52 protein-coding genes (1 of these 52 running past the window's edge) are annotated in these 57,671 nt (G+C 67.3%); 25 read left to right on the top strand and 27 right to left on the bottom strand.

All coding sequences use genetic code 11. The annotated features are described in order from the left end of the window. On the bottom strand, window positions 1-1,952 hold the 5' portion of the coding sequence (locus VF647_02400) for an acyl-CoA dehydrogenase family protein (protein HEX8450916.1). It extends 4 nt beyond the left edge of the window; only the first 1,952 of its 1,956 coding nucleotides appear in the window; the start codon lies at window positions 1,950-1,952; its stop codon lies beyond the left edge, outside the window. 306 nt (window positions 1,953-2,258) lie between these two features. On the opposite strand from VF647_02400, the gene VF647_02395 reads away from it, so the two are divergent. Further along, a complete protein-coding gene (locus tag VF647_02395) occupies window positions 2,259-2,459 on the top strand; it encodes a hypothetical protein (GenBank protein ID HEX8450915.1) in 201 nt (66 codons plus the stop codon). Between the two features lie 22 nt (window positions 2,460-2,481). On the opposite strand, the gene VF647_02390 is transcribed toward VF647_02395, so the two are convergent. Then, window positions 2,482-3,831: a tetratricopeptide repeat protein gene (locus VF647_02390; protein HEX8450914.1), complete on the bottom strand. Its 1,350-nt coding sequence runs from the start codon at window positions 3,829-3,831 to the stop codon at window positions 2,482-2,484. A 258-nt stretch (window positions 3,832-4,089) separates the two neighbouring features. Between VF647_02390 and VF647_02385 the strand changes: the two genes are divergently transcribed. After that, the gene (locus VF647_02385) at window positions 4,090-5,601 is read left to right on the top strand and encodes a DUF1990 family protein (GenBank protein HEX8450913.1); all 1,512 of its coding nucleotides are present in this window, start codon (window positions 4,090-4,092) and stop codon (window positions 5,599-5,601) included. A gap of 259 nt (window positions 5,602-5,860) precedes the next feature. On the opposite strand, the gene VF647_02380 is transcribed toward VF647_02385, so the two are convergent. Continuing rightward, complete coding sequence (locus VF647_02380) at window positions 5,861-7,255, bottom strand: DUF1343 domain-containing protein (protein HEX8450912.1); 1,395 nt, start codon at window positions 7,253-7,255, stop codon at window positions 5,861-5,863. A 150-nt stretch (window positions 7,256-7,405) separates the two neighbouring features. Here VF647_02380 and VF647_02375 point away from each other — a divergent pair, with 150 nt between their 5' ends. From VF647_02375 to VF647_02345, 7 genes are all read left to right on the top strand, one after another. Then, on the top strand, window positions 7,406-8,656 hold the full coding sequence (locus tag VF647_02375) for a GNAT family N-acetyltransferase (GenBank protein HEX8450911.1): 1,251 nt from the start codon (window positions 7,406-7,408) through the stop codon (window positions 8,654-8,656). A gap of 161 nt (window positions 8,657-8,817) precedes the next feature. Beyond that, the gene (locus VF647_02370) at window positions 8,818-10,518 is read left to right on the top strand and encodes an ABC transporter substrate-binding protein (protein HEX8450910.1); all 1,701 of its coding nucleotides are present in this window, start codon (window positions 8,818-8,820) and stop codon (window positions 10,516-10,518) included. Between the two features lie 196 nt (window positions 10,519-10,714). After that, window positions 10,715-12,154 carry an ATP-binding protein gene (locus VF647_02365; protein HEX8450909.1) on the top strand — a complete coding sequence of 480 codons (1,440 nt, stop codon included), beginning with the start codon at window positions 10,715-10,717 and terminating at the stop codon, window positions 12,152-12,154. Window positions 12,155-12,254: 100 nt separating this feature from the next. After that, window positions 12,255-13,265: an FAD binding domain-containing protein gene (locus tag VF647_02360; GenBank protein HEX8450908.1), complete on the top strand. Its 1,011-nt coding sequence runs from the start codon at window positions 12,255-12,257 to the stop codon at window positions 13,263-13,265. 255 nt (window positions 13,266-13,520) lie between these two features. After that, window positions 13,521-14,012 (top strand): DUF4365 domain-containing protein, encoded by a 492-nt coding sequence (locus tag VF647_02355; GenBank protein HEX8450907.1) that lies wholly within the window; start codon window positions 13,521-13,523, stop codon window positions 14,010-14,012. After that, a complete protein-coding gene (locus VF647_02350) occupies window positions 14,005-14,505 on the top strand; it encodes a hypothetical protein (GenBank protein HEX8450906.1) in 501 nt (166 codons plus the stop codon). Before VF647_02355 ends, VF647_02350 begins: the two co-directional genes overlap by 8 nt. A gap of 7 nt (window positions 14,506-14,512) precedes the next feature. Continuing rightward, a complete protein-coding gene (locus VF647_02345; protein ID HEX8450905.1) occupies window positions 14,513-14,872 on the top strand; it encodes a hypothetical protein in 360 nt (119 codons plus the stop codon). 279 nt (window positions 14,873-15,151) lie between these two features. Here the strand turns inward: VF647_02345 and VF647_02340 are convergent, their stop codons facing one another. From VF647_02340 to VF647_02320, 5 genes are all read right to left on the bottom strand, one after another. Next, window positions 15,152-15,343, bottom strand: a complete 192-nt coding sequence (locus VF647_02340; protein HEX8450904.1) for a hypothetical protein — start codon at window positions 15,341-15,343, stop codon at window positions 15,152-15,154. Between the two features lies 1 nt (window position 15,344). Next, window positions 15,345-16,199 (bottom strand): Phenylacetic acid catabolic protein, encoded by an 855-nt coding sequence (locus VF647_02335; GenBank protein ID HEX8450903.1) that lies wholly within the window; start codon window positions 16,197-16,199, stop codon window positions 15,345-15,347. Continuing rightward, window positions 16,196-16,492 (bottom strand): hypothetical protein, encoded by a 297-nt coding sequence (locus VF647_02330; GenBank protein HEX8450902.1) that lies wholly within the window; start codon window positions 16,490-16,492, stop codon window positions 16,196-16,198. Before VF647_02330 ends, VF647_02335 begins: the two co-directional genes overlap by 4 nt. 110 nt (window positions 16,493-16,602) lie before the next feature. Then, complete coding sequence (locus tag VF647_02325) at window positions 16,603-16,923, bottom strand: metal-sulfur cluster assembly factor (protein ID HEX8450901.1); 321 nt, start codon at window positions 16,921-16,923, stop codon at window positions 16,603-16,605. A 110-nt stretch (window positions 16,924-17,033) separates the two neighbouring features. After that, a complete protein-coding gene (locus VF647_02320) occupies window positions 17,034-17,975 on the bottom strand; it encodes a Phenylacetic acid catabolic protein (GenBank protein HEX8450900.1) in 942 nt (313 codons plus the stop codon). 207 nt (window positions 17,976-18,182) lie between these two features. Here VF647_02320 and VF647_02315 point away from each other — a divergent pair, with 207 nt between their 5' ends. Beyond that, window positions 18,183-19,133 carry a Shedu anti-phage system protein SduA domain-containing protein gene (locus VF647_02315; GenBank protein ID HEX8450899.1) on the top strand — a complete coding sequence of 317 codons (951 nt, stop codon included), beginning with the start codon at window positions 18,183-18,185 and terminating at the stop codon, window positions 19,131-19,133. A 399-nt stretch (window positions 19,134-19,532) separates the two neighbouring features. Then, complete coding sequence (locus tag VF647_02310) at window positions 19,533-20,369, top strand: hypothetical protein (GenBank protein HEX8450898.1); 837 nt, start codon at window positions 19,533-19,535, stop codon at window positions 20,367-20,369. A 216-nt stretch (window positions 20,370-20,585) separates the two neighbouring features. Here the strand turns inward: VF647_02310 and VF647_02305 are convergent, their stop codons facing one another. The 5 genes from VF647_02305 to VF647_02285 all read right to left on the bottom strand — a co-directional run bounded on the left by VF647_02305 (window position 20,586) and on the right by VF647_02285 (window position 27,729). Continuing rightward, window positions 20,586-21,068 carry a hypothetical protein gene (locus VF647_02305; protein HEX8450897.1) on the bottom strand — a complete coding sequence of 161 codons (483 nt, stop codon included), beginning with the start codon at window positions 21,066-21,068 and terminating at the stop codon, window positions 20,586-20,588. Next, window positions 21,068-23,737, bottom strand: coding sequence for an IPT/TIG domain-containing protein (locus tag VF647_02300; GenBank protein HEX8450896.1), 2,670 nt, complete (start codon window positions 23,735-23,737; stop codon window positions 21,068-21,070). The genes VF647_02305 and VF647_02300 overlap by 1 nt, the downstream gene beginning before the upstream one ends. A 109-nt stretch (window positions 23,738-23,846) precedes the next feature. Then, window positions 23,847-24,965 (bottom strand): hypothetical protein, encoded by a 1,119-nt coding sequence (locus tag VF647_02295; protein ID HEX8450895.1) that lies wholly within the window; start codon window positions 24,963-24,965, stop codon window positions 23,847-23,849. After that, window positions 24,965-26,041, bottom strand: a complete 1,077-nt coding sequence (locus VF647_02290) for a radical SAM protein (protein HEX8450894.1) — start codon at window positions 26,039-26,041, stop codon at window positions 24,965-24,967. Before VF647_02290 ends, VF647_02295 begins: the two co-directional genes overlap by 1 nt. Window positions 26,042-26,670: 629 nt before the next feature. Beyond that, window positions 26,671-27,729 (bottom strand): hypothetical protein, encoded by a 1,059-nt coding sequence (locus VF647_02285; protein HEX8450893.1) that lies wholly within the window; start codon window positions 27,727-27,729, stop codon window positions 26,671-26,673. 291 nt (window positions 27,730-28,020) lie between these two features. On the opposite strand from VF647_02285, the gene VF647_02280 reads away from it, so the two are divergent. Further along, entirely contained in the window at window positions 28,021-28,209 is a 189-nt protein-coding gene (locus VF647_02280) for a type II toxin-antitoxin system HicB family antitoxin (protein HEX8450892.1), read from the top strand. A gap of 37 nt (window positions 28,210-28,246) precedes the next feature. On the opposite strand, the gene VF647_02275 is transcribed toward VF647_02280, so the two are convergent. The 6 genes from VF647_02275 to VF647_02250 all read right to left on the bottom strand — a co-directional run bounded on the left by VF647_02275 (window position 28,247) and on the right by VF647_02250 (window position 35,730). Then, window positions 28,247-28,774, bottom strand: a complete 528-nt coding sequence (locus VF647_02275) for a BsuPI-related putative proteinase inhibitor (GenBank protein HEX8450891.1) — start codon at window positions 28,772-28,774, stop codon at window positions 28,247-28,249. Further along, window positions 28,771-31,041, bottom strand: coding sequence for an NADP-dependent malic enzyme (locus VF647_02270; GenBank protein ID HEX8450890.1), 2,271 nt, complete (start codon window positions 31,039-31,041; stop codon window positions 28,771-28,773). Before VF647_02270 ends, VF647_02275 begins: the two co-directional genes overlap by 4 nt. A gap of 209 nt (window positions 31,042-31,250) precedes the next feature. Further along, window positions 31,251-33,737, bottom strand: a complete 2,487-nt coding sequence (locus VF647_02265; protein HEX8450889.1) for an ABC transporter permease — start codon at window positions 33,735-33,737, stop codon at window positions 31,251-31,253. Window positions 33,738-33,911: 174 nt separating this feature from the next. Continuing rightward, window positions 33,912-34,163 (bottom strand): hypothetical protein, encoded by a 252-nt coding sequence (locus VF647_02260; GenBank protein HEX8450888.1) that lies wholly within the window; start codon window positions 34,161-34,163, stop codon window positions 33,912-33,914. A 6-nt stretch (window positions 34,164-34,169) separates the two neighbouring features. Further along, entirely contained in the window at window positions 34,170-34,676 is a 507-nt protein-coding gene (locus VF647_02255) for a hypothetical protein (GenBank protein HEX8450887.1), read from the bottom strand. 91 nt (window positions 34,677-34,767) lie between these two features. Then, complete coding sequence (locus VF647_02250; GenBank protein HEX8450886.1) at window positions 34,768-35,730, bottom strand: FAD-dependent oxidoreductase; 963 nt, start codon at window positions 35,728-35,730, stop codon at window positions 34,768-34,770. A gap of 197 nt (window positions 35,731-35,927) precedes the next feature. Between VF647_02250 and VF647_02245 the strand changes: the two genes are divergently transcribed. Further along, on the top strand, window positions 35,928-36,392 hold the full coding sequence (locus VF647_02245; protein HEX8450885.1) for a type II toxin-antitoxin system ParD family antitoxin: 465 nt from the start codon (window positions 35,928-35,930) through the stop codon (window positions 36,390-36,392). Between the two features lie 337 nt (window positions 36,393-36,729). On the opposite strand, the gene VF647_02240 is transcribed toward VF647_02245, so the two are convergent. Both VF647_02240 and VF647_02235 read right to left on the bottom strand, forming a co-directional pair. After that, window positions 36,730-37,599: a fructosamine kinase family protein gene (locus tag VF647_02240; protein ID HEX8450884.1), complete on the bottom strand. Its 870-nt coding sequence runs from the start codon at window positions 37,597-37,599 to the stop codon at window positions 36,730-36,732. Next, window positions 37,599-38,093: a low molecular weight protein-tyrosine-phosphatase gene (locus tag VF647_02235; protein ID HEX8450883.1), complete on the bottom strand. Its 495-nt coding sequence runs from the start codon at window positions 38,091-38,093 to the stop codon at window positions 37,599-37,601. The genes VF647_02240 and VF647_02235 overlap by 1 nt, the downstream gene beginning before the upstream one ends. Window positions 38,094-38,182: 89 nt before the next feature. On the opposite strand from VF647_02235, the gene VF647_02230 reads away from it, so the two are divergent. From VF647_02230 to VF647_02210, 5 genes are all read left to right on the top strand, one after another. Next, window positions 38,183-38,956 carry an HNH endonuclease gene (locus tag VF647_02230; GenBank protein ID HEX8450882.1) on the top strand — a complete coding sequence of 258 codons (774 nt, stop codon included), beginning with the start codon at window positions 38,183-38,185 and terminating at the stop codon, window positions 38,954-38,956. A 255-nt stretch (window positions 38,957-39,211) separates the two neighbouring features. Further along, the gene (locus tag VF647_02225; protein ID HEX8450881.1) at window positions 39,212-39,646 is read left to right on the top strand and encodes a hypothetical protein; all 435 of its coding nucleotides are present in this window, start codon (window positions 39,212-39,214) and stop codon (window positions 39,644-39,646) included. 156 nt (window positions 39,647-39,802) lie between these two features. Continuing rightward, window positions 39,803-40,150 (top strand): DUF721 domain-containing protein, encoded by a 348-nt coding sequence (locus tag VF647_02220; protein ID HEX8450880.1) that lies wholly within the window; start codon window positions 39,803-39,805, stop codon window positions 40,148-40,150. Between the two features lie 131 nt (window positions 40,151-40,281). After that, the gene (gene gyrB, locus VF647_02215) at window positions 40,282-42,240 is read left to right on the top strand and encodes a DNA topoisomerase (ATP-hydrolyzing) subunit B (protein ID HEX8450879.1); all 1,959 of its coding nucleotides are present in this window, start codon (window positions 40,282-40,284) and stop codon (window positions 42,238-42,240) included. 405 nt (window positions 42,241-42,645) lie between these two features. After that, window positions 42,646-43,119 (top strand): hypothetical protein, encoded by a 474-nt coding sequence (locus VF647_02210; GenBank protein HEX8450878.1) that lies wholly within the window; start codon window positions 42,646-42,648, stop codon window positions 43,117-43,119. A gap of 222 nt (window positions 43,120-43,341) precedes the next feature. Here the strand turns inward: VF647_02210 and VF647_02205 are convergent, their stop codons facing one another. Both VF647_02205 and VF647_02200 read right to left on the bottom strand, forming a co-directional pair. Beyond that, entirely contained in the window at window positions 43,342-43,626 is a 285-nt protein-coding gene (locus VF647_02205) for a hypothetical protein (GenBank protein ID HEX8450877.1), read from the bottom strand. A 265-nt stretch (window positions 43,627-43,891) separates the two neighbouring features. Continuing rightward, on the bottom strand, window positions 43,892-44,770 hold the full coding sequence (locus VF647_02200) for an HNH endonuclease signature motif containing protein (GenBank protein ID HEX8450876.1): 879 nt from the start codon (window positions 44,768-44,770) through the stop codon (window positions 43,892-43,894). A 510-nt stretch (window positions 44,771-45,280) separates the two neighbouring features. On the opposite strand from VF647_02200, the gene VF647_02195 reads away from it, so the two are divergent. Beyond that, window positions 45,281-46,807 (top strand): hypothetical protein, encoded by a 1,527-nt coding sequence (locus VF647_02195; GenBank protein HEX8450875.1) that lies wholly within the window; start codon window positions 45,281-45,283, stop codon window positions 46,805-46,807. A gap of 153 nt (window positions 46,808-46,960) precedes the next feature. Continuing rightward, window positions 46,961-47,134, top strand: a complete 174-nt coding sequence (locus tag VF647_02190; GenBank protein ID HEX8450874.1) for a hypothetical protein — start codon at window positions 46,961-46,963, stop codon at window positions 47,132-47,134. Window positions 47,135-49,789: 2,655 nt separating this feature from the next. Here VF647_02190 and VF647_02185 read toward each other — a convergent pair. Next, a complete protein-coding gene (locus VF647_02185) occupies window positions 49,790-50,995 on the bottom strand; it encodes a CHAT domain-containing protein (protein HEX8450873.1) in 1,206 nt (401 codons plus the stop codon). Between the two features lie 497 nt (window positions 50,996-51,492). On the opposite strand from VF647_02185, the gene VF647_02180 reads away from it, so the two are divergent. From VF647_02180 to VF647_02170, 3 genes are all read left to right on the top strand, one after another. After that, the gene (locus VF647_02180) at window positions 51,493-51,873 is read left to right on the top strand and encodes a hypothetical protein (GenBank protein ID HEX8450872.1); all 381 of its coding nucleotides are present in this window, start codon (window positions 51,493-51,495) and stop codon (window positions 51,871-51,873) included. 261 nt (window positions 51,874-52,134) lie between these two features. Continuing rightward, the gene (locus VF647_02175; protein HEX8450871.1) at window positions 52,135-52,446 is read left to right on the top strand and encodes a hypothetical protein; all 312 of its coding nucleotides are present in this window, start codon (window positions 52,135-52,137) and stop codon (window positions 52,444-52,446) included. Window positions 52,447-52,728: 282 nt separating this feature from the next. After that, a complete protein-coding gene (locus VF647_02170) occupies window positions 52,729-53,628 on the top strand; it encodes an NYN domain-containing protein (protein HEX8450870.1) in 900 nt (299 codons plus the stop codon). Between the two features lie 124 nt (window positions 53,629-53,752). Here VF647_02170 and VF647_02165 read toward each other — a convergent pair whose 3' ends face one another. After that, complete coding sequence (locus VF647_02165; protein HEX8450869.1) at window positions 53,753-54,262, bottom strand: hypothetical protein; 510 nt, start codon at window positions 54,260-54,262, stop codon at window positions 53,753-53,755. A 58-nt stretch (window positions 54,263-54,320) separates the two neighbouring features. Here VF647_02165 and VF647_02160 point away from each other — a divergent pair, with 58 nt between their 5' ends. Beyond that, entirely contained in the window at window positions 54,321-54,542 is a 222-nt protein-coding gene (locus VF647_02160) for a hypothetical protein (GenBank protein HEX8450868.1), read from the top strand. On the opposite strand, the gene VF647_02155 is transcribed toward VF647_02160, so the two are convergent. Together VF647_02155 and VF647_02150 are read right to left on the bottom strand one after the other, a co-directional pair. Then, window positions 54,543-56,684 carry a beta-propeller domain-containing protein gene (locus VF647_02155; protein HEX8450867.1) on the bottom strand — a complete coding sequence of 714 codons (2,142 nt, stop codon included), beginning with the start codon at window positions 56,682-56,684 and terminating at the stop codon, window positions 54,543-54,545. A 50-nt stretch (window positions 56,685-56,734) separates the two neighbouring features. Next, window positions 56,735-56,983 carry a hypothetical protein gene (locus tag VF647_02150; protein ID HEX8450866.1) on the bottom strand — a complete coding sequence of 83 codons (249 nt, stop codon included), beginning with the start codon at window positions 56,981-56,983 and terminating at the stop codon, window positions 56,735-56,737. On the opposite strand from VF647_02150, the gene VF647_02145 reads away from it, so the two are divergent. Continuing rightward, window positions 56,972-57,445 (top strand): histidine kinase dimerization/phospho-acceptor domain-containing protein, encoded by a 474-nt coding sequence (locus tag VF647_02145; GenBank protein HEX8450865.1) that lies wholly within the window; start codon window positions 56,972-56,974, stop codon window positions 57,443-57,445. The two genes, VF647_02150 and VF647_02145, sit on opposite strands and share 12 nt — an antisense overlap. Window positions 57,446-57,671 lie beyond the last annotated feature (226 nt).

Genomic DNA, 57,671 nt, shown 5'->3' with positions numbered 1-57,671 from the left:
GCCCCGCCGCCGATTTGCGTGGCGACGCGGGTGTCGGACAGGTTGCGCTCCATCGGCGCCGCAGGGGTGGATCTCTCCGGCGGAATGGTGGAGCCGTCGCGCACCGCGGGGATGGCGCCCTCCTCCAGCCACGCGTAGCGGCCCTTGAGCACGTCCTGCGCGAGCTTGTAGGTGAAGTCGTCGGCGTTGTCCGTCACGCGGCCGAAGAGCTCCTTGATGCGGATGCGCGCGCGGCGGCAGAAGAGGTCCGCCACCAGCGCCGCCTCGCGGCCGTGCGGCTCGTCGCGCAGGGACTGGGCGCGCACGCAGGCGGCGGTCATGGCGAAGAGCTCCGCGCCGATGTCCACGAAGCGGCCCAGCAGCGCCTGCTTCCGCTCCAGCTTGGCCTGGTAGCGGCCCATCGCGAAGAACATGCTGCGCGCCAGCTTGCGCGAGGTGCGCTCCACGTAGCGGATGTGCTTGGCCAGCCGCCCGAACTCCGAGTACGCGTTCGGGATCTGCCCGCCGCCCACGAAGCGCTTCGGCAGCCAGCCGGCGTACCACACGCCCGCCTTGGCCATCGCGCCCACCTTCTGCCCGAAGGAGATGTCCGGCTTGATCAGGTCGCCGGCCACGGCCAGGTGCATGTCCACCGCCTCGCGGGCGATGAAGAGGCGCATGATCTCGCTGGAGCCCTCGAAGATGCGGTTGATGCGGAAGTCGCGCATCATCCGCTCCACCGGGATCGGCAGCTCGCCGCGCGCGGCCAGCGAGTCGGCCGTCTCGTAGCCGCGCCCGCCGCGGATCTGCAGGCAGTCGTCCACGATCTTCCACCCCATCTCCGTCGTCCACAGCTTGGCGATGGCGGCTTCCAGGCGGATGTCGTTCTTGGCCTCGTCCGCCAGGGCCGACGCCAGCTCGGCCACCGACTCGATGGCGAAGGCGTTGGCGGCCATGTCGCCCAGCATCTGCGCCACGGCGTCGTGCTTGCCCACGGCCGCGCCCCACTGCACCCGCTCCGCCGCCCACTTGCGCGAGACCTCCACGGCGACCTTGGCCCCGTACGCCGCGCTCATGGGCAGGGTCAGGCGCCCGGTGTTCAGCGTCATCAGCGCCAGCTTCAGCCCCTTCCCCTCGCCCCAGATCACGTTCTCGCGCGGGACGCGGACGTTGTCGAAGCGGATGACGGCGTTCTGAAGCGCCCGCAGCCCCATGAAGTGGCAGCGGTGCGTGATCTCCACCCCCGGCGTGTCCACCTCCACCACGAACGCGGTGATCTGGGGGATCTCCTTGCCGTTCTTGATCTTGGACGGCGTCTTCGCCATCACCACCAGCAGCTCGGCCAGGGTGCCGTTGGTGCACCACAGCTTCTCGCCGTTGAGGATGTAGGCGGTGCCGTCCTCGGTGAGCGTGGCCGTGGTGGCGAGCGCCGCCGGGTCGGACCCCACCCCCGGCTCCGTGAGCGCGAAGGCCGAGATGGCGCCCCTGGCCAGCCGCGGCAGGTACTTCTTCTTCTGCTCCGCGGTGCCGAACATCTTCATCGGCTGCGGCACGCCGATGGACTGGTGGGCGCTCAGGAGGGCGGTGAGGTTGCCGTCCTGGCTGGTCACCATGCCGATGGTGCGCCCGTAGCCCCGCTGTGAGAGCCCGACGCCGCCGTACTCCTCCGGGATCTTGAGCCCGAACGCGCCCAGGTCGCGCAGCCCCTGCACCACCTCCGGCGGGAGCTCGCCCGTGCGGTCGATGGCGTCCGAATCGACCTCTTCCTCCATGAACTTCCGCAGCTTCGCCATGTAGGCGTCCGTCTTCGCCCTGTCCTCGGGCGTCTGCTGCGGGAAGGGGTGGATCAGGTCCAGGCGGAAGTTGCCGAGGAAAAGCTCGCGGACGAAGCTGGGCGCGGTCCACTCGGTCTCGCGCGCCGCTTCGGCGACCTCGCGCGACTCCTGCTCGCTCGGTGCGGTCTGGGCACTCATCACACGGATCCTGGTTGCGGGGTAGGGAAGTCGCGCCGCGATTCGAACAGGGCCGGAACGCGGCAAAATCAAAGCTACGGCTGAGCCGTGCTCACGCAACACCCCACCCTCATGCGCAGGAACGTTCCAGCTACCGCTCCTATTGCGCCAGGTGCCGGTATATTCCTGCGAACAAAGCCTCACAAAGAATGGCGATAAGGGAGCGATTCCGGTCGGGAGAGGCGTGGTAGCTGGGGTCTCGGCTCCGGTAACGTTGGGATGTCCACAACGGACGACAACGAAAACCAGCTTCTACGGAGCTTTCAGATGAAGTTTGCCCGCATCATCCCCGCTTTCGCCTCGCTGTCCCTCCTCCTTGCCGCCTGCGAACGCACCCCCACCTCCGGCGACGTCGCGCCTCCCACGACGAGCCGCCACGAAGACAATCCGCCGCCGCCCCCGCCCCCGACCCCCCCGCCGACGGACACCACCGGGATCGGCGGAGGGGTGAAGGGAAGCGGCAACTGAGGCATATGAGCGGCCGCGGAGACTACTCCGCGGCCGTTTTCCCGCGCAGGTAACGGGTGAGGTCCGAGGCCAGCCCTTGCACCAGTGCATCATCCTCCGACGACGACGACGGTGCCGTTGCGGAGAACTGGAGCCTGCGCGTGACGGAGTCGAGCACCGACTCCGCCTCGGCCAGCACGTGCGCCTCCTTGCGACGCACCGCGATCTCCCGCGCGGTCGACGCGGCGCGCTCGGCTCTCGTCCAATCGCCCAGGCTGGTGGCGCCCCGCGCCGCATCCATGAGCGCCCACGGTGCGTTCTCGCGGTTGTGCCAATCCCCCGCATAGCTCCAGATGTTGTCCCACGCTTCGTCGTAGACCGCCCGGTCCCCGGCGCCCCCCGATGCCCGCGCGATGTTGCCCCAGCTCAGCAGCTGCTCGCACGGGTGGGAGATGTGCGGATGCGCGGCGCGCAGCACGTCGAGCGCCGGCGCGAACTCGCCGCGGAGGAGCCAGAGCAGGCCGATGTCGCTGGCCAGGACGGGGAGGCGGGGGTGCCGGGGACCGTAGGCGCGGAAGGCGAGGCGGGCCAGGTCGTTGGCCTCGCCGAACTGGTCGGTCTGTACGGCGATCGCGAAGAGATCATGGTATGCGCTCGCCTGAAGCTCCCGCAGGCCGTGCCTTCGCGCCGCGCGGAGCCCGCGGATCAGGAAGCGCCGCGCCGCGGGGTAGTTGCCGCGCTGGATGTAGAGGTTCGCCAGTCCCAGGAACGCACGCGAATACGACTCCCAATCCTTCGCCTGCCTCCCCAGCCCGATCACCCGGCGGAACCAGCTCTCGGCCCTGGGATACTCCGCCCGCCTGCGGGCCAGGAGCCCCACGCGGAATCCCATGGCCGCGTCGCGGGGAGAAGCGATGGCCCCGGCCTGCGCCCAGGCGAGCGCCGTTCCCGGCATCTCCCGCTCGTCCGCCCACTTCGACACGTCAAGGCAGGCGGCGGTCAGCTGCGCCCGCGTCACCTCGCCCGGCGCGCGCAGCACCTCGGCGGCGGCGCGCAGCGGCGCCTCCACCGCGGATTCGAAGCCGGCCGCCTCGAGCTGCGCGACGAGCCGGGAGTACGCGTCGGCGGTGAAGAAGTCGGCGCGGTCCGCGCTGTGGCCCTGGGGGCCGGTGGCGTCCGGATCGGGGCGGCGCTCGTCCGGATCGGCGCTCCCCCACAGCGACACGTCGCGCGCCAGCTGGAACATCACCAGCGCCTGCGCGCCCTCCATCTCCGTCAGTATCTCACCGCCTTCCAGCTGCTCGGGGCCGTGCATCAGCGCGGGAGGAACGTGCCAGCGCCAGCGGCGCCGCGGCTTGCGAGCAGGGCGTGGAGGAGGGGACGAATCGGTCATCGACTGGGGCTCCGCGTGCCAGGAGGTGGGGGGGTGTCGTGCTAGAAGGGATCAGACCGTGGTATCCTGCCCGCGCGGTGGCGCGGCGGGAGCGTGTGAGCTCCCCTGAAGCACCGGGGGCGGCCAGGCGGATGGCAGCTTTTTAGCACAGGGTGTGTACAGTATGCACTCTCGCGCGCTCTAGTGCCAGTGCCGGAACTGATGTTGGCACCTGAAATGCGAGCGCGGCCCCCCAAACCTTACAGCGGGAGGGGGCGGATGAAAGTGCTGGTTACGGGGGGAACGGGGGTCGTCGGGAAGGCTTCGGTGGACCGGCTGCTGGCCGCGGGACACCGGGTGCGGCTCCTCTCGCGCCATGCGGAGGACGATGCGCGCCAGTGGCCCGAGGGCGTGGAGCCCCACACCGGCGACGTCAGCACCGACGAGGGCGTTCGCGGCGCCGCCGAGGGATGCGACGCGGTGCTGCACGTGGTGGGGATCGTGGCCGAGAGCCCGCCCGAGGTCACCTTTCAGGCCGTCAACGTGGACGGCACGCGGCGCATGGCGCGCGAGGCGAAGCGGGCCGGCGTGCGGCGCTTCGTCTACGTGTCGTCGCTGGGGGCGAACGGCGGAGAGTCGGACTACCACCGCTCCAAGCTCGCGGGCGAGGCGGCGGTGCGGGAGGAGGACCCGCCGGGGTGGCTGATCGTGCGCCCCGGGAACGTCTACGGCCCGGGCGACGAGGTCATCTCCACGCTCCTCAAGATGGTGCGCACCATGCCCGCCATCCCGCTGGTGGGGATGGGCGACCACCCCTTTCAGCCGGTGTGGCACGAGGACCTGGGCGAGGCGCTGGCCCGCGCCGTCATCAACCCCGAGCCGGTGCACCAGGCGCTGGACCTGGCCGGCCCCGAGGTCACCAACACGCGCGAGATCCTGGAGCGGCTGGAGGCGCTCACGGACATGCACCCGGTGCACGTCCCCGTCCCGGAGCTCCTCACGAAGCTGGGCGCGCGCGCGGCGGAGACGGTGGGCATCGAGCTTCCCATCAAGGAAGACCAGGTCACCATGCTCATCGAGGGCAACCTGATCCCCCCCGGCGCGCCCAACGCGCTCACGGACACCTTTGGCGTGCAGCCGCTGGGGCTGGACGCGGGGCTGCGGAAGCTGGTGGACGCCCTGCCGGAAGCCCTCCCGTCGGATGGCACGGGGAAGCTGGAGCGGCAGAGCTACTGGGCGGACATCCGCGGCTCGCGCATGAGCGCGGACGAGATCTTCGACCTGCTGCGCCGCGAGTTCTACACCCTGCCGCCCGAGGGGCTGGTGAAGGTGGGCGTGGAGCCGGGCTCGCCGCTGATCCTGGACGAAGGCGAGACGCTGACGCTGGCACTCCCCATGCGCGGGCACATCCAGGTGCGGGTGGCGGAGGCGCGCAACCGCGTCATCACGCTGCTCACGGTGGAGGGGCACCCGCTCAGCGGCGCCATCCGCTTCCTGGTGGAAGAGCGCGAGGGGGGGATCATCCGCTTCGAGATCCGCTCCTTCACCCGCGCCTCCAACCTGCTGGACATGGTGGCCATGCGCACCGCCGGCTTCCTCGCCCAGAAAGCGAACTGGCGCTCCGTGGTCGCCAAGGTCGTGGAGCGCAGCGGCGGCGAAGCCATCGACGGCGTCAACGACGAGACGGGCTTCCTGAACGACGAGGACGCGCGCGGCGTGGAGAAGTGGGTGGGCGAGCTGGTGCTGGGCCTGCGCCGCGCCGAGGCGCCGGGGCTGGGGGAGGATCGGTAAGGGCCCCACCCCCAGCGTCGCTCCGCGACGCATCCCCCTCCCCCAAAAACCGCCTTGGGGGAGGGGGTGCTCGTTCGGGATGGGCGCTCACCGCCGCCGCGGCACCCGAGACCGCTTCAGCGGTCTTCGCGTGGTTTCAGCCGGGGGATTCATCCCCCGGCGACGCGCCCCCGGCGCCCGCCGCCCACAAGCCTGCGACGGCAGGCTTCCCGCGGTTGTTGCAGCGGTTTCAACCGCCGGGCTCGGCCGGGCCTAACCCTCACCCCCCGGTGGTGGTTCCCCCGGTGGCGGCGCTTCCCCCCGTCCGCGGATAGATGCGGTAGCGCTCGCGCTTGGTGCGGTTCCATTCGGCCAGCTCGCGGCGCCAGCGCTCGTCGATCACGCGCGGGTCCTCGCCGCGGTCGAAGGCGGCGCGCGCCCAGTGCGAGCCGATCATCTGCGTGAAGCCCGCATTCTCGATCTTGAACTGCGCCGGGTTCTGCTTCTTGGCCTCGCTCAGCAGCACCAGCGTCGTGTACGCCGGCCGGTAGGTGTTGCGGTCCGTCACCTCCAGGCGCAGCGTGGTGAAGGTCTGCCCCTTGTAGTCCGTGTCCACCGCGGGGTTGGTGGTGGGGGTGATCTGCGTGGGGGTCAGCCGCACGCCCGGAAGGTTGTACTTGGCGACCGCCGCGAGCAGGCGGTTGGCGTCCAGCCAGGGGGCGCCGATGTAATTGAAGGGCGCCTCGGTGCCGCGCCCCACGTGCACGTTGGTCGCCTCGGCCAGCACCAGCCCGGTGAAGTTCAGCGCCGAAGTCACGGAGCGGATGTTGGGGCTCGGCGGGATGAAGCGGAGCCCCGTCTGCTCGAACCAGGTGCTCGGGTTCCACCCCTCCACCGGCACCACGTGCAGGTCGGCGCCGATCTTCGCGTCCTCGTTGTAGTAGCGCGCGATCTCGCCGGCCGTCATCCCGTGGCGAAGCGGGACGCTGTAGTAGCCGGTGATCACCTGCGTCACCGTCTTCACCTCCAGGTCCATCACCGGGCCGTCCTGCATGTCCGTGATGGGGTTGGGCCGGTCGAGTACGATGAAGGGGATCCCCTTCTTCGCAGCCTCCTCCATCGCCATCGCCATCGTCCAGACGAAGGTGTAGACGCGCGCGCCGATGTCCTGGATGTCGAAGACCAGCACGTCCACGTTCGCCAGCTCCTCGGCGGTGGGGCGCTGGGTGCGGTCGTACAGCGAGTAGACCACGACCCCGGTCTTGGTGTCGCGGCCGCCCACGAAGGTGGCGCCGGCCTCCAGGTTGCCGCGGATGCCGTGCTCCGGACCGAAGAGGGCCACCAGCTGCACGCCCGGTGTGCGCGCGAGGAGGTCCGCCCCCAGCTCGCCGGAGCGGGTGACGGCGCTCTGGTTGGTGATGAGGCCCACCCGCTTGCCTCTGATCAAGTGCATCGAGTCGCGCAGGAGGATCTCGATTCCGGGGATCACCGCGCTGCTCCTGCTGGGCGCCTGCTGCGGGCGGTCGGCCGATGCGGTGGCGGCGGGGCGCGCCACGGAGTCTGCGGAGCCGGCGGCGGTCTCCGGGGGCGAGCCGGTGCGGCAGGCGCCCATGGACAGCAGCGTGGCCACGAGGGCGGCGAAGGGGATGGAGATCGGGGCTTGGCGATGCGTCATGGCCGTCCGTAAGTTGAGCGATCCGCCGCCCGTTTGGGCGCGCGGCACGGTACCCGCATTGCCGCACCCGCGGGCGCGGCGAGTGAGGGGCATCGCTGCGAAAGGCGCGCCACACCGGCGCGGCCAAGCACCGAAAGGGGAGGGGGAGGGGTGAGCGAGACGTTCCGCCCGGCGCGGCCGGACGAGGTGCCCGAGGTGGCCCGGCTGGAGGCGCACAGCTTTCCGTCCACCACCCGCACCCATCACTGGTGGGAGGAATGGCTGGTCAGCGGCCCGCATGGTGGGCTGGAATCGTTGTGGGTGGCCGAGGAGCACGGCCGCCTCATCGGCGCCTGCCAGCTCCTCTGGCTGCGGCAGTGGATCGCGGGGGTCGCCATGCCGGTGATGGGGCTCGCGTCCGTCGCCATCGCGCCCACGCACCGGCGGCGGGGGCTGGCGGGGCGCATGCTGACCGCCGGCTTCGACCACGCCCGCGAGCGCGGCGACGTGGGCTCGGCGCTCTACCCCTTCCGCGCGTCGTTCTACGAGCAGCTCGGCTACGGGCTGGCCGGCGAGGCGCACCAGTACCAGCTCGCCCCCGGCCTCCTGCCCGACGACAAGGCGGAGCGGATGCGGGTGCGCCTGGTGGACGCGCCCGAGGACGAGGCCGCCATGCGCGCCGTCTACGCCCAGGCCGCCCAGCGGCTGCAGAGCGGCCAGCTCGACCGCACCGTGCGCTCCTGGCGCAATACGTGGGGGGGCGAGGACCAGGCGGCCGTCGTCTACTGGGGCGAGAGCGGCGAGGCGGAGGGATACGCCATCGTCCGCTACCGCGCCGACCTTCCCATCGACAAGCGCTTCCTGGAGGTGGAGGAGCGCGTCTGGCTGACCCTGGGCGCCCAGCGCGGCCTCTACGCCTGGATGTCGTCGCTGGGCGACCAGTGGCGCGAGATCGTCTACCGCGCGCACCCCGAAGAGGGCTTCGGCGACCGCATCAGCGAGCCGCGCCTGCCGCTGCTGAGCAACCCGGGGTGGGGCCTCTGGTTCCCCTCCGCGACCCTCCTCCGCGGCCCCATGTTCCGCGTCCTGGACGTTCCCGAGGCGCTGGGGATGCGCTCGCTTCAGCCCGAGGAGGACATGACGCTGCGGCTGGAGGTGAACGACGGCCAGGTGGCGGAGAACCGCGGCCCGTGGCGGGTGCGGATGGAGGGTGGCCGCATGGACGTGGAGCCGTTCCGCGGCGGCGCCGTGGACGCCACCTTTACGCTGCCCATGGACACGCTGTCGCGCATCTTCATCGGCGCGCTCGCCCCCTGGCAGGCGATCGCCGGCGGCCTCGCCACCATCGACCGCCCGGAGCTGACCAAGGCGCTGGACCACGCGTGGGGCGTGCCGAAGCCGTGGACGTTCGACAAGTTTTGAACAAAAGTCCTAAGTCCTAAGTCCTGAGTGCTGGGATTGCAGTTCAGCACTTAGCACTTAGCACTTAGCACTAGGCACTAGGCACTTAGCACTAGGCACTTTTCCTGCGCCGCACCCGGCGATCGCGTGCGACGAACAACCCCTTTCTGAAAGGCGGGCAGATGAGGCTTCTGCATCGGTGGGCGGCGCGCGGAGCAGGCGCGCTGGCGGTCTGCGCGGCGCTGGGTGCCGCGGCGTGCGGGGGCGGGGGCGGTGATGCCGGCGGCGGCGGCGATGTGGAGAAGGCGCCGCCGGGCGGCTACCAGACCTTCGGCGGCGGGCCCCCGGGAGGGACGCTGATCGTCCTCTGGGACCGCGAGCCGGACAACCTCAACCCGCTCACCTTCGACGCGTCGCCGTCGTACAACCTCGTCCACCTGATGTTCAGGGCGCTGGCGCGGCGCGACAGCACGCTCAGCAACTACGTTCCCGACCTTCTGGAGTCGTGGCAGGTCAACGGGAACACGGTCGTGATGAAGGTGCGCCCCGGCCTCAAGTGGCACGACGAGAAGCCGGTGACCGCCGACGACGTGGTGTTCACCATCGAGCGCCAAAAGGATGAGAACGTCGGCTCCCCCCGCAAGCCGGACGTGGAAGGAGTCACGTCGGTGCGCATGGTGGATTCGATGACGGTGGAGGCAACGCTCTCCAGGATGAGCCCCGCGGCCGTCAACGCGCTCCTCGAGGTGATCCCCGTTCCCAAGCACATCCTCAAGGACGTGGCTCCGGCGCAGATGCGCTTCCACGCCTTCGGCCGCCAGCCGGTGGGCAACGGGCTCTACCGCTTCGGAAGCTGGGAGCAGGGACGGCAGGTGACGGTGAACGCCAACACCACCGCGCTGGGCGGCCGTCCGTCGATCGACCGCATCATCGTGCGCAACGTCCCCGAGCCGAGCGCCCGCCTCACCTCGCTCCTCAACGGCGAGGGCGACCTCACCAAGGTTTCGGCGGACCAGAAGGGGCGCGTGGGGAGCTCGCAGGCCGTGAAGCTGCATCACACGCCGCGCGTGCGGCCGGGCTGGATCGCGTGGAACGTGGACAAGGAGCCGGTGAGCGACATCCGCGTGCGGCAGGCGTTCCTGATGGCGCTCGACCGTCCCGCGCTCGTCCGCGGTCTCCTGGGCGAGGAGGGCGAGCCCGCGCTGTCGCCGATCCCGCCCGCGCTCCGCGAGCACGCGCGAGACATCCGCACCATTCCGCACGACGTAGCGGGCGCGGGTCGCCTGCTGGACGCCGCCGGCTGGCGCGACACCAACCGCGACGGGATCCGCGACAAGGGCGGCAGGCCGCTGAACCTGGAGATCGAGTTCAGCTCCAGCGACCCGGTTCGCCCGGACATGCTGGTGGGGATACAGAGCCAGGCCAAGCAGGCCGGCATCAACGTCGTCCTCAAGCCGATGGAGAGCACCACCTGGGTCTCGCGCCTGCGCGCGCGCCAGTTCACCGGCTCGTTCTGGGGCTGGGGATGGGGCCCGGGCGTGATGGCGCCCAACGCGGAAGCCATCTGGCACTCGCGCTCCATCCCGCCGGGCGGCGCCAACTTCGCCGGCTACAAGAACCCAAAGGTCGACGCCCTGATCGACTCCCTCCTCGTGGAGGCGGACACGACCCGCGCCCGCGCCATGTGGCGCACGCTGGAGCAGACGGCCATCGACGACGCCGTCTACGCGCCCATCTTCCTCGACCCCGAGTTCTACGGCGTCAGCGCGCGCTTCTCCAACGTGAAGTTCCGCGGCCCGGAGTGGTGGGAGGACGTGATCTTCTGGAGCATCCCCACGAACCGCCGCACCGCGCGAGACCGCATGGCGGCGCAGGCGAAGTGAGGGACTAGGGAACCAGGGATGAGGGGAACGGCAGCGCGCTCGTCTGCCGTTCCCCCCATTCCCCATTCCCCACTTCCCCATTCCCCACAATTGTCCCAGACCGCGCTGGAACAGATGCCTCCCCCCGGGGGTCCAACCATACAGTAGAGCGCGGCGGGCGTTTCGGCCCGCGCAGGAGCAGCATCTGGAGTATCGTGTGACCGTGTCAGTCGTACCCGAGCGCATCCCGGCCCTCGAAGCCCTTTCGGACGGCTTCTGCATGATGGATCCGGAGTGGCGCCTCACCTACTGCAACGCCGCTGCGGAGCGGATGCTGGGCATGCCCCGCGAGGAGTTGCTCGGCCTCACCGCCTCCGAAGCCTTTCCAGGCGCGGAAGAGGCTTCCGTGCGCGAGCGCCTGTCGCGGGCTCGCGACGCGGCCGGGCCGGTACGCGTGCCCGGCGAGGAGATCTTTCCCGGCGCGCCGCGCCCCTTCTGCGTGATCGCCACGCAGGCCGAGGACGGCATCGCGCTCCAGCTGCGCGCTCTGGAGCCGGATACGGGGCGCTCGCGCGGGCTGCTGGAATCGCTCCGGCACGGGTGCGTGGCGGTGGATGCGGCGGGGCGGATCACGTACGCCAACCGCGCCGCACGCGGCGTCCTCGGCGCGCGCCGCGATGCCGTCCCGGGCGCGGAGATCTGGGCGCTGCTTCCCGGCGAGCCAGCCCTCCTGCGCGCCACGCTGCGCTCCGCGCTGGCCAGCGGGAAGCCGCACCGGCTCCACGCCGTCGAGGTGGAGGCGGAGCCGTTCCGCGGCCGCTTCTTCGACGTGTCGACGCGCCCGCTGGTGGACGGCGGCGCGTCGATCCTGTTCGAGGACGTGACCGCGCGCGTCGAGCGCGACCGCGAGCTGGCCCGCTACGCCGCCGAGGCCGAGGAGACGAGCCGCGCCCGTGCCCGCTTCTTCGCCGCGGCGAGCCACGAGCTGCGCACGCCGCTGCACGCCATCGTCGGCTACTCGCACCTCCTGGCCACCGCCACCTTTGGGCCGCTTCCGCGCGAGGCCCAGCGCGCCGCCGAGCGCTCGAGCATGTGCGCCGAGCACCTGTCGCGCCTCGTCGATGACGTGCTCCTCCTCTCCACGACCGAGATCGACCGCCTGCGCGTCGTCCCGGTGCGGCTCGCCCCGGCGGACTTCCTGCACGCCGCCATGGAGCCGCTCCGCGTGCAGGCCGAGGCGAAAGGCCTCTCCTTCACCGTCGCCGCCCCGGACACGCTCCCGGTGGTGGAGAGCGATCCAGAGCGCCTCCGCCAGGTGCTGCAGGCGGTGGTGGGGAACGCCCTCAAGTTCACCCCCCGCGGCAGCGTCCGCGTGGAGGCGCGCACCGCGACCGATCCCGGCACCCTCGAGTTCCGCGTCGCCGACACCGGCCCCGGCATCCCGGCCGACGACCGCGAACGGATCTTCCAGCCGTTCGAACAGCTTTGCGACCCATCCCGCACCGATTCCGCCACCCGTGGCACAGGTTTGGGGCTCACAGTCGCACGCCAGCTCGCCCGCCGCCTCCACGGCACCCTCGACGTGGAGGACGGCGAAGCGGCCGCGGGCGCCGTCTTCCGCCTTCGCGTCCCGGTGGACTTCCCGGCGCAGGGCTGATCCCGCAAGCCAAGACGGCCCGCGCCCTTTCCGGGTCGCGGGCCGTTTCGCTATGTTGCGCGAGCAGTTGCGTGCTTTTCCGCATCCTCACGGCCGACCCATGCTGCGTCTCCACGAGTACCGCTACCACCGCCCCGAGCGCCTCGCCGACGCCCTTGCGCTGCTGCGCGGGCACGAGGACGCACTCGCCATCGCCGGCGGCACGGACCTGATGCCGAACATGAAGCACCGCCTCTTCACCCCGCGCCACCTGGTCGCGCTCAAAGGGATCGCGGAGCTGCGCGGCATCGGCCTGGCGGACGGCGCGGGAAACGCGGTGCCCGACGACTCGCCCGACACGCGGGAGCTGGTGATCGGCGCCGGGGCCACCCTCACCGAGGTGTCGCGCAACCCGCTGGTGCGCCGCCACTTCCCGTCACTGGCCGAAGCCGCCGGCAAGGTGGCCGCCCCGCAGATCCGCAACTCCGGCACGATGGGCGGCAACCTCTGCCTGGACACGCGCTGCACCTACTACAACCAGTCGTACTTCTGGCGCGAGGCGCTGGGCTTCTGCCTCAAGAAGGATGGCGACGTCTGCCACGTCACAAAGGTCGGCAAGAAGTGCGTCGCCGCCCATTCCGCCGACACGCCCCCCGTGCTGATGACGCTCGGCGCCTCCCTCGATCTCGCCTCGGCCGACGGCGCACGCACGCTCTCCGTCGCCGACTTCTTCATCGCGGACGGCAAGTCGAACACGCTGCGCCGCCGCGACGAGCTCATCCACCGCATCCGCATCCCGCTGCCCGCGCCCGGCCTGCGTACCGCGTACCGCAAGGTGCGGCAGCGCAACTCGGTCGACTACCCGCTCCTCTCCATCGCCGCCGCCGCGCGCCTGTCGCCCGACAGCCGCGTCGAATCGCTGTCGCTGGTGGTCTCCGCGCTGGGAGCGAAGCCGCGCGTGGTCTCGGGTCTGGACAAGCTCGCCGGCGCCCCGCTCCGCGAAGTCGTGGACGCCGCCGCCCAGCTCGCCTTCAAGCAGTGCCACCCCCTCGAAAACCTCATCGTAGACCCCGACTGGCGCCACGCCATGGTCCCCGTCTACGTCCGCCGCGCCCTGGAGGAGATGGCCTGACCCCCGGCCACATCCTCGCCCCCCCGCCCTTCGCACCGAATCCGGTAGGGGCAGACCCACGTGTCTGCCCGCCCTTTCCGCGCCTCGAGCCCCGCCCGGCGCGCTGACGTAGACTCGATCTTCACGGCCACGGCTCCTACTCCGCCACCCTCCGAACCGATCTCGTTTAACACCCCCTAACACCCTTGTCAGCCCGTCGAAAACGGTGCAGCTTTTGCGCTCCATTGTCGCCGAAACGTTTTCCTGGCTCCTGCCGTGGTGCTCACGCCCGATGAGATTGGACACATCGCGGAGGTCGCGACGGACAAGGATTTCTCGACGCCGATTCAGGATGGGCAGCGGGTGCTGTTCCGGACGACGCACCTCGGGGACAAGTACCGGACGTTCGACTTCCTCGTCAGCATTCTTGGGCCCGACCATGTACCGCAGGGTATCTTCTTCGTGCAGGTCAAGGGAACGACGCGAGCCACGGCGGCGTCCGTTCGGGTACCTATCGCAGTTGGTGCGGACGAGTTCAACCGGCTTGTGGCGGCTCCGGTGCCGACTTATCTGGTCGGGGTAGACGTGAACCGGCGTGCGACGTACATCGTCGCGGCGCACCGGCGCCGAGGGTCACGGGTGTCGAGCATTACGCGTGCGTTCCCGCTGGGCAGTGATGCCGTGAAGGTAGCGTTGCACGACGAGGTCGCTGAATACTGGAAGGCTAACGGGCGCACACTCTGGAACACGAGGTTCCGGGATGTTTGAGGCACAGGCGGTTCTGCACCTGAAGTCCTCGGGGACCGAATGGGTCGCGCGGCGCGGAGCCGCCCTCGCGCAGATGGCGCTGGTGACCACATTCGAACTCACGATCTTCGAGAACTTGCATAGCAAGGCGTATGACTACGCGGTAGCCACGAAAGACGGCATGTTCATCCGGATCAGGGTCGAGGCGTACTCGTCGAGGATCGCCGGAGTCGAAGGCGTGAACACGATCCCTGAGCTGCGCTGGACCCTTTCGGCGGACTTCGTTCGGCAGGCTCGCACGAGCAAGGCGCCCGTTGTCCTCCTCCTTTTCGACGCCGACACCGACCACGGGCGTTACTCCAGGCTGGACGTGCTCCCCGCTCCCCCGCGCGGAGCGAAGTGGGTGGAGATCAGCCTGCCGCTGTCGAACACGGTCGATCCAGCGAGCCTGAGGTGCCTCGTGGCCGAGCTCCGCGGATCACACGGGCATCCGGCCGACTCTAGCGCGGCGTAAGGCCAGGATGTCTAACCCACAGGCGGACGACGGCCTCTTCTTTCAGGTCGGGGTGAGGGGGTTCTCCTCGTTCCGCATCAAGGCCGAGCGGATCGATACCATCCCTGAGCTGCGCTGGCCGATCGCTGCGGGAGAGGTGCGGCGCGCTCGAAGGAATCTGAGCCCGGTGGTCCTCTTCCTTTTCGATGCGGACAGGGATCACGGCCGCTACGCCCGCCTCGATGTGCTCCCGGCTCCTGCCCGTGGCGCCAAGTCGGTGACGGTGAGCTTCCGCGTCTCCGACGTGCTCACCAGAGAGGGGGTCGAGCGGCTCGTGGCGGATCTCCGAGCAACGCGCAGGCAGATGGCGGATTCGAGCGCTGCGTAGGCACGCAACGAGGGGGCGCCAACTGCTGGCGCCCCCTGGTCGATCAGACCTCATTCGTCATCCAGGTTTGTGCGAAGTCCCGTGACGGAAGTCTCACGCGGAGGCGCGGAGACGCAGAGAGAGCCGTAACTGCATGGCTCACACAGAGACACAGAGACACAGAGAGAACAGATCAAGGCTTCCTCTGTGGTTTGTAGTTCCCTCTGTGTTCTCTGTGTGAGGCTGTTGCTGTTGTCTTTCTCCGCGCCGCCGCGTCTCCGCGTGAGAAAAGCTATGGTATCAATCGTCCCACTTAATGTACTCGAAGCCCGTGCGGCAGCGGTTGCACCAGTACTGCGCGACGGAGAGCTGGCCGCCGAACGGGTTGATCAGCCGGGTGTCGCGCCCGTCGCAAAAGGGGCAGGGCGCGGCATCGGGGAGGGTGCTCTCCTCCGTCTCGTCGGCCCGGGGGTTGGCGTGCGGCTCGGCCACGTCAGTCCAGGAGCATCGCGCGGTTCTTGTCGCCGCGGGCGCGGGCGGCAGTCTCATCGTCCAGCACACCGCTGGCGCGCCGGGTAGCGTCGTTCCAGCCGTCCCAGTGAAGCGTGGCGTCGCAGCGCCATTCGCCGCCGTCGGCCTGGGTGATCCCCAGCGACTCAGCCAGGCCCGTCTCAGCGAGCACCGGGCCTACGCGGCGGAGAAAGCGCGCGCGCAGGGCGGACGGCCCCTGCGACACGATTCCCTCGGACAGGAGGAGCTGGCTGGACTCGGCATCGTCGCGCCCGAGCCAGCGAAGCGCTTCGGGAAGGTAGCCGGCCAGCGCCGCCACGAACTCTCCGCGCACCACGGACACGCCGGCGATGCGCCGCGCCCACCCGGCCGCGTACTGGAAGTGGAAGCGCTCCTCGTCCAGCAGCTTCTGCACGCGGTTGTGGACGGGGACGTAGCGGCTGTCCAGCAGGGCGCCATACTGCACCGTGAGCGCGGTGTCCAGCAGGAGCCCGGCGGCCACCGTCTCGCTCCACGATCCGAAGCCGCGATCGAGCGGCCCCATGCTGCGGTACTCCGCGGCGGCGCGCCCGTGCTCCAGCTCGCCCTTGGGGTCGTCGCCGAACTCGGAGAGGAGGGCATAGGTCAGCCGCCCGTGCCCCCACTCGTCCTGCGCCATCGACGACGCGGCGATCCCCGCCTCCAGCGTGGGCGCGCCGAGCATCTTGTCCGAGTAGCGGAGGCCCAGCACGCGCTTGCAGTCCGCCAGCGTCAGGATCAGGTCGCGGAGTGCGGAGCGGACGCCCTCGCCCAGCTCCTCGGCTTTCTCCACCCGCGCGGCGCTCTCTGCGATGCTCATGCGTCCTCCTTGATGGCGACGTCGCTTCCGCCGTACGCCCCCGTGGCGCGCGAGTGGACGATCGAGTCCTCGGCGGCGGGGGCATTGGACGTCACGAACTGGCTCTCCCCCGGATCCACCGGGATGATGGCGTTGCGCGGGATGACGCACATCTCCGCCCAGTTCTGCTCGTCGTACGTCTTCCAGGCGTACACGCGCGCCAGGTCGTCGTCCGTCGCGTTGATGAAGCCGATGTGCCGCAGCGGCTCCTCGCGGCCTTTGCGCGCGAACACTTCGTATACGGGTTCTTTCATGCGCCGTCCGTAAGGAAGGATTGGGGCAAAAGTGCTAAGTGCCAAGTCCTAAGTGCTGGTTAGAACCGCAGTTCACTTGGCACTTAGCACTTGGCACTTGGCACTCGCTTTTACATCGACACGCCCATCGTCTTCAGCATCTCCCGGCCTTCGGGCGAGATGCGGGCCTTGGTCCACGCGGGGGTCCACACCTCGTTGACCTTGACCTCGGCCACGCCGGGCTCGCGCTGCAGGCGGTCCTGGATGTCGAAGTGGATGAAGGCCATGCACGGACAGGCCGTCGCCGTGAAGGTGAGGTCCACCTCCACCGCCGACCCATCCCGCCGCACGTCGTAGATCAGCCCCAGGTCCACGAGCGAGATGGGAATCTCCGGGTCCATCACCTCGCGTAGCGCATCCCACAGCGGCCCGTTGCGCTCCTCCGCCGGCACCGGGTACGAAACCAGTGCGTTAGTGCGTGAGTGCGTAAGTGCGCTGGGCTCGTCCCCCCCGCCATACAAACGCACTGACGCACTAACGCACTCACGCACTGCAGTTCCCATCACGCCGCCTCCAGCATGCCCCGGAACGCGCGCCCTTCCTGGATCGACTCCACGAAGCGCTTGTTCGCGGGCCCGCGCCCCTTCCACCGCTCGAACACCTGGCTCCAAGAGATCTCGCCCTCGTCCATGAGCCAGCGCTTCTCGTCCTCGTCGTACTCGCAGGGGAAGGCGTAGTCCAGCACGAAGCGCTCGCGCCCCTCGTCCCAGTGCGCCGGCACCTTGATGCCGATCGACTCGCAGAGCGGCACGGTGGACTGCATCCACGTCTGCCGCAGCTCGTCGTTGGTCATCCCCTTGAGCTTGTAGTCGAGCTGGCCCGAATGGCGCTTCATGTCGTCCGGAAGCCCGAACCACTCCACCGCCATCGGGAACATCCAGTCCACGGCGCGCTGGATCGACTCCTTCGCCTCGCCGCCCGCGGCCGAGAGGCGCTTCATCCACATCTCGCCGTGGCGCAGGTGGAAGGTCTCCTCCTGGTCCACCTTGACCAGCGCGCGCTTGAGCGGGCCGTACGAGGTGTTCTTGAAGACGTCGCCCAGCAGCGTGATCCCGGCGCGGTCGTAGAGGCCGTTGGCCACCACCAGCTCCGCCCAGTTCTCCAGCGGGTGGTCGAAGCCGTACGGGTGCTTGAACTCGTGCGCCTCGCGGCCGTACACGAGCTGTTCCTTGTCCATCCCCAGGTCTTCGAGGAGGCGGTACGCGATGTTGGCGTGCGCAAGCTCGTCCTGAATGATGGCCGTGGCGCTCACCATCGTGTTGGTGGACGGCGCGTCCTTGGCCGCCCCGAAGTACGCCGGCGCGGAGATCAGCTCCGTGTCCGCCTGCACCAGCAGCTGCACGATCAGCGCGTTCCGGTACCCCTCCGTCATCTCGTCGGGATACTCGACGATGAAGCCGTTGTGGACCTTTTCCTTGAGCTCTTCATCAGTGTATCGGGCCATCCGATCCTCTCCCTCTGCGGGTTGGGACGTGGAATTCGTCGGTTTGTTAGTCGGGGCAGCCGCCTCACACCATGTGGGGGGCGGCCGCTGCCTGCCTGGAAGCAGGGTCCGATCCTATGTTGCCGTTCGAACGATCGTTCGGGAAGCTAACCCTAAACCCCGGCCGCAGTCAACCCGAGTCTCGGGGTTGACACGGGCGGAATTTAGATGGAGACCGTATACTGGCGCCAGTGCAAAACCATCGGCAGCTTCAGCACCGTTGATAACAATTTAGCTGTGAGGAGAAAGTCAGTGACCGCTGAACTTCGATATTGGTCGGTGTTACACTCTGACCTCAAACCCCACGTCTTGGCGCTTAGAGACGAATGGAAGAACTTGCTTGATGACCCCAGCACAACCGAACCCACCTACCAGAAATTTCTTCAAGATAATGCTGGCTTTTTCTGGGCGGATGGGGTCAATTGTGTTGTCGTTCTTTCACAAGTAAGGCTCGGTCGCGATTACGTAACTGATTTCGTTCTGGGGTATGACCGCGGGAGCTTGGGGCTTCACTATGAACTGGTGGAGATCGAGTCCCCCCACGAACCCGCTTATACAAGGGGCGGGAAGCCAAGTAGAAGGCTGAACGCAGCACTTGAGCAAGTAAGCGATTGGAAGTACTGGATCAACGCGAACCGGGAGGAAGCTAAGCGAGTTTTCCCGTCGTCGGACTTCCTCTATGATATGCCCAGCTTCAGCTATACAGTCGTGATTGGGCGGCGTTCAGACGGTGACGACCAACGTCTCAGGCGGAATCGAAAAGCGGCGAGTCTTGGGGTCGCAATCCGATCGTTCGACTGGCTCTCTGATCGCGTAACTGGGCGTATCTACCTAGACACGTTCGAGACCTATGCGCACGAGTGTTCGCGGCTACCAGTTGCGGTGCGGAATCAACTAGCAAGCCCATTCAATACATCTATCAGCGACGGGGATTGGCGAGCGATTAGCCGGTCTGCGAAGTTCAAGCCGTTTCACAGCGTGCCGCTGAATGCGGAGTTGCTAATCCCAAAGTGGTCACAAAGCTATCGCTTGTCGGATTTCGATGCTGCGTGGAGCAAGCTGTCTGACGCGCGGAGAGCTTCGTTTGCTCAGACACTCGAGGAGAGTGAACGCCACTGAATGGAAAGCCCATCGTGACGGCGGCGGGAGAAGGGGTTTTCCGGGAGTTGCGACCGCCGCGGATCGGCTGATCTGCGGCGGCGCTCCGAACATCTTACTTACCCGCCGTTCCCGGCGAAGGGAGCGCGCCCGCATGGATCCGAAGGGTAGCTCATACCGCAATGCCCCCCGGGATGGGAAATCGCGGTGGCACGATTAGCGCGCGAGCGCGGCGGCGAGTTGCTCAGATTGGCGGAAGTGCTGGAGGCGCATGAGCGCGGAAGGGCCGGCAAGTAGCACTTTGAGTGCGTTTCCTGCTGGAGCGTTCCTTCGCGAGAGCGTAAGGAGTCGTGTACCTGGCATCACCCGCCATCCGGCTAGGATGACGGTGCTTCCACCCACTTGACAGGGAGACTCCGAATGGCGAGAGGTACCGCTGTTATCGCTACAACTAATCGCCTCCCCAATGGATACAAGTTCTCTCGTGCCGATCTTGAGCGGTTCGCGGAAGCGTACCGTGCTCGACTTCTCGTAGACCCATATCTCAACTATAACCACCGCTACGACCACCGACCGGTTGCAAAGGCTATCAACGTGTGGGTGTCGCAACATCCGGGTGATCCACAGGAATCAGCACTCCTGATCGAATTCCAGACGTTGCCTGATGCTGATCCTGAAGAGGTAGCACGCCAGTTTGCGACAGGTGCTTTTAGCATCTCGTTCTTTGGACTCGGCGTATCAAATACTTCTGGCGAGGACGATCAGGAGGATCTTACGATAGGGTTCTCGCCAGAACTGGGTGGGGAGCTGGAGCTTGATGCGATGCTTCGCGACGTCATCCGCGTTGTACCTGATGCGCGGGTCTCTGTTCGCCACTTTCACCAACACGCAGCCGAGCCGGGAACGGCAGTAATCGTGGTTTTTGGTCTCTGGCTAATGGATAAAGTCGGGTCGAAGATCATCGATAAACTCTGGTCGGTTCTCTTTGAACCACAGGAAGCGCCAGCTCGTCAGGCGGACCAACTTTTGGCTCACATTCGTACGGCGAACGGCGAAGTTCACATCCAGATGCCGATCAGCGATGCAACCGCCGAGATGCAGAAGGCCCTCGCCGACGGGATTCGGGATGTCTTTCGCCAGAACGCTGGAGAGGGGCCTACGGGCCGGGTCAGCATTTCTTACAACTTGAATTACGAGCCGACCGTGCATCAGCTTCCGTCCGGGAATAATGCCGGCCCAAATGGGAGCACGACTTGATGGCCACCCTCCGCCATCGTATCTAGACCACCAGGAGCCTGGTGTCGTTCAAGCCGCCGCGTAGAGTTTGGCAAGTCTCTGCGCAACTGACGTACGACGCGCGTCCTGCTGCTGAGGTGGACTGCCTCGCAGGTCTCGGTCAGAAAGCGAGGGGTGGAACCGCATGCCGGTGCGGTCCCACCCCCCAACTATTTGCGCTAGAGCGTCTGCAGCCGGCTATGGCGCTTCGGTGATGATGCCGAAGGTGTCGGGGGCCCGGTCCAGCGGGCCGGCGAGCCAGATGCGCGCGCCGTACTTTCCGCGTAGCGCAGCCGGGGTGAAGGCGAGCGGCACCCGGCGCCCGTCCTCCAGCACCAGGACGTCGCGGGTGCCGTCGCGCGCGAGGACGCCGTCCACGGCGGGTACACCCTCGGCGGCGCGGACGGAGACGCGCTCCACGCGAAAGGTGCGCGGGCCATCGGGGCGGCCTCGCACCATCACTTCGAGCGCGGCGAGCTGCAGGAGGACGGCGCGCTCCCCTTCCAGCGTCACCGCGCCGCCGCGAGGGTCCATGAGCGCGATCGTGGTTCCCGGCTCGGAGCCCACCACCTCCACCCGGCCGCGCAGGGTGTCGGCGGCGGCGCGGGCCTCGGCGGGGGGCGGGGCTCCCGGCGCGCACGCCACGGCGAGCGCGCAGGGAGCCACGATGGACAGCTTCACTACTGGATCCGCGTGACCGCCAGCCGCAGCGTGCTGGGGATGGTGCCGCCGCCGCTCCCCTGCAGCTTGATCAGCTGCGGGGCCGTCTGCGTGCCCGAGAACTCGAACCAGCGCACGCCGCCGCCGCGCAGCGTGGTCGTGGCGCCCGGTGCCGTGAAGGCGCCGAAGGGGAGCGCCGTCGGCACGAGCGGGTACGGCGTCGTGTACGAATTCGGGAAGTCGGTGTTGAAGCCCGCGTAGATGTTCCTGAAGTTCCAGGTGGGCATCTGGATGTCCGGGTTTGCCGGACCGGCCAGCAGCGGGTGGTCGTCCGCCGCGAGCGCAAGCGACCATCCGCCCAGGAGCTGGTCGATGGGCACGCCCACGCGGTTGGACAGGTTGGTCACCCCCACGTCGCTGGATTCCGTCAGCGCCGAGAAGAAGGCGGCGTCCGACGCGGCGTACCGGTCGATCGAGTAGCGGACCAGCGACCACGAGATCGCGTACCAGTACGAGCCGTTGTCCTCCGGGGTTGGCCCGAACGGCGACAGGAGCGACGCGTTGGTCGAGAACATGTGCATGGCCATGGCGCTGAAGTGCCGCTGCATGATGCTGGCGGGCCGGCGTGTGTTGGCGTTGCACGCGGCGGAGGTGGAGCGGGCGTCGCAGTAGGTGTTGACCGGGGTCGCGGCGCTTCCATACCCGGTGTTCCCCTTCCACGCCACGTTGTCCACCGCGTTGCGCATCCACAGCTCCTCGGAGTGTCGCGCCGTTCCTTCCTCGAGCCACGCGTTCTCCAGCGGCGCGTTGTTCTCCGTGCGCGCGGCCATCGACACCACGTGCTTGGTCTCGTGGATGAAGGTGGAGCGGATCGTACGGTACCAGTTGTCGGCGGTGTTGCCGCTGTAGCCCGACCCCGCCACCACCGGCTGGTAGGCGTAGAAGAACTGGCCGAAGTTGCTGGACGCGTTGCTGCCGGCGGGTCCGGTGTACGGGCCGCCCACGGCGTAGGTGGTCGTATCGGTGTTGGCGAACTGGTCGCACGAGACCACGAAGCCCGCCACGCCCTGGAACGAGTTGTTGATGCGCGGTGTGAAGAGCGCCACCAGCACCCCGTTGTTGTCCGTCTCCGCGTCCCGGCGCAGGATGTCGCCGAAGTTGTTGCGGATCACGGGCTCCATGTCGGCGTTGAACTGGTCGCCGATCTTCTGGTAGTTCGCGGCCATGGTGGCGTTCAGCGAAGACTTGAAGCCGGCCGGCGTGGCGTCGTCCTCGTAGATGGCGAGCTTCCCGTTGTAGTACACGCGGGTGGCGCTCACCACGTAGAAGTTGGTGCAGATGCCGCCCACGTTGATGTTGGAGACGCGGAAGGTGCGCGTCACCGGCGGCTCCACCTGTGCGGCGGCCACCACGTTGCGGCGGGCGCGGTTCTGCATCCCCGCGTTCCGGCCGCGAAGCTCCTCGTACGCGATGCGGTTCTTCTCCAGCAGCTCCTCGTGACGCTCGTCAGCCTGCATCTGGGCCGCGTTGGCCACCTGCGCGTACAGCCCGGGGAGCGTCACGCTCGCCGGGGCCGCCTCCACGGCGGGTACCACCGGATCGCCGTCGGGAACGAGCTGGAACGGGGAGCTGGACGAGGGAGACGCGCTGGCGCTGTATACGGATACGATGTAGCGCGCCGCGCCCCCGGCGGGGGCCAGCTCGTTGCACGCCACTTCCGCGTTGTTGGTCACGATGAGCGCCTGCCCGATCCCCACCGTCCGCTGGTTCCCCTGCAGGGCGGCGGTCTTCGTCGCTCCGCGCAGGTTGGGGCGCGTGGCGTAGACGGGCACGTTCCCGGACAGGACGCACGGCACCGTGACGGTGAGCGAGGTCGCGGTGGCCGCGCTCGGCACCACGTTCGTCCCGTTGATGTTGACGACGTTGTTGGCGGCCGTGGGGTCGAAGTTGATCCCGGTGATCGTGGCCGTGGCGCCCGGCACCATCGGCGACGGCGACACGCTGGTGATCTGCGGCGCGATCGTCTGGAGCGCCCCGGCCGGCATGCGCGTCGCCACCCAGAGCGTGAAGGTGAAGGTGTTGACCGTGGCCGGGACGTTGAACTGCCAGCGCTTGGTTGCCGAGGCTTCGCCCGACGCCAGGATCCCGTCCACGCCGAGCTCCGTACCCGCGCTGCCGCCGTACTGGAAGTAGTCCTGCGGCTCGGATCCGCTGAACACCGCCTGCCCCGTCTCGTTCGCCACCGTGATCTGCCCCGTGCCGCTGGTGGCCACCGGCGCCGCGGGGATCACCACGCGCACACCCTCCAGGTTGGGGACGGTGCCGTCGTCGGTGGCCATGGCGAGGTTGGACAGGTTCTGCACCGCCAGGTCGAACGCGAACACCTCGCTCGCGTACGCCACGTTCGACGAGTTGAGCCGCAGGTACGTGCCCTGGCCGCCCACCGTGCGGCGGTCGAGCGCGGGGGCACCGGGGCGCCGGTCGAACGAGGCGCCCTCGGGCGCGAGCGGCTCGCACGTCACGATCCCCGTGGCGACGGCCGCCGTGCAGGCGAGCTGCGCGGTGGTGCCCGGAGGTGCGTCCGGCTGCAGGGCGGCCATCGGGTTGGACGGACGGTCGCTGCACGCGGCGGCAAGGAGGACCAGTGCCACGCCGTACGGGCGTGTGCGGCCGGGAAGGTGGAGTCGCATCGGTGCGGCCTCGGGCGGTGCGGGGAGGGCTGCCACGGGCACCTGCCCGGGAAGCGGAGGGGCGGCGGCGGAGCGCCGGCGCCCGTGGAAAGCCGTGACTACACGCTCGTCACGGTATGGAAGACGGGTTGCGCGCGCTTCCGGCGCCGGTGTCGATCTCGTGGATCACCCCGGGCGCGGCGGGATCGACCCAGCGGAGCCGGCCGCCGTCGGCGCCGAACTCGGTGTAGACCAGGCGGCCGTCCGCGGTCCAGGCCGGCTGACCTTCCGAAGCGGCGCGGTTGGTGAGCCGCACGATCTGCCCATCCGACCGGCGCAGGACGAAGATGTCGGCGCCGTCGTTTCCGGAACGGGTGCTCGCGAACGCCACGAAGCGCCCATCTCCGCTCACCGCGGGTTCGACGTCCGCCGAGTTCCCGCCAACGAGCTGCGTCGCGGTGCCGGCGAGCGGAAGCTCGAACAGGTCCGCGGTGCCGTTCACGGTCGACATGAATACGAGGCTGCCATCCGCGGGAGCCCACGACGGGGACGATTCCACCGCTTCGGCCGAGCTGGCGAGCGCCTGCGCCCGTCCGCTCCCGTCGCCCGCCGCCCTGAACAGCTTGGTCACACCGGCCACATCCAGCGCGTACGCCAGGCGGCTCCCGTCCCGGGAGAGCGCCGGAGCGCTTTCGTTGGTGGCGCTGGTCGTGATGCGCGTCGCCGCGCCGCCGGCGAGCGGCATGGAAAAGAGCTCCGCGTTGCGGTCCGCACGGAAGCTGACGAATACCAGCCGCCCCGCCGCCACGGTCGGGTCCAGGTCATCCGCCAGGTCCGTGGTGATCTGCGTGAGCTCGCCGCCATCCAGCGCGACACGCCAGATGTCGCGGTTGCCGTTCGCCACCCGGTCGAACACGATGGAAGGCGGCACGGCCACCGCCAGCGCCTGCGTGGCGGACTCACCCTTCACGGTCACCACGACGCTGACGGTCCCCGCGCGGACCAGCCGCACGGAGTCGCCCCCGAGCGGCTGCACCGCATCGGCCGGATCGAAGGAGTACGTCACGTTCGCGGGGGAGAGCGCGACGTCCCCGCGAGCGGCGCTGACGTGGATCGTGGAGCCACGCTCCAGCCGCCCTGCGACGATCACGCTCAGAGGCGCCCGCTCGCCCGGCCCCGCAGGCGAATCGCAACCGCCGAGAAGGAGACCGCACGCGACGAGCGCCAGGCCGAATCTTGCACGGGGCATCATGCGCCCACCACTGCGACGGAGGAGTTGACGGCGTCGGACACGCGGCTTCCGCGGGCGTAGGTCAGCGACACGATGCTGCGCGGAACAGGGCGGAGGCCGGGCTCGGCCGCGGCCGCCCAGGGACTCTGCGGATACGCGCGCAGCCATTGCATCTTGCCCATGGAACGCGCGCAGCGGATGCAGGGGAACCGATCGAGCTCGCCGCCGTCGCCGCGCGGGGCGGCGGCGATGCGCTGCAGCTCGAGCGCGGCGACGTAGCGCGGCCATATCTCGGCCAGCGTGTGCTCGTGGAGATCCGCCACCACGTCGGCGTCGTTGAAGCCGTACTCGCTCAGCTGGCAGCAGATGGAGAGGCGTCCGCGAGCGTCGACGTACACGCGCTTCCGCTCGAAGCTGTCGCACACCATCTCCTCGCCCACGGAGGGAGACCCATAGTCGAGCCGCACGCGCGTACGGCGGGCTTCCCGGCCCAGCGCGATGATCTCGTCGCGCACGGCGTACCACTCGTGCGGCGCGAGATCCGTGTCGCGTGCCGCGCTCCCGCCCACCGGCTGCGCCAGGACGAAGCTGATCGCGGTGCACCCGAGCGCCTCCGCGAGGTCCGCGGCCTGGCGCAGCTGGTGCCGGTCGCGCCGGTCCACCAGGAATCCGAGCGAAGTCGGAATGCCCCGCGACGTCAGCAGCGCGATTGCGATCAGGATGCGGCGGAATGATCCGCGCCCGCGCTCCGCATCGTGAACCGCTTCGTCGCCCCCGGAGAGCGAGAGGCGCACCCGCGCGGGGGGCGAGCGGTCCAGCCCGGGGATCAGCCGCCGCATGTGCCACCCGTTGCTCGTGAACGAGTAGCGCACCCCCCGCTCATGCAGCCCGGCGACGATCCGGTCCCATCCGGGGTGGATCGTCGGCTCGCCGCCCGTCATGTGGATCTCCACGTCGTTCCAGAGCGCGCCTGCCTGCTCCGCGATGGAGTGGATCAGACCCACGTCCAGGTTGCGCACCGTAGTCACGTCATCGCGAATGCAGTGGGCGCAACGCAGGTTGCAATGCTCCGTAATCGCGATTCCAACGAGCATCGGTGCGGGCCGGGAGAGCGGGAGGGGATTCAAAGGAAGAGGTCGGGGAGGGCGTTTCGACGACGAGAAGGATCTACCCTCCCACGACCGTTCCGCCGCCGCCGCCGGTGCTTCCCTCGCTCGGGATGTCGCCGCCGGTCTGCAGCGTAAGATCGGTGAGACGCGGCAGATCCCGGACTTCAGGAGCTACCCAGACAGACCGTTGCGTCGCGCGCGGAGAAATCGAAGGGATGGGCGAAGCGTTGCGGCTCATCGTGGTCCGGGAAGAGGGAGAGGGGCGGCGGGTACGGCGGTGAGGAACTGGTCGAGGTCGTGGCGGGCTTCGATAAGCTAATGCGCGCACTGGGCCGACACAAGCGATTCTTGCGACCTCTAAATGGCGGGTTGAAAATCATTTAGCACGCGTGGTGCCTCGATTTTTCGCACACGGCAGAGCCGTTTCGGCCAGTCCTTCCCACGTCGGGTCGAAAGGCGCGGCTGGAGAACTGCAACTGCATGGCTCACACAGAGACACAGAGCCACAGAGAGAACCGCAAAAAGGTTTCTCCGTGGCTTTCAGTGCCCTCTCTGGCCTCTGGTGAGGCTTTTATACTCTGTTGTTACTCCCTGCGTCGCTGCGTGCGACAACGCTACCGCATGGCGAGGGGGTGCGTCGTCAGCACCGCGACGCGCCCCGGGCACTCGTCCGACACCCTTGTCAGCGTCAGCTCCCGGCCCATTCTGCTCCACGTGTAGGTGCCGGGCCGGTGGCAGGCGTACGGTCCGCTGTCCGTGGCGGGGAACAGAATCGTGTCGCCGCGGACCACGATCCCCGACCGCACCACTTCGCGGCCGCCCACTGACACGACGACGTCAGCCCGAGGCGTGAAGACAAGCCGCCAGCTCCCCACAACCATGCCCCGTACGTCGCCCGGGGTGGAGGCGGAAAGGTCCGCCGCGGCGATGGTGACGGCGTACTCCCCCGCGATGGCGCCGGCCGGGCCCTGCGTGGGACCCACCGGCGCGCCCACCGCCATGAGCCCGATCCCGGGGTCCTCTACGCACATGGGCTCCAGCGTGGCCGGCATGGACGGAAGCGGGCAGTAGTCGAAGCACTGCCCCGCGCCGTTGCACACCACCGTGTACTCGGGCGGCGCCGTGCCGACCCACGGGAATCCCACCAGCCGCAGCTCCCCGCTGGCGTCGGCGGGAACCGTGAGCCGGAAGCTCCCATCCGCCGCGCTCACGGCGCGCGCCAGCACGGCGCGGTCGCTCGCCCGCACCAGCGCCACCGGCATGCCGCCGCGCGCGGTGAGGTCCTTCAACCCCGCGCCGTCCGAATACGTCCCGGTGGTCCCCACGCGTGCTCCCGCCACGCCGGTGCGGCCCGACGTATCCGTGCCGGTAGCCACGCCGGTGACGACCTTCCAGAGGTAGCTCCTCCCGGCCAGGATCGTCCATGCAGCCGGCCGCACCAGCATCCCGGTGGCGGCCAGCTCGGCGCACTCCCGCGTGTCGAACACCGTTCCGCCCGAGTTCAGCACCGCGCAAGGATCGCCGGCCGGCGGCGCGGCCTGCGCCCGCCCCCGCGTCGTGGGCTGCCCCGCCGCGGCGGACGGGAGCGCGAGCAGGAGGAAGAAGAAGGCCATGTAGATGGAGCGACGGAGCACGCCGGCGGATACGCGCGCAGGCAGGTGTGTGTCGATCATGGGGCCCCTTGCTTGAGGGGAACGTGAAGAATCTTGCGGACGCGCCGCAGTGTGTGCCCCATCCGTCCTCGCCGCAAGCAAACATGCGAGGACGCCCACCCAAGTGCCCGGATCACGCCCCTGAACGCGCGGAGAACAGGCTATGTCGGCCGCCGCCTGAACCGCGCCGTACGGACGCTGGCTGGTTTCGCCTGCTCATCCAATTACGACTTTCTCTTCCGGGTACGGCTCGCTAACGTGTACCTCGGAACGTTCGAACTCACGACCCAACGCCCGGCCGCGACGAGTTGCATGGAACCGAACTACAACGCGGTCATCCAGCAGCGAGACCGTTGGTGGATCGGCTGGATCGAAGAGGTGCCCGGCGTAAATTCTCAGGCAGGAACTCGACAGGAGTTACTTGAGAATTTGCGCTCCGCGCTGGAGGAGGCGCTGGGGCCGGACACCTCCACTCCGGCTCGCAGCCTCAACTGCATTTAGCTGGTGCTCAAGCGCCCCGACCGACTCACCTCCACAGCTACGGTTGCGGCGAAATCTCCAACCGCTTGGGAGTCGTCTTCAGATCTGCCTCTCCCTGTGCGTCGAGGAGACCCTGCACGCTGTAAATCCCCGCAGGCACCCGCGCCCCTTCGTTCGAGCGCTGGTCCCAGGTATCCGCGAAGCGCAAATCCTGACCAGGCGCAAGGGTGTGCTCATGCAAAGATGCGAGAGCTTCTCGGTCATGCATCCGCCTCCACACGGTCTTCCCAGAGCGGTCTACAATCCGGATGTCGAAAGTGGTCGTGCTGTCCCCGGTTCCCAGGTAGACCGCCTGGCTGGAATCGTTCCGAGCGACCAGGAGCAGTGGAACCGCTTCGCCTGGCTTGACGGTGGAGGGGATCTGCAAGTTCAGTGAGATGGCCGCGGGATCGAGCAGGGCGGCCGTGGCTGGAGCAGGAGGGTCAGGCGGAGAACGGCGCGTGGATAGAGCGTCTATGCAGCCACCTGCAAGGAGGCCGCACAGGGCGGTGATCGTCAGCGCCACACGTTGCAAGGCTTCCCTCACCCCTGCCGCTCCCCCCGCTCCTGCGCGTCCACCACCGCCAGCGCGGTGAGGTTCGCGATCTCCACGGCCTCGCTGCGGCGCTGGAGGACGTGGATGGGGTGCGCCATGCCGAGCAGGATGGGGCCGAACGCCTCCACCTTGCCGAGCTTCATCATCAGCTTGTAGGCGATGTTGGCGGCGTCCAGGTTGGGGAAGATCAGGACGTTGGGGGCACCCGTGAGCGTGCTGTGCGGGTACACGGAGCGGCGCAGCTCGGGGTCCACGGCGGCCTCCACCTGCATCTCGCCGTCGATCTCCAGGCCGGGCTCGCGCGCCTTCACCAGGTCGGCGGCGCGGCGCACGCGGCTGGCCTGCGGGGAGCGCGAGGAGCCGAAGTTGGAGAAGGAGAGCATCGCCACCCGCGGCACCAGCCCCAGCCGCCGCACGAACGCCGCGGACAGGGTGGCGATCTCGGCCAGCGTCTCCGCGTCGGGATCGATGTTGACCGTGGTGTCGGCGAAGAACATCAGGTCGTTCTCCATGATCATCATGTACAGCCCCGCCACGTGCGACACCCCCGGCGCCGTGCCCACCACCTGCAGCGCGGGGCGGATCGTCTCCGGGTAGTACATGTCCTCGCCCGCCACCAGGCCGTCCGCCTCGCCCTCGTTCACCATCATGCAGCCGAAGGGGACGGCGCGGCGCACCTCGGCCTGTGCGTCGGCCAGCGTCATCCCCTTGCGCCAGCGGCGGGCGTAGAGGAGCTGGGCGTAGCGCTCCAGCTGCGCGTCGTCGGCAAGGCGGTCGACGATGCGCACGCCGTCCAGCGACGCGCCCAGCGCCTCGGCCGTGCGCGCGATGCGCTCGGGGCGGCCCAGGAGGATCGGCTCCGCGATTCCTTCGCCCACCACCAGCGCGGCGGCGCGGATCACGCGCTCGTGCTCGCCCTCGGGAAAGACGATGCGGCGCGGGTCGCGGCGCGCGCGGTTCATGATGTCGCGCATCACCTCGCGCCCGCGGCCGAGGCGCCCCTCGAGCTGCTGGCGGTACTCGGCCAGGTCGAGCGTGATGCGCGCCACGCCCGTGTCCATGGCGGCCTTCGCCACGGCGGGGGCCACCCACAGCATGATGCGCGGGTCGAACGGGGTGGGGATCAGGTAGTCCGGGCCGAAGCGGAATCGCGTGCCGCCGTACGCCCGCTCCACCGACTCCGGGACGTCCATCCGCGCCAGCTCGGCGAGGGCGCGGGTGGCGGCCATCTTCATCTCGTCGTTGATGGCGCGCGCGCGCACGTCCAGCGCCCCCCGAAAGATGAAGGGGAAGCCCAGGACGTTGTTGATCTGGTTGGGATAGTCGGTGCGCCCCGTGGCCATGATGGCGTCGGGCCGGACGGCGTGCACCGCCTCGGGGAGGATCTCGGGGTCCGGGTTGGCGAGCGCGAAGACGATGGGGCGCTCGGCCATGGACGCGACCATCTCCGGCGTCACCGCCCCGGCGATGGAGAGGCCCACGAAGACGTCCGCGCCCGCCATGGCGTCGGCCAGGGTGTGCGCGTCGGTGTCGCGGGCGAAGCGGGCCTTGTACGGGTCCAGCCGCGATGGATCGCGATCGGTGCGGATGACGCCCTTGCTGTCCGTCATCAGGATGTTGCCGCGCCGCACCCCGAGCGTCACGTAGTGCTCCGCCGTGGCGATCGCCGCCGCGCCCGCGCCGGAGAAGACGACGCGGATCTCCTCGATCTTCTTCCCCACCACGTCCAGCGCGTTGAGGAGGGCGGCGCCGCTGATGACGGCCGTCCCGTGCTGGTCGTCGTGGAAGACGGGGATGTCCAGGCGGCGCTTCAGCTCTTCCTCGATGTAGAAGCACTCCGGCGCGCCGATGTCCTCCAGGTTGATCCCGCCGACGGTGGGCTCCAGCAGCTCGCAGAAGCGGATCACGTCGTCCGCGTTCTCCGACGCGACCTCCAGGTCGAAGACGTCGATGTCGGCGAAGCGCTTGAAGAGGACTCCCTTCCCCTCCATCACCGGCTTGGCGGCAAGCGGCCCGATGTTGCCCAGCCCCAGTACCGCCGTGCCGTTGGACACGACCGCCACAAGGTTGCCGCGCGCCGTGTACTTGAAGACGTCCTCGGGATCGCGCGCGATCTCGCGGCACGGCTCCGCCACCCCGGGCGAGTAGGCCAGCGAGAGGTCGCGCTGCGTGCTCGCCGGCTTCGTGGGCACCACCGCGATCTTGCCGCGGCGCCCGCTGCTGTGGTAGTCCAGCGCGTCCTGTCTGCGATCCGACATCGTTGCTCCGCCTGCTTCCGGGCTCCTTTTCGCGAGCCGGACAGGGTACCCGGAAGGGCAGGCGGGTGTCAAGCGCGGCACGGAGCCCCGGTCCCTGTCATCCTGAGCGACGCGCCTCACCGTCCTCGCCCCGCCTCCAACCTCTGGCGCGAAGCGAAGGATCTACCGCGCGTCCCCCGGCGCCCGCGACACGCACCGACCCCCGCGCCTCACCCCTCCGCCCGCAACGCCTCGCTCGGCTCGATGCGCAGCCCCCGCCGCGCCGGACCAAAGGTGGCCAAAAGCCCCACCACCAGCATGACCACCGCGACCGCGGGCACCGCCACCGCGCCCCGCACCCCCATCATTTCCCCATCCGAGGCGAGGTCCAGGAGGAACGCGATCCCCACGCCGACACCCACCCCCAGCGCGAGTTGCCACGCCGCGCGCCTGAACAGCCCCGCCAGCAGCCGCCGCGGCTGCGCCCCGAGCGCGGAGCGGATGCCGATCTCCTTGCGGCGCTGGGTCACGGTGAACGACATCATCGCGTAGATCCCCGCCGCGGAAAGCAGGAGCACGCTCAGCATCACCAGGCCGAGCCCCAGCCCCACCAGCTGGACGACCTGCACCTCCTGCTCGTTCATCGAAGACAGGGTGCGCACCTCGCCCACGCGCAGCGTCGGGTCCACCCCGGCCGCGATCTCGCGCAGCCGGGCCGTGAAGTTGGCCGGAGCGCCGCGCGGCACGTGCAGAGTGAGCAGGGCGCCCGCGGAACCATCCGCGCGGAGCGGCTGGTACAGGCGGGCGGAGACGTGCTCCTCGTCCATCTCGTTGGATTCCAGGTTCCCCACCACCCCCACGATCTCCAGCCACGGATTGGGATGCGGCTCCCGTCCGCGCTCTCCCACGTCCGCGTAGCGCACGCGCCGGCCGATCGCGTTGCCGCCCCCCAGCAGGTCGCGCACGAAGGCGCGGTTCACCACCACCGTGTTGGCGGTGGTGTCCAGGTCCGCCGCCGTGAACGCGCGCCCCGCCAGCACCGGCGCCCCGAACGCGCGGAAGAAGTGCGGCTCCACGCGGTTCACCCCGGCCTCGTGCCCCTTTGCGGCCGCGGGAGCGGGGACGCCCTCGATCTCCACGCGGCGCGGCCCCTCACTGCTAGGGCGGTTGGTGGAGAACACCACCTCGGACACGCCCGGCTCCGCCTCCAGCCGCCGCGCCAGCTCGGGCCGAAGCGCGCCGAAGCGGGTGCGCAACGCGCGGGCGTGCTCCTGCGGGTCGGCGCCGGCGGGGAGCTCAGCGTCCATCGCCACGGGCGCGGCGATGTACCGCGCGCCATCGTACGCCGGGCGCGTGCCGACGGAGCTCACCACCTTCCACCCCATCGCCACCGCGAGCGGCAGCCCCGCCACCGCGATGGCGACCTGCATCACCACCATGGTCGTCCACACCCGGCCCATCCCGCCCTGCGATCCGCCGCTCACCCGCCGCAGGCTGTCCTGCAGCCGCCGCCCCGTGGCCGTAAGCGCCGGCACCACACCCGCCACCGCCGCCGTAAAGATCGCGAGCAGCACCACCCACGCCACGGTCAGAGGCGAGACGGTGTAGTCCGTCCAGAACGGAGTGCCGGTGCCGAGGTCGTTGTACATCAGGCGATCGACCAGGCGCAGCCCGACCTGCGAGAGCGCCAGCCCCACCAGCGAGGCGCCACCCGCCAGCAGCAGCATCTCGGCGAAGAGCTGCGTGACGATGCGGGCGCGGCTCGCCCCCAGCGCGCTCCGCACCGCCAGCTCGCCGTGCCGCGACGCCGTTCGCGCGTACACGAGGATGGAGACGTTGGCGGCCACGATCACCAGGAGCAGCGTCACCGCCAGCTGCATGGGGATCACCTCCCAGACCGACATCCCCTGGATGTCGAGGATCGGCTCCGTGTACTTCAGCACTCGCGGCTCCAGCTGCGCGTGCGTGGCCGGCGATGCGGCCGCCGCGCGCTTGCCCAGGGTGGTGAGCTCCGCCTGCGCCTGCTCGCGTGTGGCGCCGGGCGCCAGCCGGCCGAAGATGTAGATCTCCGGCCCCGACTTGGGCTCGAACAGCGCCGGATCCAGCCGCAGCGGGACCCAGATGTTGTGGCTTACGGGAAAGCCGAAGCGCTCCGGCATCACCCCCACCACCGTGTGGACCGAGCTCCCCAGCCGGATGCTGCGGCCGATCACCCCCGGGTCCCCCGCGAACCGCTCCTGCCACACGTCGTGCCCGATCACCACCACGGGCGGCGCGCTGGCAAGCTCGTCCGCGGCGACGAGGTAGCGCCCCAGCAGCGGCGGAACGCGCGCCACGCTGAAGCCGGAGGCCGTCATCTCCGCCACCTTCACCGGCTCCGGCGGCCCGCCCGGACCGATCAGGTTGCGCGTGAGGTCGCGGAACGCCGCCACGTCGCGCACTGACTTCAGTTCGGTGCGCCACACTGCCAGGTCGCGCAGCGCTCGCCGCTCCTCGTTGTTCTCCTTGACGTCCCAGTTCTCCAGCGCGACGATCCGGTCGCCCTCCGGGAGCGGCAGCACCGGGAAGACCGACGAGTGGATGAAGGTGAACATGGAGGTGGACACCGCCACGGCCACGGCGATCGCCAGCCCGCCCACCACCGTGAGGCCGGGGTGCTTGACGAGCATGCGGGCGCCGAGCTTCACGTCCAGCCAGGAGATGCGGTTCTTTGACATGCGCTGGTTCAGGGGAGAGGCGTGCGTAAGGCGACGCCCCGTGCAAGGCATCCTCCGTTCCGCGCCTGCGCGCACCCTAAGGCGTTGTCTCGCATTCGTTTGCACCACGCGGAGCGCGGGCGCGGGTGTCCGTTTGTGGGATTCGCCGTCCCACCGCCGGAACGCGGCCCCTCCTCAGCCGCCCTCGTCCAACTCCGCGAAGCGGATGCGGACCATGTCGTCCAGCAGCTCGTCGGGGACGCCGTACACGTCCTCCGCGAGGAAGCGGCGCGTCTCCGCCTCGTTGTGCGCCACCTGCCGCAGCCCATCGCGCAGGTGCTGGAGCGGCACGCCGATACGCTGCGCGCCATCCACCAGCCGCTGGTACGCTTCACGGCGTGCAGCCTGCTCTTCCGGCGTTTCGCCGGGGTGCCAGGGTTCCGTCATGATCCTCTAGAAAAGGTCGGCCGTCATGTCCACGAAGTGATTCGCCGTTGCTCGCATGAAGAGATCGTGCGTAGCGCTCTCCACGCTGGCGACGTTCACGAAGTGCTGCTTGTAGAACTGTCCCGAGGTGTAGCTGAACCGCCCATTGATGTGCAGCGTCCCCACGTCGCCCGGTGCGAGCCGGAACAGGGGGTGGCGACCCTCCCTGCGTCGTGGCAGCCCGTGTTCCCCCGTGCTGTACCTGAACTCCACGAGCACGGCTGTTTCCGCGATCACGAACCGCAGAGACCAGTGCCTCATGAAGCCCGGGCCCGGCTCGATGAGCTCCATGCGCTGATGCAGATCGTAGCCATGCTCCTCATCCGCCACGACCTTGTGGACGCAGATCCCGAGTGCCTCCTCCGGAAACGCGGGCAGCGGCATTACACGCGGGACGGCGTTCCGCGCGGCGGCGCCCGGCATCCCCCGCGACCGCTTGGTCCACCTGGTCTCGATGTGCTGCACGACGATCATCGTAGCCCACGCAGGTTCGTGCCATTACTGACCCGCCTCCGTTGCCTGCACCAGACTTCGCGAATCAGCATTGAGCATCAGGACTTAGCCCTCATTTCGTAGCAATCTCCGCCACCTCGTCCGCGCACCCCCAAGACAGCGTCATGCCCGCGCCGCCGTGGCCGTAGCAGTGGATGATGCGCGCACCTCCGGGAAGCTCCGCCGCATCCAGCCACACCGAGGGACGCCCAGGCCGCAGCCCGACGCGGTGCTCCAGGATGCGCGCCTCCGCCAGCCGCGGCTCCAGCTCCGCGCAGCGGCGGACGATGGCGCGCGCGACTTCCGGGTCCGGAGCGGTGCTCCACTCCCCCTCCTCCGCCGTGCCGCCCAGGATGCAGTCGTCGCCGCGCGGCACGATGTACGTCAGCCCGTCCGGGTGCTCCTCGTCGAGCCAGAAGCGCTCCACGCCGGGATTCTCCACCCGCACGATCTGCCCGCGAACGGGCACCACGGTGTCGTCGCCGGCGAGCGTGCGCGCGCCGAGCCCGGCGCAGTTGACCACCAGCGGCGCGGACTGCGCGGCGCGGCCCAGCACGCGCACCGTCCGCAACTCCAGGCGCCCGCCGCCCGCCGCGAACCGGTCCGCCAGGTAGCCTAGGTAGATGCCCATGTGCGCCACGGGCACGGTGACGGTGTGCCCATCTACGTACCCCGCGGGCAGCTCCGCGGGCGGTATGCGGCGCAGCCCCGGAATGGCGCCGCCCCACTCCGGATCGGGCACGGACCGCCTCCACAGCTCCACGCCGGGGACCATGCGAACGCCGGTCCCCGGAACGTCCGCCAGCCGCGCGAGCTCCTCGAAGGTTCGCTGCCCCCACACCGCGACCCGCTCGGCCGGGTAGGCGCGGTACGGATACCAGAGCGCCGCCGCCACCGCCGACGTGGTCTCCCCCGGCGGCGCCGCGGTCCACACGCGCACCCGCATCCCGACCTCCTGCAGCCGGATCGCCGCCGACAGCCCGATCACCCCCGCGCCAATCACCAGCGCATCCGCCGCCCCAGTGTTCCTCGCCATGAACCGACGCTAACCGCGCCGGAAACGGCCCGCAACCCGCCGCACGAAACCGGTCCGTGCGCAGGCGTGATGCGCGCGCCACCCACGCGCCGCGCTCCGGCCACTCGTGTGCGACCGCTGGCGGTGTTGAAAGGGGAGATTGACACGGCACAGGCCGGTCAGCGATCCTCCGTCATCACCCGGACGAGCGAGGATGAATGAACGGGATGCTGCCGCCAGAGCTGGACCGCTGGGTACAGGAGCGGGTGGGAACGGGGCAGTTCAGCAGCACGGACGAGGCGATCCGTGCGGGGCTGTTGCTGCTCCAGCGCGAAGAGGAGCGCCGCACGAAGCTGGAGGCGTTGCGCACCGACGTTCAGGCGGGCATCGAACAGCTCGACCGGGGCGAGGGGGTCGATGGCGAAATGGTTTTCGAGGAGGTGCTCCGCTCGATTGCGGCGCAGCGTGACCAGGAGGGGCGATCCACGAGCCCGGGCGAGCTCGTGGAGGAAGGACTTCACCGGCTGCAGCGGGAGGAGGCGCGCCGGGAGGAGATCGAAGAGCTTCGGCGGGAAATCCAGCTTGGGTTGGATGATGTCGAGCGAGGGGACCTGTTGGACGGAGAAGAGGTGTTCCGGCGTGCGTTCGAGCGCATCGCCGCCCTCGAGGAGTCTCGCGTCTGAGCTCATTCCGAATCACCGCGCACGCGGCACGCGATCTGGATCAGATCATCGACTTCTACTCCGTCGTGAAGCGGAACCCCGCCGCGGCTCAACGGGTGGCGCGGGGAATCCTCGACTCGTGCAGGCGGGCAGGGCTCGGGCCGGAGACAGGCCGCGTTCGAGCCGACCTGGGCGATGGCATCCGAATGAAGATCGTCCGCCGCTACCCCTACAGCGTCTTCTACCTCTATCTCACCGTCAGGTCAGAGCGAACCGAACCCGTTCCGATCGTACGCATGCTGCACCAACGTCGGAAACTGGATCGCGCTACATTCGAGGCACCGTAAGCTGGTGCACGCTACACGACCCGGCGCAGCACCTCCGCCGTCTGCGCCACGTAGCCACCGCCGAACAGGTTGACGTGCACCAGCAGGTAATAGAGCTGGTACACGCCGCGGCGCTCCTCGCGGTAGCCGGGGCGCAGCGGCCAGGCTTCTTCGTAGGCGGCGCAGAAATCCGCGGGGAAGCCGCCGAACAACTCCGTCATCGCGAGGTCGACTTCGCGGTGGCCCCGAAAGGCGGCGGGGTCCACGAGCGCCGGGCCGGGTGCGGAGGCCACCACGTTGCCGCTCCACAGGTCGCCGTGCAGGAGAGACGGCCCATCCTCCTCTCCGGCTCCGAGGAGGCGGGGGAGGGCTTCGCGCAGGCGCTCCCACTCGCGCTCGCGGCCGGGGAGACGGCCGGCGGCGCGGGCGCGGCGCAGCTGCGGATCAAGGCGGCGCGCCCACCAGAAGTCCGCCCAGGCACCGGCCGGCGCGTTCTCCTGCGGGAGGGAGCCGATGAAGTTGTCCTCCTCCCAACCCCAGGCGCCGCGCGAGCGGTGCAGCGCGGCCAGCCCGCGCCCCAGCCGCTCACCGAAATCGGCGGCGCGCGGCGCGGGCTCCAGCCACTCCAGCGCGAGCCAGGCAGGAGTGCCGGGCTCGGGATCGTCGCGGATCGCCAGCACGCGCGGCACGACCAACCCCGAGGCGGCGGCGAGCGCCTCCAGCCCTCGCGCCTCGGCGGCAAAGATCCCGGCAGGCGCATCTTCGCTGTACTTCACAAAGAACGCGCCGTCCGGCCCCTCCACGCGCGCCGCATGGTTGATCGACCCGCCGCCCAACGCCCGCGCTTCACCGACGCGGCTGAGATGCGCCTCCAGCGAGCGGCGGAGGGATTTGGGAAGCATCAGGCGTGGCGCTCGGCCAGGAGGTGGTCGAGCAGCGCCTCGCAGGAGCGGTCCACGATGTCGTGCACGTCGTCAAAGCCGCCTGGGCCGCCGTAGTACGGATCGGGCACGTCCGCGCCGGAGGCCTCGGGGTCCCACTCGCGCAGGCGGTGGATGCGGGCGCTCCCGCCAGCCACGCATTCCAGTGCCCGGATCTCGCGCAGGTTCTCGCCGTCCATCGCGATCACGTAGTCGAAGCGGCGCAGGTCGGCCGCCGACAGCTTGCGGCTCTGGCCGGCCAACTCCACGCCTCGGCGGCGCGCGGTCTCGCTGCTGCGCGGATCGGGCGGGGCTCCGTTGTGGTAGCCGGAGGTCCCGGCCGAGTCGATCACGAACTGGTCCTCCACGCCGCGCTCGCGCACCTTGTGGCGAAAGACCGCCTCGGCCAGCGGCGAGCGGCAGATGTTGCCGAGGCAGACGAAGAGGATGCGGGTCGGTTGGGGCAGGATAGACATTGGATAGCAGTGGGTCTTATTGCTCAGGCTCTGCTTGCGTGAGACGAGGACCGCTCCGCACAAAACATGAAACCCGTCGGGAGGACATAATGCTGGATGCTGATGAGTCGTGGAGGCAAGTGAGAGACGCCGCACGTATCGCAATGCACGCGGGCAAGAGTTTTTGGTCGATGAAAATAGGACGTGAATACAGAATCCAGCTGGTGGAGGATGATCGGATCGTCATCCAAAGGCTGAGGGGCCAGCCCACGGTATTGACGCGTAGCGCAGTGGCACGAGCCGTGGATCTCCTGAACCAGGCGAATGGCGGGGTCGGACGCCGTACTCTTCTTCCGAAGGTCGCGAGGGAGGCTGTTTTCGTTTCATTGCACCCACGCCTTCGCTGGAGTGATGACCTGAACCGGATTGAAGTTGTCGATTCGTCAGGTGCTCCGGTGATCTACAAGGATTTCGGCCAAGCTCCGAATGATGACCCCACGGAACTACAGGAATTCGCGCGCAGGGTGCGCGCGGGCCAGCGGCGCTTTCGCGAGAACTTATTGAATCTCTACGGGGCCAGGTGCGCCATCACAGACTGGGGCCCTTCGGAGGTATTGGAGTGCGCGCACATTCTTTGGCACTCAGACTCTGGGCTGAACGACACTGGCAACGGGCTCCTGCTCCGCTCCGATCTTCACACGCTATTCGACGCGGGGCTGCTTCGGATTCATCCCTCGCGTCTCGTGGTTGTGCTCGACGAGGTGCTGGAGGGGACCCCGTACTGGGAGCTGAACGGCGCTCCTTTGCGTCCCCGTGTGGATGGCAGCCAGCCGCGACTTGAGTACCTGGAAGCTCGGTGGAGTTCCAGTCGTGGAGCGGGATAGTGCGGAAGGCGAGTTCTTGCGCGAATAAGCGGCGCCACAAATAAGGATGTTTCCTTTTTAGCAAATCAGATTAGATTGGCGATCTTCGTTGTCGCAGTGCCCCCACCCTGGAGGATCCATGAAGTACTTTCCCCTCACCCTGTGTGCTGTCGCCGCGCTCGCCGCCTGCGATGCCCAGACTGCCCGTCCCCGCACCGAGCCCGGGATCGCCGGAGGGTTCATGCCCGCCGCGACGCAGAGGCCGCCGCGAAGTCCGTGGAGCCCGCGGAGTACCGCCTGACGATGGATCTCGTGCGCCGTGTGATCGCCGCGCAGCGGAACCTGGCGCTGGTGGAAGGGACGGACCCGGGCCAGGCGGCCCACAGCACCCTGCCGATCGACGAGCAGGTGGCGAGGGTGGAGGCGCAGCCCGCCCTTCGCGCCGCGGTGGAGCGGACGGGGCTCACCACGCGAGAGGAGGTGGTGGCGAGCTGGGTGCTCTTCCAGGCCGGGGTGGCGCAGGGGGTGATCGACGGCGGGGGGAAGCAGGATGACGTGCTCGGCACCATCCGCATCGCGCCCGAGAACGTGGCGTTCTACCGGGCGAACCAGGCGCAGATCGCGCGTCTGCGCAAGGCGATGGAAGACGAGGTCAACGAGGGAGAGGTGATCTCCGGGGCCCTGCTCGCCGATCTGACGGAAGAGAACTGACGCACCGGGCGCGCGAAGCCCCCACCACGGCCCCGGGCACCCGCCCGGGGCCGTGGTGCGTTGGGGTACCTTCGGCGGATTTTCACCCTATTCCCGAGGGGGCCGAGGTGCTAGATTGAAGGGTCCGCACCCCTTGCCTCGCCCGGTCTTCGAAACGTGAAGCGCACCCGCGATCCAAACGCCGGCCAGCCCCAGTCCGTGGGCGACCTGGTCAGCCGCTTCCTGGACCGCTCCGGCCTCGCTCCCAAGGTGGAGGCCGCCTCCATCGTCACCGAATGGACGGACAAGGTGGGCCCGCAGATCTCGGCCGTCACCGAGGCGCTGCGCGTCTCCAAGGGCACGCTCTTCGTGGCCGTCTCCACCAGCGCGTGGCTGATGGAGCTGAACCTGATGAAGGGCGAGCTCATGCGCCGCATCAACGCCGGCAAGGGCGACGGGCGGATAAGGCAGCTGGTGTTCGTGATGGGAAACGGGGAAGGGAGGGGAAGTGCGTTGGTGCGTTAGTGCGTGAGTGCGTTCACGCCCGGCGCACTAACGCACTCACGCACTCCCGCACTGTTTCTCCCGAACCTTCGGCCCCCATTCGGTGTACTACTTCCATAGTCTGAATGCCTGACCCCAGCACACGAGAGGCCATGGCTCCGAACATCGAGGCCAGGGAATACAACGCCGGCCAGATCCAGGTCCTGAAGGGGCTGGAGGCCGTCCGCAAGCGCCCGGGAATGTACATCGGGTCCACCAGCGCGCGCGGGCTGCACCATCTGGTCTATGAGGTGGTGGACAACTCGATCGACGAGGCGCTCGCCGGCTTCGCGGATCGCGTGGACGTCACCATCCACGTCGACAACTCCATCACGGTGGTGGACAACGGCCGCGGCATCCCGGTCGACATCCATCCCACCGAAAAGGTGTCCGGCCTGGAGCTGGCGCTGACCGCGCTGCATGCCGGCGGCAAGTTCGAGAACCAGGAAGGCGGCTCGTACAAGGTCTCCGGCGGCCTGCACGGCGTGGGCGTATCCGTGGTGAACGCCCTCTCCGAGTGGACGCGCGTGACCGTGCGGCGCGACGGCAAGGTGCACGAGATGGCCTTCTCCCGCGGCGACAAGACGCAGGAGATCGCCGTCACGGGCAAGTCGGCCGAGACCGGCACCACCGTCGCCTTCAAGCCGGACGGGCAGATCTTCGAGGAGCTCGTCTTCTCCTTCGAGACGCTCAGCAACCGGCTTCGCGAGCTGGCGTTCCTCAACAAGGGGATCCGCATCTCGCTGACCGACGAGCGGCCGACCGCCGAGGGCGCCGAGGCCAAGCGCGACGACTACCACTACGAGGGCGGCCTCCGCGAGTTCGTGGAGCACCTGCGCGGCACTCGCAAGCCGCTGCACCCCGAGGTTGTCTACATCGAGGCTTCGCGCCCGGAGGCCGAGATCGAGCTGGCCATGCAGTACGACGACGGGTACAACGAGAACACGTTCACCTTCGTCAACAACATCAACACGCACGAGGGCGGCACGCACCTCACCGGCTTCAAGAGCGCCCTCACGCGTTCGATCAACGACTACGCGCGCAAGAGCGGACTCTTCAAGAAGGGCGGGCTGGAGTCGCTCTCGGGCGACGACGTCCGCGAGGGGCTCACCTGCGTGATCTCGGTCAAGGTGCGCGAGCCGCAGTTCGAGGGGCAGACCAAGACCAAGCTGGGGAACAGCGAGGTCAAGGGCGCCGTCGAGAGCGTGGTGGCCGAGAAGCTGAGCGAGTACCTGGAGGAGCGTCCCGGCGTCGGCCGCGCCGTCATCGAGAAGGCGATCCAGGCCGCCCGCGCCCGCGAGGCCGCCCGCAAGGCGCGCGACCTCACGCGCAAGAAGAGCGCGCTGGAGACCGGCGTGCTTCCCGGCAAGCTGGCCGACTGCTCCAGCAGCAACCCGGAGATCGGCGAGCTATACATCGTCGAGGGCGACTCCGCCGGCGGGTCGGCCAAGCAGGGACGCAAGCGCGAGTTCCAGGCGATCCTCCCGCTCAAGGGGAAGATCCTGAACGTGGAGCGCGCCCGCTTCGACAAGGTGCTCTCCAACGAGGAGATCCGCGCAATCATCACGGCGATCGGCTCAGGGATCGGCGAGGACGAGTTCGACCTCAAGAACGCCCGGTACCACAAGATCATCATCATGACGGACGCGGACGTGGACGGCTCCCACATCCGCACCCTGCTGCTGACCTTCTTCTTCCGGCAGATGCGGCAGCTGATCGACGCCGGCTTCATCTACATCGCGCAGCCGCCGCTGTACCTGGTGAAGAAGGGGAAGCAGGAGCAGTACGCCTACAGCGACGCCGAGCGCGACGAGATCATCGGCCGCTACCGCGGCGCCGACGGCGACGCCAAGGGGGTGCACGTGCAGCGCTACAAGGGCCTCGGCGAGATGAACCCCGAGCAGCTCTGGAAGACCACGATGGACCCAGACACGCGCACCCTCCTCAAGGTGGAGATGGAGGACGCCGTCTCGGCCGACTCGGTCTTCTCCCGCCTGATGGGCGAAGAGGTGGAGCCGCGGCGGCAGTTCATCGAGGAGAACGCGCGCTACGTGAAGAACCTGGACGTTTGAATTGGGTTGTCGCGTTACAAAAGTCCATGGACAGGTTTACCTAAGTTCCGCGGTTTGACACAAGTCCCTGGACAACAGAAAACCGAGAGGGGCCAGGGGGATTCCCCTGGCCCCTCTTGGCTGCGTGCGCAATTTGTCCCGCTCTCCCTCTACCACCGGCGAAGTATGCTGTGCTGGAAATCCGTATCGCTCGCGGCGTTCAACAGTTAACCCAGCGCGGGTGTGCAAAGCCGGTGAACGGTCAGCTACTGTGTTTGTGGGTTGACGAGGAGTTCGAAGCGGGGGCGTGTCTCCGTCGCCGTGTGCCAAAAACGCTTCAAAAGTAGTTCGGAGTATTCCGTGTCCACATCAGCTCATAACTGGCACCCGTTCACGGTGCGGATGCGCTGTCAGCCTCATTGCGTAATGAAGCCCTTCGAAGTCATCTCAGAAGATCCATACATCTACTGGCCCGATCCGTTTCAAAACCTGGCCCTTCCGTATTACCCCGAGTTCGCACTCGGCGCTCTGCACGCGCGCGACGCCGCCACTCTCCTGAAGGCGTGGCTTGTGGGTTGTCGCCCCGAAATTGATGCGATGGGCGAGGAGCGGTGGGTGCGCTACGTCGACGCACACCTGCCAGCGGGCGAGACCCTGCGCTACCGAGATGTCGAGGACTTTGCCCGATTCTTCGTCTATTGGCAGGTCAGGTCTGGGATTCACGTGTTAGACGGACGCGATGTTCCCTTCAGCGCCGAAAAGTTCGCCCAAGTCGCCACGGACTTTCGGTGGGTGTCTCTCGACGAACTGTGGAGGCGTCTCAGCCTGACCTGTGATTGCGCGGACACTGCGCCTCAGTGTCGTGCCGATGATCCGCAGATCTGGGATTGGACGGTGTGATCGGTGCACCCGGAGTGGGTGCCCGATTGAGGTGTAGCACTCCTGTGTCAAACAGAAAGCCCCGCACGGGAGCGGGCTTGGCGCGGATCAGACATGGTCTCGCGGGCGATGGCGTCCTGCGGCGCTCAGCACTCTTGCGCCAAAGAGCCGTAACACACCGGTACTCGTTATGGAGCGGCGACTGTGGCGTTGGAGTGAAAGCCGCGGCCGGTGTCCCTCTGCTTACCCGCGCTCGCTCAGGAACCGCTTGATCAGCGGGAGGGAGTACGACTTGTGTCGGCGGTTGGGATACTGCCCCGGCGAGAACGAACGTATCTCGTTGAACTCGGCACAGAACGACTCCATCTCCTTCTTGGGCACGTTGCGGGGTATGCCGGTCTGTGGGGTGTACTCGATGCCTGAGCCGGTAACTCGGTAGCTGAATGGCTTTTTCTCGCAGAGGGTCGTCCATTCCTCGTTCTCGTGCCCGCCCGCCCAGGCGAGAAGTTCTCCGACCGACACGCTCATGGGATGCCTCCGGTAGCTGGATGGGTGCGGCTTGATGCGTGAATCCCTCTCCGCATCGGAGTTACGCCCCGAACAGAGGGAAAGTGCCCAGGCAGTGGCGTATCCGCCATTACCGTCGCACCGAGCCATGTAGTGGTGAATCTCCAAGTTGCGCAGACGCCCCTCGACTGCGATCACGGTTGGAGCGAGTTCACCGTCGACATCATCTCTGCGGTGGACCAAGTAGCGGGACGCTTTCGAGGCCGAGTGCCGACTACCCACTCCCTCACCACCGCGTCCGGAAGGCCGCCAGCCGGTGTTCCTCAAGATATTGCAACGTGAGAGGGCCGGGTCGCTTGCGAAGGCGGAGTCCCTCCAAACGGAGAAGCGTCCGCTCCTTCTTTGGAATGCGCGGGGACACGAGCAGTTCGCCGTCGAGACCGAAGGTGACCCACCGTTGGTCGAACAGCGCGTCCAGGTCCGCCACCAGAGGCAACCCGTTCTCGGGGTCCTGCCGCTCCTCGTTATCCGAGTCACGCCACGGCTTGATGTGGGATGCGCGGATGACCACCTGGGTCGCACTGCCCGTCACCGCGCAACGACCGCCCCATCGCGCCAGCACCTGCGTCCGGAACACCCCCTGGCCCAACCGCGCACTCACCAATGCCTCGCGTTCAGTCACCTGGAGGGAGCGGTTGCGGCGGATCGCACGGATGTCCTCTTCCAGATCGGCCGCCCCCCCCTCCGCACGTTCCAGCTCCTCCAGCGACACTCGGCGGACCACCTCCGCATAACGCCCCTCGGGGCGGACCACGAGCTTGCCGAGGACTAGAAGCTCCCGGTCGTTGTAACTCCGGATCGTTCGGCCGGCGTCCACGTCGGTATCCCGCGCCACGCATACGACACCGTAGCCGGGCACGCCCTCCTCGAGGAGCGCCAGGTGCCGCTCCCTCTCCCGGTACCCGGGGGAGGCCGTGGTTGGGACCGCCCGCAAGACCATGACGTGCTCTCGCCCCTCTATCGGTTCCAACTGGTCCTTCCACACCCGCAGGAACAGGCGTCCGGTCGCGAAGTCGATCGCGCCCCAGGACCAACGGGAGTTGGTGAACGTGGCGCCGAGCACCTCCGCGTAAAAGCGGCTCAACCTCAGTTTCTTTCTGGCCACGTTGCTCCTGGAGATCTGCGGACGGCGGCGTGGAGCCGTATGCTGGAGGGGCCACCCGCAAAAGCACAGGAGCACCGGGAAGAAAGCCAAACGGTGTGCCCCGCACATCTCGGCCGCACTCCGATCCTGCACCACGGGGTGCGGCCGAACGACCGTCGGCGCTCCGCCGACCCAGACAGCACCACTTAACTCACCGGGCCCGCCTCCAGAGTGGAGAACGCGCCAAAGATCCTCCACACTCGCAACACTGGAAATGTCCGGGAGACCGGCGGAGAGAGATGTTCGGAGGCAACCGAATCGGTCAGGGCGAGCGCGCTGAGCCACGCTTAAGGGATCGAGGAAACTACCCAAACACTCACGTCGCGGGCAACCCGCCGCGCCACTCGCCTGCCGGACACGGGCGTCACCATGATGGAGAGCAGCCCTCCCATCCGGACATTCTTGCGTCGCTTGGTGACTGCGCGTAAGATCGCACGATCACCTGATGCTCGCCCTCAACAACGCCTCCCAATGATCCGTGATCTCGAATCGCTTCTGCTGACCATCCCCGATATGGAAGGGCGCAGTTACGTGCGCGAAGCGGTGAATTGCTACAACGCGGGTGCGTACCGCGCGGCGGTCGTGCTCAGCGTCGCGGCCGGCATGGATGATCTTCGACAGAAGCTCGAACGCGTGGCCACTACCGGCACCAGTGATCCGAACACGAAGACGGGACACGTACAGATTAACCAAAAGTTCCAGAACCAGGATTCGTTTGAGGGGCAACTCATCGACGTGTGCGAGAAGGCGACTCTGTTGACACCCTCTGAGGCTACGAAGCTGAGGCTGGTTCAGAAGGCGAGGCATCTTTGTGCGCACCCCTCTGGCCACAAAGGGACGGCCGAAGAGGCGCGCGATGCCATCACGACGGTGATTGACCTAGTCATGAGCCGAGAAGGTCTCCTCGGCATGGTTGGCGTCACAGAACTACTCGTCCGGCTAGCCGGGCCCCACTTCTTCCCCAACCCAGGAGATCAGGAGAGTGTCCGAGCGACAGTGAAGACAGAGCTGGCGATTCTCAGTCCGGCGTTGCTGAATGCCTTGAGCCAAAAGGTAATCGACGAACTTGTACGACGGGCAACGGCATTTGCCGGTGCCGCGGGCGGGGGCCCACGCACGCGGACTATCGAGCACGAGAACGTCAGATTGTTCCTCGGAGGGATGCTGCTGGCGGGCGAAGAGGTTCGACGCTCTGCCTGGCGCTACATGGATAAGCTGATCGAGGACCAGAACACGACGGAGGACACGCTGTGGGTTCTGACCCAAGATCCAGCTGGCATCGCTCTGGCGGGTTCACTGGGGCGTGAGCGCGCGTTGGGCCTGGTCCGGCGCAACCTAAAACTGGCTCCGGCACGGGAAGTGGCTCGGGCGTGGCTGGCGGAAAATGCCGTGAGTGCGCAAGAGGCGGACGAGTTGCACCAGGCGGCAGTCCGTGATCTGATCACCTCACGGGAGCTCGACGAGGTTGCCACCGCACAGGTGCTCCGCGTCGGATCCGCGCGCTTGGATGGAGTTTTGTTCGAGCACCTCGTCAAGGACGCCGCATCGGGTACGTTCACTACGGCGAACGCCGCGATTGACAGTGTTCAAAGTCTCCCCCCTGAGGTCGCCTCACGCTTCCCCGGGCCGCTCCGTGCACAGTACGTGATCAACGTGTCGAATAACGCCCATGGCATGTACACGTCGCGCTCTGCCAAGGCGCTCAAAACAGCGGGCTTAGGGTTGAGAGTAGACTTTGTAGACGCGTTCGTCAACCAACTTGACGAACGCCCGGACGAAGTGAAGCAGGGTATCTACCATTGGAAAGAGTTGGCACAACTCCTTGAGTCGACCGGACGTTCTGATGCCCTGCTCGCGGTCATGGGGGCATTGAAGGACGCTGATGAGTGGCGGGGCGCATACGATATGTTCGATCACCTCAGTCACAGCAAAGATGCCACGGTGCGAGCGAGAGCGGAAGAAATCCAGAACCAGATTAGGAGTTCGACAGCGGGGTAGGGCCGGTCACCGCCCCGGCCTTACGAGTGGAACAACCGCGGGCGCGATTGGCGCGGATGCGCTACACCAAACATTGCGCGCCACAACGCTCCAGCGTCTTAGAGCCGGTTCGGGTAATCGATCCAGGCGCGCGCGTGCCTCAGCGAGCCAGTCTTGACCGAGTCGCAACCGCCGGAGGCGCAGTTCGCCGAACTCGTCCGTGTAAACTCCCTGGATTTCATGGAGGGCTTCGCCCTTGAGGTCGAGTGCACGGCGCGCCGACAGCGCACCCGCTTCCGCGTACAAGCGGAAGATCTCGGTTGCAGGTCGAAGGAGAACACGCGCTGACCGGTTGCACAGTCTTCGATGTACCAGGCGCGGTCGTCCCACCGGGTCATGACGGACAGCGCAGGGCCCAACTCCGCTACCCGGGTCCCAGGCTCGGGCACCAGGAAAACAGGGAAGGACCCTGCGGCCATACCTAACACTGCCCCGTCGAGGCTCGCGCAGGCTTCTACGAATTCCCACAGCGTGCGCTCGAGCGCACCGGGTGCGTTCGCCGGATACGGAGCGTGCCGAAGAAGGTCACCGACGCGTGCGCGCAGTTCCGCAAGCCGGAGACCGTCTTCCGCCCCGCCACGACCGAATACGCGTCGCGGCGGCCGGACGAGTCCCCCCTCCCTCAGAGCGTGGTCTGCGCGAGAGATGGAGGACACGATGGGCCGGAGGTACGCGGACCTGCGGAGGGGGAGCAGGTGGATGTCGTGTGCGAATGCGTACCGTTGCGCTTCGCTGGTAAACTCGCTCGTGGCGAACACCACGTACTGGTAGTGGTGTCGCGGATGCTTCGGTGTAGATGGCGCCTCGAACGTTGGGTCGGTTAGTCGCTGAGTGGGACCTCAGCACCGAGTGCAGGAAATCCGTTGCACGTGTAGAAGGCGATTCTCAGCGGATGCCCACGGTATCGGATATCGGGTTGGAGCCAATCCTTTGTAGATGCTCCTTGGGCTGTGACAATCATCCGCACGTTCTCTCGCTTCGCGGCTTCGCGGTAATCTTCAAAACGGGCGATGAACTCCCCTGGCGGCACTGCGTCGTGCGTTTTGCACGGAGAAGACTTCTCTGGCCCATGTTCTTGGAAGAACACGTAAGTGAATGTGACCCCGGCGGGAAGGTAGAGCGAACTCGCAATCTCACCGGGCGGCTTCGGGCGTTGTACCTGGGGAGGTAGGGCAGAATCGGCCTTGGGACCCGCCGAAGGGGGCTCCAAAGTTCCGCGCTTGCCGTCCAAAATTTGAGGATCGGTGACTGTGCGCTGCGGGTCCGATCGACTCGGCTCCTGGGGTGGCAGAACCTTATCCGCCAAGCCGATCAGAGCCGCAACGATAACTGCGAAGAAGCCGATCCATGCGGCGATTACCTGTCCGTCTCGTCGTGTGCGCGGCATCAGTTACCTCTTGGCGAGTGCTGGAGAGGGATGGTGCTCGTTGTCCGAGTGGCTTATCTCTTTTACAGGGAAAAACCCCAAAAGTGCGAAAGTTCCCCGCGTGTGTCGGTAAACAGGACGGGAGGGGTGAATTAGTCGTGTCCCCACATCGTCAGTGTGTTGACCCAGAGGAGCCAGAACAACCCAACGATGAGCCCCGTGTTCATATGCGGGAGCAGTTCGTTCAGGAGAGTCCAACAACCCTCTGACAAACGACGCCAGCAAGGCGATCGTCACCACCAGCAGGATGACGAAGCCGCAGACATGGCGGAGCCCCACATCATGCACGCACGTCCAACCCACTTAGGCGGTGGCTCGAAGGATCCTTCGAGCCACCGGACCGCGCGCTCACCAATGCCTCTCGCTCGGTGACTCGGAGCAAGCGGGTGCGGCGGAGTTGGCGAGCGTGGCGCCGAGCACCTCCGTATGAAAGCGGGTCAGCCTCATTTTCTTTCTGGCGATGTTACTCCTGGGGATCTTCGGAGGGGGCGTAGAGAGCGTTTGCTGGAGGACGCCCCGCACCGCACCCTCAGCGACTGTGCCCCACATCCCAGAGACGCATCGCCCAGCTCGGCCTCGCTACTTCGCGGAACGACGTTTCGCCTCCCAAAGGAAGAACGCCGGGTGTTTGCGGCGAGTCGCCCTCATCCCTCCGACCGCAGATGCGGCCATGCCGAACCCTGCGGTCACGCCCGCGGGGTGAAGACCGCGCGGTCAAGAATGCGCTCACCGCGAGCTTCGCCTTGGAAGATAGGAGGAGACTCGAACTCCTCCGCAAGGAAGGTGGAGATCTCGCCTTGAGGAGGGCCCCACTGTGGGAGGCGAATCGGGGCCATGGCTGACCAGACTAGGCGACCACACCGACCTCCGCCTCGCGCGCGCCACGAAGTGGCGTTTAATCATGACGGGCGTAATGCCGAGCTGAGCCTGGACCGAAGATGAGCCGCACGAACTCTTTCGGTCCACTACTAGGTGGGCGGGGTGGAACGACTCCGGGCCCTACCGTTTGGCTAACGCAGTGGACCCTTGTAGGACACTTCGCACAACAGCTTTGCTATCAGAGCTTCCCAAGCTTCCGGATGTTCGGGAGGATGCTCTATCGCCCATCCCCCCCGGCGTAAGACCCTGCTCAGCCGCGACATGGATTTCACGTACCGTCCCACGTGTCTGTCCTTCGGACCCACAAGACAGAAAAAAACCCAGACCGGCCTACCATCTAGGGCGTCAAAATCGATCGCAGTAGCAGCATAAAAGGCACCCAGGTGGAAATCGTTCAAGATGTCCACCTCCACTGCGGCGTGGGGTATTGCGACGCCAGATCCTATACCGGTACTTAGAACGTCCTCGCGCTCTAAAAGTCTGTTCGCAATGATTTCGATCTGATCGCGAGAGAGCCCGCGCCGCTCAAACATCGCAGACGCCATGTGCCGAAGCAGGGTCACTTTGCTGGCCGGACGCAATCCCGTATGGAACGACACGTAGTCGGCTAAGTCGTATGTATTCTCCATCAATTCACCTCACGTAGCCGCTGGTGACACGTCCTCAGGGGGCTGAAGCCCGTCGGCCACGGTATGATAGTTTGTTAATGCGAGTTCCAGCGATAGGACGACTTCGCGGAACCGGCCCAGCGCCAACTGGTCGGAGGCTGTTTCTACCTGGGTAATGGCCATCTGGAGGTGAGGCAGGAGCTCTTCCTGGTTCAGTTGAACTAGCGTATGCCGAGCGGGCTCCATGTACTTCAGAACATGGTGCTGAAAGAGCGCGACGGCCTCCTCTAGCATGTAGGACGAACTAGGATCACTCGGACGCTGCGCACTTCGATAGCGGCAAGCCGCAAGATCATTGTAAGTGGACATCAAGCGTGACCACACCTGCCAAGCGAGCGCAGGCGCGTCGGCGCGAAGTTTCATTAACTTCGTGCAGTAAATCACGTCACGGGCGTTGGTCCATGAGAAGACACCAAACAGCAACCGACCAATCGGTAACACTGCGTCGTCACGTGCGGTGTCGAAGATCCAATGATGGATGACCACTTTTCGTGCAAGCAAATGGCACATCTCTTCCTCAGAGAGGCCGAAGCGACCTAAGGAATCCCGTACCGCGTCGAGGTTGATGATAACAGGGTCGTGCGTCGAGGACGGCCGGCTCTCGACGTAGACGCTATCTTTTCGCCGAACCAAGTGCCGCCTCGATAGTGTGAAGCATTGCTCTCCGCAACCCCGCGCCCGCATGAGGGTAAGTGCGTGCTCGAACGACGCGTTAACAGAGTTCTGGCGAAAGAGGTGTTCGTAAAACCCTTCAACAAAGATCAAGCAGTCTTGGTCCGACACTGCCCCGCGTGAGGTAATTACGAACGGCGCGCTGTCGGCTAGGATGGGAAGATTATCTGCTGAGTAGCAACTTAAGAACGCGCTAACCAGCGGTTGCTTCTTCGAGAGATTAATTAGGCTAAGTACCCGTGCGGCGCTAACAGTTTCACTCCGCTCCGAATCCCCCTGGTCAAGACACAACCCATCTGCATCCCCGTGCCCCGAGAAGTGCAGCACATCGTAGTCGCCATTGATCAACAGGCTATGAATGTCCTCGATCTCTGATGCGTGCTGACGCACGAGTGAAACTGTCGAGGCGAACTCACGCGCAAGCCGCACCAAGATCTTGTCCTCCTTGTCGAGACGGAGGGGGGTCTGGTCGGGTGGATTTGAAAAGAGTGCAAGAACTTTCATCGAGTTCCCTAATGTATGCACGTGCCCGTGAGTTGGGCCGGATCGGGGCCACGAAGTTGGCTAGCCGAGTGAACGTAGGTGTCCGCGAGAACTCACTTCTACCTTTCTCTTGCCCGAAGCTACTCGAGGCTCGCACATCCCTGAAACACGCATACCACCAACAGTAGGTCGGAAACGATAGTTGCACCAGTCGGACCTGATCTCGAGCTACCAACCGCATCATTTGACAGCCCGCTATGCTCAGACTGAGCCGAACCCTCCTCTGCGGGTGAGTGGCCCAACACCTCGCCAGTGCCCTCACATCAGACGCACTCGCACCTCATCGAGGCGAACGCCGGGACCCAGCGACTTCCGTATCCGAGAAACAACAGATCTTGGGAGCGGGAACGCTGGAGCGGCCCCGGATTGGCGCACAGGATGGTATGGACCGAGGCGGCAATCTTGGCCAACTGGGGGTGCATGCCTACCTCGAGGGAGATCGGGGTCCTTGGCAGGCTGTGACGCCGAACCTGGCGTTCGCGGCGGAACTGTATCTGAAGGTCCTTGGTGCTGCACGTAGCGGCGGGCGGTGGCCTTGGGGCCACGACCTGAAGAGGCTCTTCGATGGCTTGCCGACAGACGACCGAGCCGAACTGGAGCGCCGGTACGAGAGCATCCGCAGCTCTGGTCCAGACGGCGTACTCGACCGGTTTCTCCCCGGGCGGGACCTGTCGCTACCCGGGGTGCTAGACGAGTCGAGGGATGCTTTCGCCCGACTGCGATATGCGTTTGAGGAGGTTGGCGATCCGACAGCGGATCCGCTTCCAGATGCCTTCGGCTTGTGGTGGTTCATCAGCGTGCTAAAGCCCTATATTGAGGAGCAGGCCGCGCCACGATAGCTCCACCTGGAGCACGATGGTATGTGCGGCGGGGCCGGTGGAGCTGATGATGGGCACCTCCGATGACGCAAACCTTGGAGGTCGGGCGTGGATTGGACCGTGATCGAGGGTGGGCTCTACGATCAGGCTGTTCGGTTTCGCCGAGCACTTGAGGCGTACTCCGCGGAAGGTGCGCACTCGATGGCCGCGCCGTTCCCACGGGGTTGGTGCAAGCTCTCGAGCATCTTTTTCGCGCGCCACCTGTATGAATCAGGAGGGCCGATGTCTCGGCTGGTCGCGAATGCTGAACGCGCCGCTGACCCTGCAATCCCGCTGGGGACTTCCCACGAATTGGGGGCAGTCCAGACGCACGCGTGGCTCCGCGTCGGTGACCTCGACGTGAATCTGACAGCGGATCAGTTCTCAGACGAGGCGCGGCCGATCATCTGCGCGATCAACGACCCCTTCTTCAGGACGTTCTCGGGCGCTCGTGAACACGATTTGAAGCCGCCGCTGTTCTTTTCGCGTGGTACCCAGGTGGAGATGTACGCAGACGTATCGCAGATGCTCTTGAGGGAGACAGGCACCGCATGACCGCCTCCCTCATCCCCTACCGTGATCGCACAGGTTCGTGGCCGCTGTCTAAAGACTTAGGTCAAACCTGTCTAAGAACTTTTGTGCAACGACAATCGCGCGTCGCTTGCTCGCGAATTAGTGTCTGTTCCTGGCGCGCAGGAATGTCTGCGGCGCGGTTACCGTGAGTTGACGAGCCTGGTGGAAACGGCTATATTCGCAGAGTAACATTTGCTGGGGCCTTACGGCCCCGTTTGCGGGTCTCCTCGGGGGACCCGCTTTTTTTTCGCTCAGAGGGTCGGTATGGATCAGTTCGTGATCATGGTGGATGCCGGGTACCTCTACGCGGCAGCCGGCGAGCTCTGCTATGGAACGACGTCGCGCCGCGAGCTGCGGCTCGACGCTTCGAGGGTGAACGTGGAGCTGGCAGAGCTGTGTGCGAAGCATTCCGGGCAGAAATACCTCCGCACGTACTGGTACGATGCGGCTCCGAACGCGCTCCCAACCTTCGAACACAACAGCCTCGCCGACCAGAGGGGGATCAAGCTGAGGCTTGGAAGGATGACGCACGGCGGGCAGAAAGGCGTGGATTCGCGCATCGTGCGGGATCTGATCGTCCTTCCACGCAACGGCGCCGTTCGCACGATCTTTCTGCTCAGTGGCGACGAGGACGTCCGTGAAGGGGTGGCAGAAGCTCAGGAACTTGGCGTCGCCGTCGTGTTGATCGGGATCGAGTCACCGGTCGGGAGGAGAAACCAGGCCGAAACACTCGTTCGCGAAGCCGATGATCGCATTATCCTTTCACGGACAGAGTGCCTGGCATTTCTGGGAGAGATAGCCGGGGGAACTCTCGCGCCAACTTCTGGAGCGCCCGCGGCGCAAGGCTCGATCCCACCCACCTCCGTTCCAACGGCTCTTAGCGCGGCTGGTGGTTCGGTCCAAGCCGGCGCTGCGCAGCCCGGTGTGATCGGTCCCGACGATTGGAAGGCGTTTGGGACTAAGTTCGCTGCGGACTGGCAATCGAAAAACGAGGCATCGGCTATCGCGGCTGTCATTGCAGGACAGCCCAGACTTCCAATTACGGTTGATGGCCCCTTGCTGCGAGCTGCCTCGGCACATTTCGGGGTTGTGCTGGAAGAAGGAGATCGGAGGGCGATTCGAGCAGGGTTCTGGGAGGGTGTCCGGACTGATCTGAAATCGTGAAGTGAGCGATGCCAGAGGACGCCCGTTTAGTAAAGAAGCTGGTCTATGTGAGGTCGCGGGAACTGCGCCTCACATAGAGCCATAGAGGAAACGGCGAGAACTGCATGAGCGGTTCTCGCCGTATTTATCTCGTTTCCTGGCTCCGGACGCCGAAATCGCCAGCCGCATCCTCCTCCAGCAGTTCGCGAGAACCGTCCGGGGCTTCGCGGATTATATACCCTGGGAATGCCGGGTCCGTGTAGTAGACATCACACCCGGCCGCCTTGAGCTCGCGCACGGCGGCGGCGACTGCTTCGCGTCCAATTCGCTCCACCACGCGCGGTCGGAGCCTTCCGGTTTGATCAATTATATCGTCAGGGTTGTGGCGAATCCCGAGATCTTCGAAGAGCGCTTCGGCTGACTCGAACCGCGTCATTCCACGCCCCTGCTCACTGTCTCTAAGAGCTGCAACCGTCTCTTCGTTGAAGCACTGCAGGGGAGACGGGCCACCATGTAGGCCGTTGTCCGCCTCTCCTTGTGGGTCCGACTCGATCCTCCCCCTAGCGTTCGCCGACTCGCCCAAGATGCCCTCCTCGGTGAGTGTCCACGAAGTTATCCTACACACGCGGATCCCAGCGCCCAACCCGACGCTCACCGTATCCGGTGTAAGTTACATAGTAACACCAAACCTGCACCCGTGCGGAGGAGGGTCCGTGGTCGATGATGGAACGCGAACCGAGCTGCTGCCCGACGGCCAACATGTGAATCTCGGCGAGTTCGCCGGCACACCGCCTCGTCCTACCACGGACGAGGCGGCGAGAGACCCTTCTTCGGTAGTGGCCGTTCTGGATTCCATCCCAGGTGCGTTCGAGAAGGCGAGCCGCGGGTTGCAGGAGATCCGCGCAGGGAACGGGGTACCCGTCGACGAACTTTGATCAGCGGGAGGCGGTGGCGCGGCGGGGGGTGAAGTCGGTGCGGCGCACTTCGCGGATGCGGTTTCCTCGCATGGCGCCCTCCACCAGTTCGTAGCCCATGAGGGCGAAGATGCGGCCTCGCAAGAAGATGGGCCGCGCGTTGCCGTACCAGTCCACGCATGAGGCCACGCAGTCGTCTTCGACCGCGCGCTCCGGCTGGGCGGCCAGCTCGCCGAGCTCATGGAGCGACGCGCCGTCGTTGGCCAGGAAGACGATGGAGGCGGATCCTTCCACCAGCTGCTCGACTCCCGCCTCCCCGCCGTGGCGCACCGGCAGCCCCAGCACGCCGTTCTCGGGGCCATCCGCACGATAGAAGAAGCCGTGGCTCCGCGTCTCCCCCTGCGCCGCGCCGCGCCTCGTGTACCCGGCGCCCAGCTCCGGGACCGCGGCCAGGAGGACGCCGGTGAAGTGCAGGTCGTGCGCGTCCGCACCCACGACCAGCGCGTCGCCGCCCATCGCTTCGATCCGGTCCACCGCGTGGGGTAGCGAGAGGCGCCGCACGGGGGTTCTCGCGCGCGCCCAGGGCACCACGTAGACCGCCGCGTTTCGCGCCCGCCGGGGATCGCCCCACCCGTTGCCCACACCGTAGAGCAGGTAGTTCCCGACGAACCGGTTCTGCAGCGCGCCCGAGCCCGCGCCGTGAAGCCGCCGGTACCGCGACGCCGTTGCGTCCTGTCGTCCGTCTCCGAAGTCGGCGACCGGAATGCGGAGCAACGCCAGCGCCCCCGCGCCCCTCTCTGCGGACCACATCCGCGCACCGCCGCCATCCGAGCGGACCAGCACGTTGAGGTGGCGGTCGTCGCTCTCCAGGAAAGAGAACTGGTCGATCGGGCTCCCGGCCACCCCCAACGCGGAAGGGCGGGACCCGTCCAGGGGCATCCGGTACAGCACGGACTCGCCCCGCCGCTCGTCCCCACGGCGCGAGGTGGTGGTCCATACGTACACCGCGCTGGGCGAGACGTAGAACACGCTCCCGCTCGGCCCGATCACGGCGGTCGCCTCGCACGACATTCCGGTGCCGCGGAGGTTGCACGTGGTTACCGTGTGCAGTGCCGCATCGACGCCACCCGCAAGCGGACGCGCCGGGCGGAACACGCGCGTGGAGGTGGCGATGGGGGTGAACTCTCCCTCCTGCGCTCCGGGGTGCCAGCGGCGCAGCGCCGGCAGCCAGTCGGCCGGTTCGGTTTCGTCCAGCGGCAGGTCCAGCGGCGTGTAGAGGATGAGCTTGTCCCCGACCAGCCGGCTGGCGTAGTTGCGCGACGAGTAGTAGTCGTCCGAGCGCAGGTGATAGGTGGAGCGGTGGCGGAGCCGCCCGGCGTCGTCGATGCCGAAGAGGCCGATCTCCGTCCCCCCTCCGCCGTAGTTGTAGCCGATCACCACCACCTGGTCTTCCGACACCAGCATCTCGTCGTACCAGCCGTCCTCGGGGTCGATTCCGGGGCCGAAGACGTCCACCGACGAGACGGGGGTGAGCTCCGCGTTGCCGACGTGAACGGTGAAGAGGCGCCCCCTGCGCAGGATCACCAGGTGGTCGCCATGCGTCTTCACGATCCCGCCTTCGTCCACCCCCTGGTGCTGGTTGTTCGTGATCACCTGAACGCCCGCGGCCATCACCAACCCTTCGAGCGCGACGGGTGCAGCAGCCATGACGAAGTCGAGCGTCACGGCCTCGCCCGTTTTAACGGTGACGGAAGCGTGCCGGGTAGTCCTGCCGACGATGGACGCCGTGACGCCACGGGTGCCCGGGGAAGCGGAAAGAGTGTAGCGTCCCTCCCCATTCGTCACGGCCGCGGCGTCGCACGCGACTCGCACCTGCACGCCGCTCAGCGGCTTGCCGTCCTCCCCGGTAACCCGTCCGGTGATCGTGACTCGCGCAGCCGTGGGAGCCGGCGGCGTGGGACAGGTCGAGTTCGGAGAAACAGCCGGCGCCGGCGCCGGTTTGGGGCGAGCGGATGCGAGCTCCGCCACGAAGCTGCGCAGCTCCGCCACGGAGCGGAACGGCTGGAGAGTGCGCTCGGGGGCCGCGGCTCCCGGGTTCTGTGCCGCTGCCCTGGTTCCCGTGGCGAGCAGCGCTGCAAGAGCAAGAACGAGAGATGGGCGCATTGGCATCCTCCGGGTGAGGGTTGAGCTCGGAACCGGCGGCATCCGTCCGCCTATCCTGTACGACGGCCGGCCGGGGGAAGCATGCACACGGACGACGTGGCGACCGTCGTGGTCGCGGACATGGTGGACGCGCTGGGCGCCAAGACGGGGGCGCTGGCCGGACGCGCTCCCGAAGGCGACGCGCTGCTGCTGCTGCTGCTGCTGCTGCTGCGCACGGTCGGCTTCGCGGAGCCGATGAAGGAGGGGGTGCGGCGGCAGGCGCTCGACTTCCGCAGCCCGCTCACCGAATGCTTCCGCACGCGCGCGCCGGTGTGTGGATCGAGAAGCGCGAGGGGCCGGAGGGGCTGGACGCGCGCTTCCCGCCCATCGCGCCCGTGTGGAACGCGGTCGGCGTGCCGTCCGCCGCGTTCGTCCCGCTGGTGGCGGCCAGCGAGGCGGTGGGCGTCATCTCCTTCTCCTTCGACGGCCCGCGCACGTTTTTCGCCCGAGGAGCGCGCGTTCCTCCTGGCGGTGGGGCAGCAGGCGGCGCTCGCGGTGGAGCGGGGCGGCTCTTCGAAGCGGAGCACGGCGCCCGCGCCGAGGCGGAGCGCGCCAGCCGCGCCAAGAGCGAGTTCCTGGCGGTGATGAGCCACGAGCTGCGCACGCCGCTCAACGCCATCCGCGGCTACGCGGAGCTGATGGAGTGGGGAACCGCGGCCCCATCACCGCCGAGCAGCGCGGCGACCTGCTGCGCATCCAGTCCAGCCAGCGGCACCCCCTGAGGTCTGATCAATGCGTCCTCGCATACCTGCTGATCCGAGTCGCGGAGAACCGCGGAGGCAGGCTGGGAACAGATCCGCGAACAGCTGGAGAGGATTTCCCTCGCCGAGCTCACCACGGGCCGCGCATCGGTCCTTCAGACGAAGGCGCTGACCAGCGCGGAGCGCGATCTTTTGAATTGTTGCAAGGCTCCGCCGCCTCCCAAAATTCTGCAAGCGACAACAGGAT

The sequence above is a fragment of the Longimicrobium sp. genome (assembly GCA_036387335.1).
Classification (GTDB): domain Bacteria; phylum Gemmatimonadota; class Gemmatimonadetes; order Longimicrobiales; family Longimicrobiaceae; genus Longimicrobium.
Note: the sequence above shows the minus strand (reverse complement) of the source record. Positions and strands in the feature narration are given on the sequence as shown.

Coding starts and splice junctions, on each gene's coding strand:
- VF647_02210 (HEX8450878.1), top strand. CDS start 42,646: ATGAAGCCCTTCGAAGTCATCTCAGAAGATCCATACATCTACTGGCCC.
- VF647_02390 (HEX8450914.1), bottom strand. CDS start 3,831: ATGACCGATTCGTCCCCTCCTCCACGCCCTGCTCGCAAGCCGCGGCGC.
- VF647_02250 (HEX8450886.1), bottom strand. CDS start 35,730: ATGGCGAGGAACACTGGGGCGGCGGATGCGCTGGTGATTGGCGCGGGG.
- VF647_02155 (HEX8450867.1), bottom strand. CDS start 56,684: ATGCGCCCATCTCTCGTTCTTGCTCTTGCAGCGCTGCTCGCCACGGGA.
- VF647_02290 (HEX8450894.1), bottom strand. CDS start 26,041: ATGCTCGTTGGAATCGCGATTACGGAGCATTGCAACCTGCGTTGCGCC.
- VF647_02320 (HEX8450900.1), bottom strand. CDS start 17,975: ATGGCCCGATACACTGATGAAGAGCTCAAGGAAAAGGTCCACAACGGC.
- VF647_02300 (HEX8450896.1), bottom strand. CDS start 23,737: ATGCGACTCCACCTTCCCGGCCGCACACGCCCGTACGGCGTGGCACTG.
- VF647_02185 (HEX8450873.1), bottom strand. CDS start 50,995: ATGAAAGTTCTTGCACTCTTTTCAAATCCACCCGACCAGACCCCCCTC.
- VF647_02265 (HEX8450889.1), bottom strand. CDS start 33,737: ATGTCAAAGAACCGCATCTCCTGGCTGGACGTGAAGCTCGGCGCCCGC.
- VF647_02230 (HEX8450882.1), top strand. CDS start 38,183: ATGCTGGATGCTGATGAGTCGTGGAGGCAAGTGAGAGACGCCGCACGT.
- VF647_02345 (HEX8450905.1), top strand. CDS start 14,513: ATGTCTAACCCACAGGCGGACGACGGCCTCTTCTTTCAGGTCGGGGTG.
- VF647_02315 (HEX8450899.1), top strand. CDS start 18,183: ATGGAGACCGTATACTGGCGCCAGTGCAAAACCATCGGCAGCTTCAGC.
- gyrB (HEX8450879.1), top strand. CDS start 40,282: ATGGCTCCGAACATCGAGGCCAGGGAATACAACGCCGGCCAGATCCAG.
- VF647_02235 (HEX8450883.1), bottom strand. CDS start 38,093: ATGTCTATCCTGCCCCAACCGACCCGCATCCTCTTCGTCTGCCTCGGC.
- VF647_02245 (HEX8450885.1), top strand. CDS start 35,928: ATGAACGGGATGCTGCCGCCAGAGCTGGACCGCTGGGTACAGGAGCGG.
- VF647_02295 (HEX8450895.1), bottom strand. CDS start 24,965: ATGCCCCGTGCAAGATTCGGCCTGGCGCTCGTCGCGTGCGGTCTCCTT.
- VF647_02310 (HEX8450898.1), top strand. CDS start 19,533: ATGGCGAGAGGTACCGCTGTTATCGCTACAACTAATCGCCTCCCCAAT.
- VF647_02270 (HEX8450890.1), bottom strand. CDS start 31,041: ATGTCGGATCGCAGACAGGACGCGCTGGACTACCACAGCAGCGGGCGC.
- VF647_02145 (HEX8450865.1), top strand. CDS start 56,972: ATGCTTCCGCACGCGCGCGCCGGTGTGTGGATCGAGAAGCGCGAGGGG.
- VF647_02360 (HEX8450908.1), top strand. CDS start 12,255: ATGCTGCGTCTCCACGAGTACCGCTACCACCGCCCCGAGCGCCTCGCC.
- VF647_02380 (HEX8450912.1), bottom strand. CDS start 7,255: ATGACGCATCGCCAAGCCCCGATCTCCATCCCCTTCGCCGCCCTCGTG.
- VF647_02370 (HEX8450910.1), top strand. CDS start 8,818: ATGAGGCTTCTGCATCGGTGGGCGGCGCGCGGAGCAGGCGCGCTGGCG.
- VF647_02335 (HEX8450903.1), bottom strand. CDS start 16,199: ATGAGCATCGCAGAGAGCGCCGCGCGGGTGGAGAAAGCCGAGGAGCTG.
- VF647_02170 (HEX8450870.1), top strand. CDS start 52,729: ATGGATCAGTTCGTGATCATGGTGGATGCCGGGTACCTCTACGCGGCA.
- VF647_02280 (HEX8450892.1), top strand. CDS start 28,021: ATGGAACCGAACTACAACGCGGTCATCCAGCAGCGAGACCGTTGGTGG.
- VF647_02330 (HEX8450902.1), bottom strand. CDS start 16,492: ATGAAAGAACCCGTATACGAAGTGTTCGCGCGCAAAGGCCGCGAGGAG.
- VF647_02385 (HEX8450913.1), top strand. CDS start 4,090: ATGAAAGTGCTGGTTACGGGGGGAACGGGGGTCGTCGGGAAGGCTTCG.
- VF647_02195 (HEX8450875.1), top strand. CDS start 45,281: ATGATCCGTGATCTCGAATCGCTTCTGCTGACCATCCCCGATATGGAA.
- VF647_02285 (HEX8450893.1), bottom strand. CDS start 27,729: ATGATCGACACACACCTGCCTGCGCGCGTATCCGCCGGCGTGCTCCGT.
- VF647_02175 (HEX8450871.1), top strand. CDS start 52,135: ATGTCTCGGCTGGTCGCGAATGCTGAACGCGCCGCTGACCCTGCAATC.
- VF647_02255 (HEX8450887.1), bottom strand. CDS start 34,676: ATGATCGTCGTGCAGCACATCGAGACCAGGTGGACCAAGCGGTCGCGG.
- VF647_02260 (HEX8450888.1), bottom strand. CDS start 34,163: ATGACGGAACCCTGGCACCCCGGCGAAACGCCGGAAGAGCAGGCTGCA.
- VF647_02395 (HEX8450915.1), top strand. CDS start 2,259: ATGAAGTTTGCCCGCATCATCCCCGCTTTCGCCTCGCTGTCCCTCCTC.
- VF647_02240 (HEX8450884.1), bottom strand. CDS start 37,599: ATGCTTCCCAAATCCCTCCGCCGCTCGCTGGAGGCGCATCTCAGCCGC.
- VF647_02205 (HEX8450877.1), bottom strand. CDS start 43,626: ATGAGCGTGTCGGTCGGAGAACTTCTCGCCTGGGCGGGCGGGCACGAG.
- VF647_02350 (HEX8450906.1), top strand. CDS start 14,005: ATGTTTGAGGCACAGGCGGTTCTGCACCTGAAGTCCTCGGGGACCGAA.